The sequence below is a fragment of the Mesorhizobium sp. 2RAF45 genome (genome assembly GCF_052115225.1).
Lineage (GTDB): Bacteria > Pseudomonadota > Alphaproteobacteria > Rhizobiales > Rhizobiaceae > Mesorhizobium > Mesorhizobium jarvisii.
This window is the reverse complement of record NZ_JBFRGG010000018.1, coordinates 1-57,448: the sequence shown is the minus strand read 5'-3', so window position 1 is coordinate 57,448 and position 57,448 is coordinate 1. Positions and strand designations below refer to the sequence as shown.

General features: G+C 61.8%; 51 protein-coding genes and 2 pseudogenes (1 of these 53 cut by a window edge). 22 read left to right on the top strand and 31 right to left on the bottom strand.

Annotated features, from left to right (window positions below):
* Together AB4Z43_RS30150 and ccoS are read left to right on the top strand one after the other, a co-directional pair.
* Positions 1 to 2,017, top strand: the 3' portion of a protein-coding gene (locus AB4Z43_RS30150; protein WP_441940406.1) for a cation-translocating P-type ATPase. The gene continues 275 nt to the left of window position 1, outside the view; 2,017 of the gene's 2,292 nt are visible here — the last part of the coding sequence; its start codon lies off the left edge, out of view; it ends in the stop codon at positions 2,015 to 2,017.
* Positions 2,014 to 2,154, top strand: a pseudogene (gene ccoS, locus AB4Z43_RS30145) (cbb3-type cytochrome oxidase assembly protein CcoS); the annotation flags it as partial. The gene AB4Z43_RS30150 and the pseudogene ccoS, both read left to right, overlap by 4 nt.
* A 59-nt stretch (positions 2,155 to 2,213) precedes the next feature.
* Here the strand turns inward: ccoS and AB4Z43_RS30140 are convergent.
* The 5 genes from AB4Z43_RS30140 to AB4Z43_RS30120 all read right to left on the bottom strand — a co-directional run bounded on the left by AB4Z43_RS30140 (position 2,214) and on the right by AB4Z43_RS30120 (position 7,241).
* Positions 2,214 to 3,269 (bottom strand): ABC transporter ATP-binding protein, encoded by a 1,056-nt coding sequence (locus tag AB4Z43_RS30140; RefSeq protein ID WP_038644764.1) that lies wholly within the window; start codon positions 3,267 to 3,269, stop codon positions 2,214 to 2,216.
* Positions 3,270 to 3,294: 25 nt separating this feature from the next.
* Complete coding sequence (locus AB4Z43_RS30135; protein ID WP_027047205.1) at positions 3,295 to 4,050, bottom strand: dimethylmenaquinone methyltransferase; 756 nt, start codon at positions 4,048 to 4,050, stop codon at positions 3,295 to 3,297.
* Positions 4,051 to 4,159: 109 nt separating this feature from the next.
* Positions 4,160 to 5,038 (bottom strand): carbohydrate ABC transporter permease, encoded by an 879-nt coding sequence (locus AB4Z43_RS30130; protein WP_441940404.1) that lies wholly within the window; start codon positions 5,036 to 5,038, stop codon positions 4,160 to 4,162.
* Positions 5,035 to 5,958, bottom strand: coding sequence for a carbohydrate ABC transporter permease (locus AB4Z43_RS30125; RefSeq protein ID WP_051726728.1), 924 nt, complete (start codon positions 5,956 to 5,958; stop codon positions 5,035 to 5,037). Before AB4Z43_RS30125 ends, AB4Z43_RS30130 begins: the two co-directional genes overlap by 4 nt.
* A 2-nt stretch (positions 5,959 to 5,960) precedes the next feature.
* Complete coding sequence (locus AB4Z43_RS30120) at positions 5,961 to 7,241, bottom strand: ABC transporter substrate-binding protein (protein WP_069091367.1); 1,281 nt, start codon at positions 7,239 to 7,241, stop codon at positions 5,961 to 5,963.
* Between the two features lie 352 nt (positions 7,242 to 7,593).
* On the opposite strand from AB4Z43_RS30120, the gene AB4Z43_RS30115 reads away from it, so the two are divergent.
* Positions 7,594 to 8,289, top strand: a complete 696-nt coding sequence (locus AB4Z43_RS30115) for a FadR/GntR family transcriptional regulator (protein ID WP_210184877.1) — start codon at positions 7,594 to 7,596, stop codon at positions 8,287 to 8,289.
* A gap of 87 nt (positions 8,290 to 8,376) precedes the next feature.
* Here the strand turns inward: AB4Z43_RS30115 and AB4Z43_RS30110 are convergent, their stop codons facing one another.
* Positions 8,377 to 9,363 carry an aldo/keto reductase gene (locus tag AB4Z43_RS30110; RefSeq protein WP_441940401.1) on the bottom strand — a complete coding sequence of 329 codons (987 nt, stop codon included), beginning with the start codon at positions 9,361 to 9,363 and terminating at the stop codon, positions 8,377 to 8,379.
* A 287-nt stretch (positions 9,364 to 9,650) separates the two neighbouring features.
* On the opposite strand from AB4Z43_RS30110, the gene AB4Z43_RS30105 reads away from it, so the two are divergent.
* From AB4Z43_RS30105 to AB4Z43_RS30070, 8 genes are all read left to right on the top strand, one after another.
* Positions 9,651 to 10,808, top strand: a complete 1,158-nt coding sequence (locus AB4Z43_RS30105; RefSeq protein WP_064986301.1) for a mandelate racemase/muconate lactonizing enzyme family protein — start codon at positions 9,651 to 9,653, stop codon at positions 10,806 to 10,808.
* Between the two features lie 62 nt (positions 10,809 to 10,870).
* The gene (locus AB4Z43_RS30100) at positions 10,871 to 11,764 is read left to right on the top strand and encodes an NAD-dependent epimerase/dehydratase family protein (protein WP_064986299.1); all 894 of its coding nucleotides are present in this window, start codon (positions 10,871 to 10,873) and stop codon (positions 11,762 to 11,764) included.
* 555 nt (positions 11,765 to 12,319) lie between these two features.
* Positions 12,320 to 13,492 (top strand): galactonate dehydratase, encoded by a 1,173-nt coding sequence (gene dgoD, locus AB4Z43_RS30095; RefSeq protein ID WP_038644758.1) that lies wholly within the window; start codon positions 12,320 to 12,322, stop codon positions 13,490 to 13,492.
* A gap of 5 nt (positions 13,493 to 13,497) precedes the next feature.
* The gene (locus AB4Z43_RS30090; RefSeq protein WP_441940398.1) at positions 13,498 to 14,274 is read left to right on the top strand and encodes an SDR family oxidoreductase; all 777 of its coding nucleotides are present in this window, start codon (positions 13,498 to 13,500) and stop codon (positions 14,272 to 14,274) included.
* A 22-nt stretch (positions 14,275 to 14,296) separates the two neighbouring features.
* Positions 14,297 to 15,280, top strand: a complete 984-nt coding sequence (locus tag AB4Z43_RS30085; RefSeq protein ID WP_019860184.1) for a substrate-binding domain-containing protein — start codon at positions 14,297 to 14,299, stop codon at positions 15,278 to 15,280.
* A gap of 74 nt (positions 15,281 to 15,354) precedes the next feature.
* Positions 15,355 to 16,878, top strand: a complete 1,524-nt coding sequence (locus tag AB4Z43_RS30080; RefSeq protein WP_441940396.1) for a sugar ABC transporter ATP-binding protein — start codon at positions 15,355 to 15,357, stop codon at positions 16,876 to 16,878.
* Positions 16,875 to 17,876 carry an ABC transporter permease gene (locus AB4Z43_RS30075; protein WP_064986293.1) on the top strand — a complete coding sequence of 334 codons (1,002 nt, stop codon included), beginning with the start codon at positions 16,875 to 16,877 and terminating at the stop codon, positions 17,874 to 17,876. The genes AB4Z43_RS30080 and AB4Z43_RS30075 overlap by 4 nt, the downstream gene beginning before the upstream one ends.
* A 2-nt stretch (positions 17,877 to 17,878) precedes the next feature.
* The gene (locus AB4Z43_RS30070; protein WP_244748270.1) at positions 17,879 to 18,679 is read left to right on the top strand and encodes a FadR/GntR family transcriptional regulator; all 801 of its coding nucleotides are present in this window, start codon (positions 17,879 to 17,881) and stop codon (positions 18,677 to 18,679) included.
* Here the strand turns inward: AB4Z43_RS30070 and AB4Z43_RS30065 are convergent.
* Positions 18,654 to 19,467 (bottom strand): annotated as a pseudogene (locus AB4Z43_RS30065) (aldehyde dehydrogenase family protein); the annotation flags it as partial. The gene AB4Z43_RS30070 and the pseudogene AB4Z43_RS30065 overlap by 26 nt on opposite strands.
* Positions 19,468 to 19,609: 142 nt before the next feature.
* Positions 19,610 to 20,515: a LysR family transcriptional regulator gene (locus AB4Z43_RS30060; protein WP_019860191.1), complete on the bottom strand. Its 906-nt coding sequence runs from the start codon at positions 20,513 to 20,515 to the stop codon at positions 19,610 to 19,612.
* Positions 20,516 to 20,650: 135 nt separating this feature from the next.
* Between AB4Z43_RS30060 and pxpA the strand changes: the two genes are divergently transcribed.
* The 10 genes from pxpA to AB4Z43_RS30010 all read left to right on the top strand — a co-directional run bounded on the left by pxpA (position 20,651) and on the right by AB4Z43_RS30010 (position 29,852).
* Positions 20,651 to 21,373 (top strand): 5-oxoprolinase subunit PxpA, encoded by a 723-nt coding sequence (gene pxpA, locus AB4Z43_RS30055; protein WP_441940444.1) that lies wholly within the window; start codon positions 20,651 to 20,653, stop codon positions 21,371 to 21,373.
* A 64-nt stretch (positions 21,374 to 21,437) separates the two neighbouring features.
* Positions 21,438 to 21,671 (top strand): acetyl-CoA carboxylase, encoded by a 234-nt coding sequence (locus tag AB4Z43_RS30050; protein WP_019860193.1) that lies wholly within the window; start codon positions 21,438 to 21,440, stop codon positions 21,669 to 21,671.
* Entirely contained in the window at positions 21,671 to 23,035 is a 1,365-nt protein-coding gene (locus AB4Z43_RS30045) for an acetyl-CoA carboxylase biotin carboxylase subunit (protein ID WP_441940393.1), read from the top strand. The genes AB4Z43_RS30050 and AB4Z43_RS30045 overlap by 1 nt, the downstream gene beginning before the upstream one ends.
* Before the next feature lie 9 nt (positions 23,036 to 23,044).
* Complete coding sequence (locus tag AB4Z43_RS30040; protein WP_019860195.1) at positions 23,045 to 23,920, top strand: 5-oxoprolinase subunit B family protein; 876 nt, start codon at positions 23,045 to 23,047, stop codon at positions 23,918 to 23,920.
* Entirely contained in the window at positions 23,910 to 24,881 is a 972-nt protein-coding gene (locus AB4Z43_RS30035; RefSeq protein WP_441940391.1) for a biotin-dependent carboxyltransferase family protein, read from the top strand. Before AB4Z43_RS30040 ends, AB4Z43_RS30035 begins: the two co-directional genes overlap by 11 nt.
* A gap of 249 nt (positions 24,882 to 25,130) precedes the next feature.
* Entirely contained in the window at positions 25,131 to 25,883 is a 753-nt protein-coding gene (locus AB4Z43_RS30030; protein WP_441940389.1) for an ABC transporter ATP-binding protein, read from the top strand.
* Entirely contained in the window at positions 25,880 to 26,614 is a 735-nt protein-coding gene (locus AB4Z43_RS30025) for an ABC transporter ATP-binding protein (RefSeq protein WP_019860198.1), read from the top strand. Before AB4Z43_RS30030 ends, AB4Z43_RS30025 begins: the two co-directional genes overlap by 4 nt.
* Position 26,615: 1 nt before the next feature.
* Positions 26,616 to 27,521 carry a branched-chain amino acid ABC transporter permease gene (locus AB4Z43_RS30020; RefSeq protein WP_019860199.1) on the top strand — a complete coding sequence of 302 codons (906 nt, stop codon included), beginning with the start codon at positions 26,616 to 26,618 and terminating at the stop codon, positions 27,519 to 27,521.
* Positions 27,522 to 27,524: 3 nt separating this feature from the next.
* A complete protein-coding gene (locus AB4Z43_RS30015) occupies positions 27,525 to 28,613 on the top strand; it encodes a branched-chain amino acid ABC transporter permease (RefSeq protein ID WP_051726724.1) in 1,089 nt (362 codons plus the stop codon).
* Positions 28,614 to 28,655: 42 nt separating this feature from the next.
* Positions 28,656 to 29,852 (top strand): ABC transporter substrate-binding protein, encoded by a 1,197-nt coding sequence (locus AB4Z43_RS30010; protein ID WP_038644746.1) that lies wholly within the window; start codon positions 28,656 to 28,658, stop codon positions 29,850 to 29,852.
* A gap of 99 nt (positions 29,853 to 29,951) precedes the next feature.
* On the opposite strand, the gene AB4Z43_RS30005 is transcribed toward AB4Z43_RS30010, so the two are convergent.
* The 22 genes from AB4Z43_RS30005 to AB4Z43_RS29900 all read right to left on the bottom strand — a co-directional run bounded on the left by AB4Z43_RS30005 (position 29,952) and on the right by AB4Z43_RS29900 (position 54,779).
* Positions 29,952 to 30,365 (bottom strand): nuclear transport factor 2 family protein, encoded by a 414-nt coding sequence (locus AB4Z43_RS30005; protein WP_441940386.1) that lies wholly within the window; start codon positions 30,363 to 30,365, stop codon positions 29,952 to 29,954.
* Positions 30,362 to 31,744, bottom strand: a complete 1,383-nt coding sequence (locus AB4Z43_RS30000; RefSeq protein WP_019860204.1) for an aspartate aminotransferase family protein — start codon at positions 31,742 to 31,744, stop codon at positions 30,362 to 30,364. The genes AB4Z43_RS30005 and AB4Z43_RS30000 overlap by 4 nt, the downstream gene beginning before the upstream one ends.
* A gap of 96 nt (positions 31,745 to 31,840) precedes the next feature.
* Positions 31,841 to 32,572, bottom strand: coding sequence for a LamB/YcsF family protein (locus tag AB4Z43_RS29995; protein WP_064986278.1), 732 nt, complete (start codon positions 32,570 to 32,572; stop codon positions 31,841 to 31,843).
* Positions 32,573 to 32,584: 12 nt separating this feature from the next.
* Positions 32,585 to 34,933 (bottom strand): xanthine dehydrogenase family protein molybdopterin-binding subunit, encoded by a 2,349-nt coding sequence (locus AB4Z43_RS29990; RefSeq protein ID WP_441940383.1) that lies wholly within the window; start codon positions 34,931 to 34,933, stop codon positions 32,585 to 32,587.
* Complete coding sequence (locus AB4Z43_RS29985) at positions 34,926 to 35,423, bottom strand: (2Fe-2S)-binding protein (RefSeq protein WP_441940381.1); 498 nt, start codon at positions 35,421 to 35,423, stop codon at positions 34,926 to 34,928. Before AB4Z43_RS29985 ends, AB4Z43_RS29990 begins: the two co-directional genes overlap by 8 nt.
* Positions 35,414 to 36,268, bottom strand: a complete 855-nt coding sequence (locus tag AB4Z43_RS29980; protein WP_038644744.1) for an FAD binding domain-containing protein — start codon at positions 36,266 to 36,268, stop codon at positions 35,414 to 35,416. Before AB4Z43_RS29980 ends, AB4Z43_RS29985 begins: the two co-directional genes overlap by 10 nt.
* Before the next feature lie 163 nt (positions 36,269 to 36,431).
* Entirely contained in the window at positions 36,432 to 38,399 is a 1,968-nt protein-coding gene (locus AB4Z43_RS29975; protein WP_441940379.1) for a hydantoinase B/oxoprolinase family protein, read from the bottom strand.
* 3 nt (positions 38,400 to 38,402) lie between these two features.
* Positions 38,403 to 40,430, bottom strand: a complete 2,028-nt coding sequence (locus AB4Z43_RS29970; protein WP_441940377.1) for a hydantoinase/oxoprolinase family protein — start codon at positions 40,428 to 40,430, stop codon at positions 38,403 to 38,405.
* A 102-nt stretch (positions 40,431 to 40,532) separates the two neighbouring features.
* Positions 40,533 to 41,513, bottom strand: coding sequence for a helix-turn-helix domain-containing protein (locus tag AB4Z43_RS29965; protein ID WP_441940375.1), 981 nt, complete (start codon positions 41,511 to 41,513; stop codon positions 40,533 to 40,535).
* Between the two features lie 324 nt (positions 41,514 to 41,837).
* A complete protein-coding gene (locus tag AB4Z43_RS29960) occupies positions 41,838 to 42,806 on the bottom strand; it encodes a cyclase family protein (protein WP_038644738.1) in 969 nt (322 codons plus the stop codon).
* Between the two features lie 68 nt (positions 42,807 to 42,874).
* Complete coding sequence (locus tag AB4Z43_RS29955) at positions 42,875 to 44,248, bottom strand: amidase (protein ID WP_276315418.1); 1,374 nt, start codon at positions 44,246 to 44,248, stop codon at positions 42,875 to 42,877.
* Between the two features lie 21 nt (positions 44,249 to 44,269).
* A complete protein-coding gene (locus AB4Z43_RS29950) occupies positions 44,270 to 45,490 on the bottom strand; it encodes an ABC transporter substrate-binding protein (RefSeq protein ID WP_038652146.1) in 1,221 nt (406 codons plus the stop codon).
* Positions 45,491 to 45,495: 5 nt separating this feature from the next.
* Complete coding sequence (locus AB4Z43_RS29945) at positions 45,496 to 46,545, bottom strand: CobW family GTP-binding protein (protein ID WP_441940372.1); 1,050 nt, start codon at positions 46,543 to 46,545, stop codon at positions 45,496 to 45,498.
* Entirely contained in the window at positions 46,538 to 46,870 is a 333-nt protein-coding gene (locus AB4Z43_RS29940; protein ID WP_019860220.1) for a hypothetical protein, read from the bottom strand. The genes AB4Z43_RS29945 and AB4Z43_RS29940 overlap by 8 nt, the downstream gene beginning before the upstream one ends.
* 42 nt (positions 46,871 to 46,912) lie before the next feature.
* The gene (locus AB4Z43_RS29935; RefSeq protein WP_441940370.1) at positions 46,913 to 47,794 is read right to left on the bottom strand and encodes a polysaccharide deacetylase family protein; all 882 of its coding nucleotides are present in this window, start codon (positions 47,792 to 47,794) and stop codon (positions 46,913 to 46,915) included.
* A gap of 51 nt (positions 47,795 to 47,845) precedes the next feature.
* Positions 47,846 to 48,955, bottom strand: coding sequence for an ABC transporter ATP-binding protein (locus AB4Z43_RS29930; protein ID WP_019860222.1), 1,110 nt, complete (start codon positions 48,953 to 48,955; stop codon positions 47,846 to 47,848).
* Between the two features lie 65 nt (positions 48,956 to 49,020).
* Complete coding sequence (locus AB4Z43_RS29925) at positions 49,021 to 50,256, bottom strand: ABC transporter substrate-binding protein (RefSeq protein WP_441940367.1); 1,236 nt, start codon at positions 50,254 to 50,256, stop codon at positions 49,021 to 49,023.
* 117 nt (positions 50,257 to 50,373) lie between these two features.
* A complete protein-coding gene (locus tag AB4Z43_RS29920; RefSeq protein ID WP_441940442.1) occupies positions 50,374 to 51,147 on the bottom strand; it encodes an SDR family NAD(P)-dependent oxidoreductase in 774 nt (257 codons plus the stop codon).
* Between the two features lie 17 nt (positions 51,148 to 51,164).
* The gene (locus tag AB4Z43_RS29915; protein ID WP_441940366.1) at positions 51,165 to 51,911 is read right to left on the bottom strand and encodes an SDR family NAD(P)-dependent oxidoreductase; all 747 of its coding nucleotides are present in this window, start codon (positions 51,909 to 51,911) and stop codon (positions 51,165 to 51,167) included.
* Positions 51,908 to 52,753, bottom strand: coding sequence for an ABC transporter permease (locus tag AB4Z43_RS29910; RefSeq protein ID WP_441940364.1), 846 nt, complete (start codon positions 52,751 to 52,753; stop codon positions 51,908 to 51,910). The genes AB4Z43_RS29915 and AB4Z43_RS29910 overlap by 4 nt, the downstream gene beginning before the upstream one ends.
* Before the next feature lie 2 nt (positions 52,754 to 52,755).
* A complete protein-coding gene (locus AB4Z43_RS29905; RefSeq protein ID WP_019860227.1) occupies positions 52,756 to 53,655 on the bottom strand; it encodes an ABC transporter permease in 900 nt (299 codons plus the stop codon).
* A gap of 47 nt (positions 53,656 to 53,702) precedes the next feature.
* Positions 53,703 to 54,779, bottom strand: a complete 1,077-nt coding sequence (locus AB4Z43_RS29900; RefSeq protein WP_441940440.1) for an ABC transporter ATP-binding protein — start codon at positions 54,777 to 54,779, stop codon at positions 53,703 to 53,705.
* A gap of 631 nt (positions 54,780 to 55,410) precedes the next feature.
* Here AB4Z43_RS29900 and AB4Z43_RS29895 point away from each other — a divergent pair.
* Entirely contained in the window at positions 55,411 to 56,418 is a 1,008-nt protein-coding gene (locus AB4Z43_RS29895) for a GntR family transcriptional regulator (RefSeq protein WP_019860229.1), read from the top strand.
* Positions 56,419 to 56,533: 115 nt separating this feature from the next.
* Here the strand turns inward: AB4Z43_RS29895 and AB4Z43_RS29890 are convergent.
* A partial coding sequence (locus AB4Z43_RS29890; RefSeq protein WP_441940361.1) for a 3-keto-5-aminohexanoate cleavage protein occupies positions 56,534 to 57,448 on the bottom strand: 915 nt, incomplete at its 5' end.

The window sequence follows — 57,448 nt, the reverse complement described above, 5'->3', positions numbered from 1 at the left end:
CGCAACGCTCGGGCGGCTGGGCTACCAAGCGCATCTCTTCGATCCGGAGACCGGCAACAAGGACAAGACGCTTTCGGAGCTGATCCGGGCGGTCGCGGTCGCGGGTTTTGCCGCCGGCAACATCATGCTGCTGTCGGTCTCGGTCTGGTCCGGCGCGGAAGGCGCGACCCGCGACCTGTTCCACTGGGTCTCGGCGCTGATCGCCATCCCGGCATTGGCCTTTGCCGGCGGCATCTATTTCCGCTCGGCCTGGAATGCATTGCGCCACGGGCGCATGAACATGGACGTCCCGATTGCGGTCGGCGTGTCACTTGCCTACGCCATGAGCCTCTACGAAACCGTCAACCATGGCGACCACGCCTATTTTGACGCTTCCGTTTCGCTGCTGTTCTTCCTCCTGATCGGCCGCACGCTTGACCACGTCATGCGCGAACGCGCGCGCACCGCAGTGAATGGCCTGTCGCGGCTCGCGGCGCGCGGCGCCGTCGTGCTGCGCGGTGATGGCGTGCGCGATTACCTGCCGGTCGGCGAGATCGAACCGGGCATGGCGCTGCACATCGCCGCCGGCGAGCGAATTCCGGTCGACGGCAATATCCTCAGCGGTATTTCGGATATCGATTGTTCACTGGTATCCGGGGAAAGCACGCCCCGGACCGTGGGAGCGGGAGCCCAGGTTCAGGCAGGCACGCTCAATCTCACCGGCCCGCTGACCATGCAGGCGACGGCCGCGGCGAAGGATTCTTTCCTGGCCGAAATGGTCCGGCTCATGGAAGCCGCGGAGGGCGGCCGCTCGCAGTATCGCAGGATCGCCGACCGGGTCTCGGCGCTCTACGCTCCGGTTGTCCATCTCGCTGCCTTGCTGACGTTCCTTGGATGGATGGTCGCTTCGGGCGACTGGCATCTGGCAATGACGATCGCGATTGCCGTTCTCATCATCACTTGCCCATGCGCGCTCGGCCTGGCCGTGCCGATCGTGCAGGTCGTCGCGGCGCGACGTCTTTTCGAGGCCGGCGTCATGGTCAAGGACGGTTCGGCCATGGAACGACTGGCGGCGATCGATACGGTGCTGTTCGACAAGACCGGGACCCTCACGCTCGGACGGCCAAGGCTGATCAATGGGCCATCCATCGACCCGGCCATGCTGGCGATCGCGGCCGACATGGCCTCGCATTCGCGCCATCCATTCTCGAAGGCCATAGCCGGTTTCGCGGGCTCTTCCAGTCAACCCGGTCTCCAGTCCGTCAGCGAGCACCCCGGCTTCGGAATGGAAGCCGTCACCGAAGGCAACACCTGGCGCCTCGGCCGGCGCGGATGGGCTGGATGGAAGGCGCGGACCGGCGGCGAAGGCAAATATGGCGGCTATGGCGGGACGGTGCTTTCGAAGAACGGGATGATCGTTGCCACCTTTGCCTTCGAAGACGCCGCGCGCGCCGACGCCAAGGCCGCGGTCGGGCAACTGCAGGATGCCGGAATGTCGGTCCAGATGTTGTCCGGCGACACCGCCAACGCCTGTCGCGACGTCGCCAAGACCTTGGGGATCGAGGACTTCGTTCCGGCCCTGCTCCCGTCCGGCAAGGTCGAGTGGATCGAGGCGCTGTCGAGGGAAGGCCACAAGGTCCTAATGGTGGGCGACGGACTCAACGATACGCCGGCGCTCGGCGCGGCGCATGTCTCGATGGCCCCGGCCACCGCGGCCGATGTCGGTCGCAATGCCGCCGATTTCGTCTTCCTGCGCGAAAGCCTACTGGCGGTGCCCTTGGCGTTGGATATCTCGCGAAAGGCAGGCCGGCTCATTCGGCAGAACATCGCCATTGCCATTGTCTACAACGCGTTCGCCGTACCGATCGCCATATCGGGGCACGTGACGCCGCTCATCGCGGCGATTGCGATGTCCGCCTCGTCGCTGCTGGTGATCGGAAACGCCATGCGGCTGCAAGGTTTCGCGAAAAGCTCATCGCCTGAAAACACTTCGCGCAACCGCCGCGAACGCCCCGGCCTGTCGGTCCAACACCCATGACGACGCTCGTCTATCTCATCCCCGTGGCGCTCTTCCTCGGGGCGCTTGGACTGAGCGGCTTTCTGTGGGCCCTGAGAAGCGGCCAGTATGAGGATCTTGATGGAGCGGCGGAGCGCATTCTCATCGATGGGGATGAGCCGCCGAGCGGGCGCATCGCCTTGGCGAAGGTGGACCGTGTCGAGAGAACAAGCGCCCCCTAGTTTATCCTGGTGCCGCTCTGGGTGTCGAACAGATGCACCTTGTGCACCAAGATCTCCAGGTTCACCTCTTGATCAGGTTTGAATGGTGGCTGTTCCCGGATTTCGGCCATCAGGTCGACGCCATCAGCAGTTAGGGTGATTTCCTGGGCTTCCCCGGTTGGCTCGACCACTTGGACCCTCGCCTTTGCGTGACTGCCACCGACAGCGATGTGCTGGGGGCGAATCCCGTAAACCACGCCTTGCCTGTTCCCTATCCCTGCCTCCTTCGGCAGTGGCAGGCGCAGGCCTTGTTCGGCGATGAATGCGCCACTCTCGACGCGGCCCCTGACCAGGTTCATTTCCGGAGATCCTATGAAGCTCGCAACGAACAGATTGGCCGGGTTCTCGTAGAGTTCGGAGGGCGTTCCGATCTGTTCGATGCGGCCTTTGTTCAGCACCACGATGCGGTCGGCGAGCGTCATCGCCTCGGTCTGGTCGTGGGTCACGTAGATGCTGGTGCGGCCGAGCCGCTGGTGAAGCTTCTTGATCTCGGCCCGCATCTTCACGCGCAGCTTGGCGTCGAGATTGCTGAGCGGCTCGTCGAACAGAAAGGCGGAGGGGTCGCGCACGATGGCGCGGCCCATGGCGACGCGCTGGCGCTGGCCGCCGGACAATTGCCGCGGCATGCGGCCAAGCAAATCCTGCAGACCAAGGATTTCGGCCGCCGCCTTCACCCTCGAGACGATCTCTTGCCTGGGAACCTTGGCCAGCCGAAGCGCGAAGCTCATATTGTCGGCCACGCTCATATGCGGATAGAGCGCGTAACTCTGGAAGACCATCGCTATGTCGCGCGACTTGGCGGGCATTTCGTCGACGACGCGTCCGCCGATGCGGATCTCGCCTGTCGTCTGCTCTTCCAGCCCGGCTATCATGCGCAGCAGCGTGGACTTGCCGCAGCCCGACGGACCGACCAGCACCACAAACTCGCCGCTCGCGATTTCGATGTTCACGTCGCGCAGAACTTCCACGGCGCCGAAGCTCTTGCCGAGCTGTTCTATTTCGATTGCAGACATCTGGTTTCCTCCCGTCCGGCACCACTCATTTCTGTTGAGCATGCCGCCATGCGCGGTATTCGGCCTCGCCCTCGGGACTCAGCGGGTAGTATTTCCGCAGGTCTCCTCCTTGCGCCAGGCGCGAGCGCGAAAACTCTTCCCACTCGATATGCGCGCCGGCGAGTTCAACCAATTTTGCCGCAAGGGCGATAGGCACGACGACCACGCCGTCATCGTCGGCGACAATGATGTCGCCAGGGATGACAAGCACGTTAGAGCAGGCGATGGGAACGTTGACGGCAAAGGGGACGATGTTGGTCTGGGCGTGGAAATTCGGCGTGACGTCCCTCACCCAGATGCCGATATCCAATGCCGCCGCCTGGGCCGAATCGCGGATGCAGCCATCGACCACCACGCCGGCCCCGCCGCGCCCGGCGAAATAGGTCAGCATCATCTCACCGAAGATGCCGCTGCCGAGGTCGCCGCGTGCATCGACCACCACCATGTCGCCCGGTTGCGTGGGGTAAAGCACGTGACGGTGCAACTGCCGCTCCGGCTCCTCATACTCGGTCTCGTTGTAGAGATCCTCGCGCTTCGGCATGCACTGGAGCGTGAGAGCAGGTCCCGCCGCCGTGCGGCCAGGTCTCAGAGGATGCGGGCCTCGTATTTGCGGGTCGCGAATGCCCATCTTATGGTAAAGCTCGCTGGCCAGTGTCGCCGAGCCGATCGCCGCAAGCGCGTCGACCAATTCTCTCGGCGGTCGGGAAATGTCTGATATCGCCGGTATCTGGTCAGCTGCCATGCCGTTTCCTCCATTGCACGGTGAGGTGACAACCTCATCGATCGTCATTCAGTTGCGTATCCAACCCGTGGTCGAAGCCATCGAGTTCCTTGTGGCGCATGTCCGCCGTTCAGCCGCGAACCGCGCCGGTTGTGAGGCCCTTGACCAGCAGGCCCTGGGCAAACCAGACGAACACAAGGGTCGGGATGACCATGAGGACGCCGGCAGCCGACATGGCGCCCCAGTCGATGCCGTACTGCGAGACGAAGTTGGTGAGCCCGACCGGCAGCGTCTGCGCGGCCTTGCTCGAGGTCAGCGTCAAGGCGAGCAGCAGGTCGTTCCAGGTGAAGAGGAAGGTGATGACCGCGCTGGCGCCGATGCCAGGTGCAATCAGCGGCGCCACGATCTGGACCAAAGTGCGCACCGTGCCGGCGCCGTCCGACTGGGCTGCCTCCTCGATCTCCTTCGGCACATCCTGGATGAAGCCCAGGAGCAGCCAGATGGCGACAGGCAGTTTGGCCGCCGTATGGCTCAGGATCAGCGCCCAGATGGTGTCGAGCATGCCCAAGGCGGCAAATACGGCAAAGAGCGGTATGGCAAGCGCGATGACCGGGATCATGCGCATGATCAAAAGCAGCCCGAAAATCAGCATGGCGCCAGGCATCCTGAAGCGCGACAGCGCATAGGCGCAAGGAATGGCCAGCAGATGGACCAGGATGACCGTCGCGATCGAGACGATGACGGTGTTCCAGACATAACCCATCGTGTCGTACTCGGCGAAAACCGCCACGTATTGTGTCAGGGTCGCGGTCTCGGGGATAATGTGTACCGGGACGGAGAAGATGTCGGCCGAACTGCGGATCGAGGTCAGGAACAGCCACACAAGCGGAAAGACGGTGAAGGCGACGGTCAAGGCCAGCGCCAGGTATTGACCAGCGGTCCCTGCCGTGAACCGGCGTCGGCGGCGCTTTGGCCTGGCGCGTGCGGTGACGATGGCGGCTTCGCTCATATCGCTCTCCGTTTCGCAATCAGCCACGGCACTCCGTAGAGGAGCCCGAGTACGAACAGCGACATCCCGAGCGCGATGTAGGAGACCGCCGCCGCGTGCCCGAAATCCACCGCCTGAAACGCCAGCAGGTAGGAGTAAACGGTGAGCAGGTTGGTGGCGCCACCCGGCCCGCCCTGCGTCATCAGCCACACGACGTCGAAGGTCCGGAACGTGTCGATGATGCGCAGCATCAGCGCTATCATGATGACCGGGCGCATCAGCGGCAGCACGATGTGCCAGAAGCGCTGCCATGGCGTGGCGCCGTCCACCGTAGCGGCTTCGAGCGGCTCCTGCGGCAAGGACTGCAGGCCGGCGAGGAACAGCAGCACCATCAGCGGCGTGTTCTGCCAGACATCGGCGACAATCACCGAGACAAGAGCCCAGGTGGGGTCGTTGAGCCATGGAATGTCGGGCAGATTGAACATGCGCAACAGCGCGTCGACCAGGCCGTACTGGGTGTTGAACAGCCAGCGGAAATTCAGGCCCACCACGGCGGGCGCGATCATCGGCGGCACCAAAAGCAACGTGCGGGCGAGCCGCATGCCGCGCAATTTGCCGTTGACGAGCACGGCGATCGCCATTCCAGCCACCACCTCGATCGTGATGGAAATGATGCTGAATATGGCCTGATTTCGCAGCGCCTGGTTGAACTGGCGGCCAAAGAGTTCGTCTGTGTAGTTTCCCATCCCGATGAAAGGCGCCGAGCCGCTGAGATCCCAGCGGAAGAAACTCATGATGAACGAGTATCCAAGCGGGTAGATCAGGATGGCCAGCATGACGAGGAGCGCCGGGCTGGCCAGAAGGTATCCTCTCTGCCAGGTGTAGGGCAGCGGCGAACGTCGCCGACGCCCCGGCACCTGATGCTGCGCGACGGGCGGCATCGTCAATCGTAAGCTCCGGCCCGGCGCATGATCTCCTCGGCCTCGGTCGCCGCCTGGTTGAGCGAGTCGGCGGGAGAGGCCTGGTCGGTCAGGGCCTGTTCGATGGCCGAGAACATCAGCGTGCAGACTTTCGAGAAGCCGGCGAGCTTCGGCCATTCCTTGCCGTTGGCTATCGTCGTCTCGAGTTGCTGCAGCCACACGGCCTGAGGCCCCTTAGCCGCTGATATCACTTCCTTGGCGATCGCCTGGCTGCTGGGGAAGTTGGTGAACTGATCGAACTGCAGCCGCTGCGCTTCCGGACCGACCGTATATTTGATGAATTCGACAGCGGCGTCCTTGCGTCCGGATTGCCCGTTGAGCGCCATGGCATGGGAGATGGCGCATGAGATCGCCGCCTTGTCCCTGACATAAGGTGCTGTCGACCATTTGCCGACGACGCGCGAGGTCTCCGGATTGGACAGGGTCGCGAAGGCGCCCGGCCAATCGAAATTGGCATAGACCGTGCCCGAGGAGAATTCGGTCGAATTTTCGTTCCACTGATAGCCGACCGCGTCGGGCGGCACGATTTTGTGCTTCTGGATGAGATCGCGATAGAAGGTCAGGGCCTTGATGCCGGCTTCGGAATTGAAAGCCGGTTTGTTGGCCTGGTCCACCCAATCGCCGCCGGCTTGCCAGAGCAGATCGCTGAAGGTGCGTTGCGCGGGGTCGCCCTGCCCCGGCACGACCAGCCCATAATGGCCATTGCCGGTCAGTTTCAGCCCGACATCGACGAGTTCCTCCCAGGTCTCGGCCGGCTTCAGGCCTTTCTCCTGGTAGATGTCGCTGCGGTAGTACTGGACGCGCGAATCCATGTTGCGCGGAATGGCCGCCAGATTACCTGTCTTGGGATCGCGCAGGTACTTGACCGCAACCGGATAGAATTCCGCCAGTTCGGAATCGCTGAAATAGCTGTTCAGCGGAGCGAAATGGTTGAAGTAGGAATCGATCTGCGCCGTGTGGGTGCTGTAGACGTCGTATTGGCTTGATCGCGCCGCGCTCAGCGTGACCACCTTCGCCGTCAGCGGGGTAAATTCCAACAGGTCGTAGCGAACCTTTACGCCGGTCTTGGCGGTGAAATCCTGAACGATCTTTTCCCAGTATTTGGGATAGAGCGGGCCGCCGGTTATCAGCAGTGCGGTGATCTCGTTCGCGTCTGCCCTGGCAATCCACGGCGCGGCGAGCGAGCCGGCCGTCACTGCCGCACTTGCGGCCAGGAATTTGCGTCTCGATAGGTTTGCGGACATCACAATCTCCTCCTTGGTTTGATTGGTCGGCCCATCCAGGGGTCGGCCGATAACTTTCAACCTTTCTGGCAAGTCCGCGGCGGCTTGCTCCTCCCGCAGCGATACTGCCTGGATTATGTCCCGGACGACGCTTGCGCGCCCGCCGGGCGACTAGGCACGTTTGTCCCAACGCGAAAGCGTAACGATCCTGATCTCGGACGACGGAAAGCCAGGAATGGAACTGTCGGGGACCTCCACCGTTCGATCCTCCCTTCCCGCAGACCGAGTTATGGGCTAGTGAGCATCCATGAGATAAGTTGACTGCATATCTAGCTATCAGCCTATAAGCTTATCAGACAAGTGGATGTTAATGATGGATGCCATGGAGGTCAAGCTTCAAACTTTGCCCAAGCAGGTGGCCGGCGTGCTCGCGCGTCGAATCGCCAGCAGCGGCATCACCGGTGGCCAGGGACCGTCGGAACAGCAGATCCTTCAGGAGTTCGGGGTTTCGCGCGCGGTCGCGCGGGAGGCGCTGAAGATCCTGGCCTCTCTCGACATGATCGAGATCGCGCAAGGACGACGCGTGGTGGTGCGTCCGGCCGAAGAGTGGGACTATCTCAGTCCATTGCTCATCGACTGGCTGCCGCCCGAGCAGAGCCGCGAGATTTTGGCCGAAGCGCATGCGACGCGGATAATCATCGAACCGGCCATCGCCGCGATCGCGGCCAAGCATATGACCAAGGAAAACCTTGAGCGTCTTGGCACCTTGCTGGCGGCGATGTCGGCCAGCGAGGACAATCCGGACGCCTATCTGAAACTGGACCTGGATTTCCACATGGAGATTTGCCGGGCGGCCCAGAACAGGATCCTCGACCGTTTCATGTATTCGTCCCGGTGGTGGCAGATGGCGAGCAGGCGCATCAGCAATCAGATGCCGCATGCGCTGCCCTCGGCAACCGAAATGCACCGGGCAATCTACGAGGCGCTCGTGGCGCGCGATGAAAAGCGAGCGGAAGAAGCAATGCGCCGGCACCTCAAGAAAACCACCGCGGTCGGCTTGCCTCGATGAAGGAGCGGCGCAGCCAGCATTGGCGCTGGCCGCACCGCAGCGTGTCGGGAGGACACGGCTTGATTTGGAGCAATCCGGAAAAGTGAACTAAGCTCTCTTCGCTTGCTGTTCCTGGCGCTGGCGTGCACGGAAACCGAACATGTCGCCCCTGTCCTTGATTTCCGCCCACACCGGCGCGGTAATCCTGTCGATGGCGGCTATGTCCGCGTCGGAAATCGTCCAGCCGGCGCTCTCGACATTTTCCTCCAGCTCCTTGACGGTGCGCGCGCCGACCAGCGGCGAGCTGACGCCCGGCCTGCTGGTCAGCCACTGGATCGCAAGCTGCGGAACCGTCCTGCCATAGCGCGCCGCGATCGGCTTGAGGGCGTCGACGGCGTTCACCGCGCGCTCGTAGGTGCCCGGCTGGAAAAGAACGGTGGTACGACGCTCATCGCCCTCGACGAATTTGGTATCCGCCGACAACAGGCCGGTAAGCAGTCCCTGGGCGAGACCGCTATAAGGCATCACGCCGATATTGTGCTTGCGGCAATAGGGCAGCGTCTCAGCCTCGACCTCGCGCCACAGCATGTTGTAGGGCGGCTGGAGAACATCGATCACGCCATGCTGGCGCGCACTGTCCATGTCGGCGGTGCTGAAATTCGAAACGCCGACCGCCCTGATGCGCCCTGACGAGCGCAGCCGCTCCATCATCTCCATGGTCGGGCCGATCGGAAAATCCGAGTTCGGCCAGTGGACGAAATAGACGTCGACATAGTCCGTCTGCATGCGCTTCAACGAACCGTCGAGTGCCGCCTCAATCGCGGCGGGTTCGAGATGGTTGGGCGCGACTTTGGTCGCGATAACAGCATGGCCCCGGCGGCCGGCCAGCGCCTTGCCGACGACCTCCTCGGCATGGCCATGTCCATAGGCTTCGGCCGTATCGATCAGCGTGATGCCGAGCTCCAGGGCGCGTCTGATCACCCGGATCGATTCCTCATCGTCGGCCGCGCCCCAAAACGCGCCGGACATACCCCAAGTCCCAAGGCCGATCTCCGATACCTTGACCGGCGACGATCCGAGCTGTCGCTGTTGCATCCTGTTCCTCCTGATTGACGGCATGCGTGGGCTATCGCCCTGCTGAAACCTAATTTATACGCTTATATACTCGTCTAACAAGTAGGTTGTTGCGATTTGTGATTCCTGATCGGGAGCCACGAGTTTCTCAAATAACTCAATGGTATTAAATGGTTGATGGGCCATTCACGCAAAATCCCTCAAAGGGGGTTTACGTCTTGTCGCTTCATCTTGTATGCTTATTAGACAAGTTTGGCTTAGATAGAAATCTGCGTCTGTAAGCGCGGCGGCATCACGGGGAGGATTCGATGAAGATCGTGGACATCAAGACGGCGGTGGTCGCGTACCACGGCAAGGCGACCTTGATCCGTATCGATACGGACGCCGGCATCTCCGGCTATGGCGAAGCCAATCCCGACGCAGGTGCGGCCGCAATCGTCGGGCTGATCTCGGAGTTGAAGTCGGAACTCATCGGCCAGGATCCGCGCAATGTCGAATATTGTTGGGACAAGATTCGCCGCGATCATGTTTTTTCCGGCGCCCAGGCCGGCATCTTCCTCATCGCCCTGACCGGGCTAGAAATGGCTTTGTGGGACGTGGCGGCGAAAGCCGCCGGCCAGCCGCTCTACCGCATGTTCGGCGGCAAGTTCCGCGACCGCATAAGGCTCTATGCCGATTGCGGCGACGGCGATGATGAATCGGGATCGCCGCAGGGATGCGCGGCGCGCGCGCGCCGCATGGTGGCGGAAGGCTTCACCGCGCTGAAATTCGACATCGACAATCTGCACCACCCGGCGAAGTTCGACGCGGTGAACCACACCATCAATGGCGCGGAGCTGCGCTCCATGATCGAGCGCGTCGCGGCGGTGCGCGATGCGGTCGGCCCTGACATCGATCTGTGCATCGATCTGCACGCACGCTATGACGTGCTCAGCGCCAGCCGCATAGCGGCCGAGATGGAACGCTTCAATCTTCTGTGGCTGGAAGAGCCGATCCCGGCGGAAAATGTCGAGGCCCTGAAGCAGATCCGCATGCGGACCAAGACGCCGATCTGCGTTGGCGAAAATCTCTATCTGCGCTGGGGCTTTCGGGAACTGCTCCAGAATTACGGCGCCGACGTCATCATGCCCGACGTGCCGAAATGCGGCGGCTTGGCTGAAAGCCGCAAGATCGCGAATCTCGCCGAGATGTACTACGTGCCGTTCGCGCCGCATCTGGTGTCGACGCCGCTGGGCACGATGGCGACATGCCATGTTTGCGCCAGCGTTCCGAATTTCCTGGTGCTGGAATGGCACGCGCTCGAGGAGCGGGAAGCGTGGGACAGTTATATCCGCCTGCCGAACGGCGCCAGGTCGATCGTCGAAGACGGCCACATCGTGGTGCCCGACTTGCCGGGCATCGGCGTCGAGCTCGACATGGACGGTGTCCGCAAACACGCCGTCCCCGGCTTCGGCGTCTTCGAATAGCGGATGACCGGCTTGGCTGACGGGATCCGCCGCACGATCAAATAAATCCTTGGGAGGAAACCATGGGCAAGCGGATCGTCTTCACCGGCGGCAGCGGCAAGATCGGCCGGCATGTCATACCCTATTTGCTGAAACGCGGGCATCAGGTCCTGAACCTCGACTTGACGCCGCTCGATGTGCCGGGCGTCGACACCGTCATCACCAACCTTGCCGACGCCGGCGAAACCTACAATGCGCTGACGCTGCATTTTGGGTTCAAAGAGTATTTCGGCGGAAAGGGCCGCGGCCCGGTCGACGCAGTGGTCCACTTCGCGGCGATCCCGCGGATATTCCTGCGACCGGACAACGCCATGTTCGCCGCCAATGTGCAGTCGACCTACAATGTGATCGAGGCCGCCACCAAGCTCGGCATCCGCAAGATCGTCACCGCTTCCAGCGAAACGGTCTATGGCGTGTGCTTTGCCGAGGGCGAACGCGATTTCACGTCGTTTCCGGTGGATGAGGATTACGACGTCGATCCGACCGACAGCTATGGTCTTTCCAAAGTGTTGGGCGAGAAGATTGCACGCTCTTTCGCCTCCCGTAGCGGAGCCGACATCTATGCACTCAGGATCGGCGGTGTCGTTGAACCGCAGGACTATGCACGCTTCCCGGAATTCCTGGCCGACGCGCCAAAACGGCGGAGAGACGGCTGGACCTATATGGATGCGCGCGATCTCGGCCAGATCGTGGATCTGTGCATCGAGAAGGACGGTTTGGGATTCCAGATCTTCAACGCCGTCAACGACAACATCGTTGCGGACACGCCAACGGCGGAGTTTCTCAAGAAACATGCCCCCGACACGCCAATTACGCGCTCCATGGATGTGTTCGAGGGGCCAATCTCAAATCGAAAAGTGCGCGAGGTCCTAGGGTTCAGGCAAGTACATGATTGGCGAAGCCCGGCGAATTCATGACAGTGCCTGCGCGATTGGAACGGCGATGTCGCGCGCGCATCCACGTTCGACCCAAATCTTGTGAGGAGCTTGGGGAATCATCGCGAGATGCGCAGATTTAATTTGGCGTAGAAGCCTTCGCCTGCGAGCAATGTCCTGTCCGGCTCTGATGAGCGGCAGGATCACGGAATCGACCCAGGCATTCCGCAACGCAGCTGGCGATGCCGAGACGTTCATGATGGCATGGCGTCGGAGATATCGCCGCGCAGAGAACTGACGGGCGGGACCGGTTTTTTCTGATCAACCTCCCCGCGTTTCATCGACGTGACCTGACCCTATGAAGCCATCGCGGGCTCAGACCCGATGAGGGCTTCGCGCCCGCTGCGGTCATTCGCTGGTGAAAAGCGATGACGGACCCTGACCATTCTGGATCCATCCAACGGTAGTCAGCCGCCAGCACGGCAGCCGAATACGACGCGAAGCCGGTGCAGCCGACGCCGCGCTTGACTTGCTCATATGATCCATAATAAATCATACATAATAACTTTTAAAAAGACGGCGCATCTGGGAGCATCTATGAAAATTACGGCCATCAAGGCGCTCGTCTGCAATGCGGAAATGCGCAATTGGGTTTTCGTTCGGGTCGAAACCGATGAGCCCGGCCTGTTTGGCTGGGGCGAGGCAACGCTGGAATGGAAGACGCGTGCCGTCGTTGGCGCGCTTCAGGATCTTGAGGCACTGCTCATCGGGCAGGATCCGCGTAATGTGGAGCAGTGCTACCAGATCCTGACGCGCCACGGTTTCTGGCGTCTCGGCGTCGAGGGAATGTCGGCCGTCAGCGGCATCGAGATCGCGCTCTGGGACATTCTGGGCAAGTCGCTGGGCGTCCCGGTCTGGCGGCTTCTCGGCGGCCAGGTCCGCGATTATCTGCGCACCTATACGCATCTCGGCCTCGGCGACATGAAGGCGGTCTATGAGAGCGGGTCGGCGGACACGATCGTCGAGCGCGGACGCATCGTCACGCAGGCCGGCTACGATGCGGTCAAGGTCGTCTGCATTCCCTACACCCACTATGTCTCGCCGGCGAAGGCGGTCGACTCCGTTGCCAACATGGTTGGCGCGCTGCGCGAGGCCGTCGGTCCCGACATCGACATCATGGTCGACTTTCACGGACGCCCGGCCTCCGTCAACGCGGCGATGGACTATCTCAAGTCGATCGAACCGGCCCGCATCATGTTCGCCGAAGAGCCGGTACCGCCGGAAGATGTCGCCGGCCTGGCGCATATCACCGCGCGATCGGCGATCCCCATCGCATCCGGCGAGCGGCTGATCGGGCGCCGCGAATTCACCCATTCGATTGCGGCGCGCGCCTTCCACATCGCCCAGCCCGATATCTGCCATACTGGCGGCCTGCTCGAGACCAAGAAGATCGCGGCTCTGGCCGAAACCGCCGGCATCGGCCTTGCGCCGCACAACCCGCTCGGCCCGATCGCCGGCGTCGCAGCGCTTCACTTCGGCATATCGACGCCGAACGTTATCATCCAGGAGGAGATGTCGGGCGCGGTTGCCTGGTACGACGATGTCGTCACCTGGCCGATCGATCGCAAACCCGGCCGCTGGGACGTGCCCGATCTGCCGGGCCTTGGCGTCACCGTGAATGAAGAAGTCATTGCGCGCCATCCCTTCAAGCAGGAAGTGCTGCATGCCCGCAACGCCGTCATGCCCGACGGCACCGTGGTTGACTGGTGAGCGCCATGACAGGCAGGCTTCAGGAAAAGATCGCAATCATCACCGGCGCCGGCCAGGGCATCGGCGCCGCCACCGCCCGGGCCTTTGCGATGCAGGGAGCAAAGACCGTGATTGCCGAGCTCAATGCGACAACCGGCAAGGCGGTCGCCGACGAATTGCGTGCCAAGGGCGCCGACGCCATTTTCGTCGAAACCGATGTCACCGACACCGCGGCAGTGGCCGACATGGTGGCGAAGACGATCGCGGCCTATGGCGGTGTCGATGTTCTCGTCAACAATGCCGGCGCCAATGTCTTCCACGAACCTTTGCAGATGCCGGACGAGGAATGGGACCGCTGTCTCAGGCTCGATCTTGAGGCCGCGTGGTTCTGTGCCAAAGCGGTGTTGCCGACGATGCTGGCAAACGGTTCGGGGTCGATCGTCAACATAGCCAGCTGCCACGCCTTCAAGATCATTCCCCACACATTTCCCTATCCGGTCGCCAAGCATGCGCTTGTCGGCCTGACCCGCTCGCTCGCCATCGAATATGCGGCGCGCGGCATCCGCGTGAATGCGATCGCCCCCGGCTACATCGAGACGCCGATCGCGCAAGCCTATTGGAACACGTTTCCCGACCCGGCCGAGGAGAAGCGGCGGGCCTACGACCTTCATCCGCCCAAGCGCATTGGCAGGCCGGACGAAGTTGCAATGACGGCGGTTTTTCTCGCTTCGGACGAAGCGCCGTTCATCAATGCCGAGACGATCACCATCGATGGTGGACGCTCGGTTCTGTACCACGACTGACAACCAAGCAGGGAGGATCCACATGAAAACGACGACAAAGGCTCTGGCAACATTGGCGATACTGGCTGCCGGACTGATGGCTGGCGCAGCAAGCGCCGACGACATCAAGATCGGCTACATCAACAAGATGGGCGAGCATCCATGGTTCGTCGCCGAAGTCGGCGGCGCCAAGAAAGCGGCCGAGGCGGCCGGCGCCACCTTCGTTTCGCAAGACGTCCAGTTCGACTCCAATCTGACGATCACCACCTTCGACACGATGGTCGGTGACGGCGTCAAGGGCATCGCCATCGTCGTTCCCGACAAGGCGCTGGGGCCGGTCATCGCCGAGAAGGCCAAGGCGGCGAAAATCCCCCTGGTGGCGGTCGATGACGATATCTACTATCAGGACGGGACCCAGGTCCCCTATGTCGGCATGAATGCCCACAATATTGGTGCGCGGGTGGGCGAAGAACTGGCCAAGCTCTACAAGGCCGATGGCTGGGCCGGCAAGGAGGTGCGTATCGCCTCGATCGAGGACCGCAAGGCCGACACTTGCATGCAGCGCAACAAGGGTGCCGAGGAAGCATTCCTGAAGGCGGTGCCCGATTTCAAGCCGGCAAATATCCTTCGCGTCCCCTATGACAACACGATGGTCAACGCCATCGACGTCATGACGACCACGTTGACGGCCAATCCCGGCGTCACCAACTGGATCTTCTATTCCTGCAACGATGACGGCGTGCTGGGCGCGGCGCGAGCGCTGGAAAACGCCGGCTATGCCGCGGACCAGGGCATGGGCATCGGCATTGACGGCAGCCGCGCCTGCGAAGCCTTCGGATCAGGAAAGCCTTCGGCATTCCGTGGTACGATGTGGCTCAACTCGGCAAACCATGGCGCGCTGGCGGTGAAGATCCTGCTGGCCTCGATCAAGGACGGAACGAAGCTGCCCGTTCAGTCCTTCACCGACCCGGAATACATCACCGCCGGCAATTTTGCATCGGACTACAAGGCCAAGCTCTGCCACTGAGCCGGACCTGCGTCATGCGCCTCCAAGGCGCATGACGCTCTTCAACTGCTCGGATCGATCCTTGGGAGTGAGCTTTGACGCAATCCGACTTCTTCTCGCTCGATGGCATATCGAAACGCTTCGGCATCGTGCAGGCGCTCGACAACGTTTCGATCGCCTTCCGGCCAGGCGAGGTGCTCGCTTTGGTCGGCGAGAACGGGGCCGGCAAATCGACGATGATGCGCATTCTCGAGGGCGTCTTCGGTCCCGACAGCGGCACCGTGCGGCACGGCGCGAAGCCGATTGTTTTCGGCGAACCGCGCGACAGCCACCGGGCCGGAATACGCGTCATCCATCAGGAGCCGGAGATCGTTCCGAACCTGACGGTGGCCGAGAACATTTTCGTCGGCGAATTGCCGCGCCTGGCAGGCGTCCTGCTCGACTGGCGCAAACTGGAGGAGCAGACCGACCGGGTGCTTGCGACCTTCGGCATGCAGCACGACATGCGGCCACGCCAACTCTGCGGCACGCTCGGCCCGGCGCAACGCCAGATGATCGAGATCATGCGCGCCATCCGTGCCGGCGGCCGGCTGATCGCCTTCGATGAGCCGACCTCGTCACTGACCGATGATGAAGCGCGTCGCCTGTTTTCCGTCATCCGCCGGCTGCGCGAGGAAGGCACATCGATCATCTACATCTCGCACCGGCTGAACGAGATCATCGATCTTGCCGACCGCATTGTCGTTTTGCGCGACGGCAGGCTGGTCGACGATTCGCCGGCGGCCGGCGCCAGCGAGCAGACCATCGCCAAGCTCATGGTCGGCCGCAACATCGACGATCTGTTCACCCGCGAGACCTGGCGGTCCGGGGAACAATTGCTGGATGTGGCCGGATTGACCACAGACCGCGTCAGCGATGTCAGCCTCAGGGTTCGTCGCGGCGAAGTGCTCGGCATCGCCGGCCTTATGGGTGCGGGCCGCTCCGAATTGGCAAAGGCGATTGTCGGCTATGACCGGCGCATCGCCGGCACCATAGCCATGAACGGCGTGCCCGTTCTCCCCAACAGTCCGCATGCGGCAATCGTCGCGGGCATCGGTTTTGCTCCCGAAGACCGCAAGCACGAGGCGTTGCTCCTGTTCCGAAGCATTCTCGACAACGCAGCACTTTGCGTGCCTGACAAGACGTCGAGCTTCGGCTTCTTCAACCGCCGCAAGGCGCTGGAGATTGTCTCGCCGCTGGCAGCCAAGATGTCGATCAAGGCACCCAACCTCGACGAGCAGGTTTCGAAACTGTCGGGCGGCAATCAGCAGAAGGTCGTTCTGGCGCGCTGGCTTGCCCGGCAGCCGATGCTGCTCATCCTCGACGAACCGACGCGCGGCATCGATATCGGCGCCAAGGCGGAAATCTATCGGCTGATCGATGAACTCGCGGCAAGCGGCATTGGTATCATCCTGATTTCCTCGGAAATGCCGGAACTGATCGGTCTCGCCGACAGGGTTCTTGTCATGGCAGGCGGCCACATCACGGCAGAACTTGCCCGCCCCGACGTCGACGAAGCGACGATCCTCAAACACGCCATGCCGCAATCCGCACTAGCGCCTGGAGACCACATTCAATGAACAGCCTCGAGCTTCGCGCATCGAAAGCGCAGACCGACGCCAGGGGCGCTTCCGCGCGCGTCGTCGAGCGCCTCGGCGTTCACAACATCAGCCTTCTGGTGGCGCTTGCCATTCTCATCATCATCTTCGGCTCGCTGCGCGGCGACGTGTTCTTCTCCAGCCGAAACCTGCTCAACATCGGCCTTGGCGTCACCATTCTCGGCGTGCTGGCGATGAGCCAGACCGTGGTCATCGTCGCCGGCGGTCTCGATATCGCCGTCGGCGCCACGGTCGGTCTGACCACAGTCTCGACGGCAATGGCCATCCAGGCGACCGGGTCGCCGGCGGCCGGCATCGTTGCCGGCCTGGTGCTTGGTGGCCTTGCCGGTCTCGTCAACGGCATCATCATCACCTACGGGCGCGTCAACGCGGTCATTGCCACGCTCGGCACCATGGCGATCTTTCGCGGCATCGCCTTCATCATGTCCGACGGCCAGTCGATCGCCATCTTCAGCGACACGTTCCGGTTCATCGGCATTGGACGCATCCTCGGCCTACCGTTGCTGGTCTGGATTCTGGTGCTGACCGCGATCGCATTCCACCTCTTCCTCGCGCGTTCGATCGTCGGCCGCAACATCTATGCGCTCGGCGGCAATCCCGTTGTCGCCCGCTTCTCCGGCATCAACATCAACCGCTACCGCGTCGGCATCTACATCATGAGTGGTGTTGCCGCCGGATTGGCCGGGATCCTGCTGGCTGCCCGTACCGGTTCGGGTCAGCCCGTATCCGGATCCCAGGGCCTGGAACTCGAGGCAATCACGGCGGCCGTGCTGGGTGGCTGTGCCTTGCAGGGCGGCAAGGGCACGATTGTCGGCGCGCTGCTCGGCGTCGCCATCATTGGCGTGCTCAACAATGGAATGATACTGACGTCCGTGCCAACCTTCTATCAATTGCTTGCAAAAGGCTCACTGCTGATCCTTGCTGTGGTCATTGCCGAGTACCACTTGAACAGGACATGACGATGGACGCGGCGACCGCTGCAATCGATCAAGGCAAGCAGGACCTTCCTGCCGGGGATGGCGCCAATCTGTCCCTGAAGGATCGCATCGCGCGCGATCTCGGACAGCGCATTCTCGCCGGCACCTACGCGCAGCACGTGGTCCTGCCGACGGAAGCTGAACTGTGCGTCATATACGGCGCCAGCCGCACGGCGCTTCGCGATGCGCTGCTGACACTTTCGGCCAAGGGACTGATCGAGGCGCGCAAGCGGGCTGGCACGCGTGTGCGCGCGTCGAGCGAATGGAACAGGCTTGACGCGCAGGTTCTCGAATGGATGCGCGATATCGAGCCTGATCTCGATTTCGTCCGCGGCCTGATCGAGGCGAGGCTGGTCATCGAGCCGGCTGCCGCCCAGCTTGCGGCCAGGATGGCGACCGCGGGCGATCTCGCGGTGATCGAAGCCGCCTATGAGGCCATGCGCATTGCGCCGGAGGACGACCTCGCGGCCTGTCTCGATGCCGATGTCCGCTTTCATACCGCTATCCTGCGCGCCAGCCGCAACCCGGTTTTCGCCAATCTCGGCAATATGCTGGCAGCCGCACTCAGCTTCTCTTTCCGACTGACCACATCGGCCACGGCCAATTATCAGCAGACGCTCAGCGCCCATGGCGATGTGCTGGAAGCAATCCGCATGCGTAGGGTCGACGACGCTCACGACCAGATGAAAGCGCTGATCGGCATCGCCTCGAACGACCTTCTCGCTGTCGCTCGCAAAGGCCGCCACCAACAGCCGGTCCCTACTGCCAGTCCGCTTCGTCCTTGAAGCGAAAGACCGGAGCGATCGGACCGAAGGCTTCTTCCTGTGCGAGCCGCATCGGCGCCTGCATTCCGCTCAGCACGGTTCACGGCGTCGCCGACAAGCTCCGCCACCTTCGCCACGGCTTTCGCGTTGATGAGCGGCCCCTGCACCACCTCCGGCGCGGCGCCGTCACCGACTTTCAGACCAGCAACCTGCTCGGTCAGCTTTGCCACGAAGGCAGCGTGGATGCCGTCCTGCACATAGATGCGGTTGGTGCAGACGCAGGTCTGGCCGGAATTGCGGAATTTCGAGGCAACGGCGCCGGCGACGGCGAGATCGAGATCGGCGTCGTCGAAGACGATGAACGGCGCATTGCCGCCGAGTTCCAGCGACAGCTTCTTCAGCGTATCGGCGCACTGCCGCATCAGGAGCTTGCCGACGGCTGTCGAGCCGGTGAAGGAGAGTTTTCGGATCACCGGATGCTCGCAGAGCAGCCGCCCGATGCCGGCGGCGTCCTTCGACGGCACGATGTTGAGCACGCCGGCCGGAATGCCGGCCTGCCGGGCAAGCTCGGCGATTGCGAGCGCCGTCAGCGGCGTTTCCTCCGAGGGTTTGACGACCATGGTGCAGCCCGCGGCGAGTGCCGCCGCCGCCTTGCGGGTGATCATCGCCAGCGGGAAGTTCCAGGGCGTGATGGCGGCGCAGACGCCGATCGGCTGTTTCAACACGATGAAACGCCGGTCGCGACCGGCCGACGGGATGACGTCGCCATAGACGCGCTTGGCTTCTTCCGAGAACCAATCGACGAAGGAGTCTAGAATCCGGCACGACCACTCGCCGAGCAGTCTACATTCTGGCCGTATAAACTGCGGATGCGCAGGCGAGGTGCCTTGTGGGCTACCCGCTGCTCAACCCAGCGAGCCTGAGGTAAAGGTCTGTCTGACGGGCTGGCGGTTAGCCGCCGCCGCCCATGGTCACGGACATAAAAGCCCGGAAGGCGGCCGCCGCCGGGCCGATTGGTCTATCACGCGACCAGGCCAAGCCGACATCCATACTGGGGATCGGTTCGACAAGCCGGCGCACTTCGATGCGCTGCCCCTCCAACGACCATGGTCGGTAGACCATGTCGGACAGAACAGTGACTCCCATGCCGGCAGCCACGAGCGAACGCACGGCCTCGACTGAACTGGTGGTAAGCACTGGGCGGAGCGTAAGCCCCGCGGCATCCCAGTAACGGGCTGCCGTCGTGCGTGCCTCGTCCACCGTCAGCATGACATAATCTTCCGCCGCCACATCGGCGAGGCTGATTTCCTGCCGCGCGAGCAGATGATGATCCGCCGAGAGCCAGAGCCGGCGGTTCGACCGCATCAAGACCTCCTGCGCCAGTTCCTCGGTGTGCGCCAGGTTGGACACCAGCATCACAGCCATGTCGATCTCCCCGCTCATCAAGCCGCTTTCGAGAGCGTCTCGAGGAAGTTCCAGCACCTCGACCTCGATCTGGGGGTAGGTCTTTCGAAACCGCGTGTAGTGGCGCGACATGTAGTAGCCGACGACCGTGTAGGTCATGCCCAGCCGCAGCTTACCCTCCAGACCCTTCCTGTCGCGCAACGGGCTTCGGACAGCGGCTGCGACTGCCCCGGTGATGACACGCGCATGTTCAAGAAACCGCGCGCCCTCCATCGTCAACCTTACGCCAGCGTGGTTACGCTCCAAAAGCCGTACGCCCAGATCAGCCTCCAGCGTCTTTATCGCCGCAGTGACCGCCGATTGTGAGATGTTGAGTTCCACCGCAGCATGACTGACCTGTCCGCTCTCGGCGGTGGCGATGAAATAATCGAGCTGTTTCAAGGTGATGGTCATGGCGCACTCCGACCCAGAACCATTATCTGTTTTTTTGATATCACAATCAATAAACTACTATTTCACAAATGCCCGCGCATGCGCAAAAAATGCTGCAACGCCGCAAAGACGGCAGCTTCGAGGGGTAACAATGCGATGGCGGTGACGCTAAACTGCGACATGGGCGAAAGCTTTGGCCTTTACAAGGTTGGCGACGATGTGGGCATGATGCCGATCATCGACGTTGCCAATGTCGCCTGTGGTTTTCACGCTTCCGATCCGGATCACATGCACGCAGCCGTCCGCGGCGCCAAGGCGAATGGCGTAAAGATCGGCGCCCATCCAGGCTTGCCGGACATTCAGGGTTTCGGCCGGCGGGAGATGCGGATGACCCGCGACGAGGTCAGGAACGCCATCATTTACCAAGTGGGAGCGCTTGCCGGCTTCCTCAAGGCAGAGGGTGTGGAACTCAACCATATCAAGCCGCATGGCAGCCTCTACTTCATGGCCATGCAGCAGGAGGCAATTGCCCATGGCGTATGCGACGCGGCAGAGGTTTTCGGCGTCCCCCTCTTCGGCATGACGGGCACCCTGCACGAGAAGATCTATCAACAGCGCGGCATCCCATTCGTCGCCGAGTTCTATGCCGATCTCGACTACGATGCCTCCGGCAAGCTGATCCTGACACGCGTTCATGACGCCAAGGACCCCACGGAGATGGCCGAGCGTTGCGTGCGCGCCATCAGCGAGGGCGAGGGCACGGCACAGGACGGCAGTTTCTTTCCCGTGCGCTGCGAAACCATCTGCGTGCATTCCGATACGCCGAACGCCATCGAAATAGCCAGGGCCGTGCGCGCCGCAATTGCCCCTTGGCATTGAGCCAACCGAAACCGCCGCACAGGCGGTTTCAAATCAGTCTGTCTGCAGTTTTCCGGAGCTTTTCATGGCCCAGATTCTATCGCCTCTTCCCGGCACTTTCTATCGGAGCGCTTCGCCGGACCAGCCGCCCTATAAGGCGGATGGCGACGCGGTCTCCGCCGGAGACGTAATCGGTCTCATCGAAGTGATGAAGTCGTTCCACGAAGTGAGGGCCGAGACGGCCGGTAAGAACATCCGCTTCCTTGCCGACAATGAAGAGCCCATCATGGCTGGCGCGCCTATTGCGGATCTCGACTGATGCTGAAAAAGCTTCTGGTTGCCAACCGGGGCGAGATCGCGGTCAGGATCATCCGGGCCGCACAAGATCTGGGCATCGCCACTGTGGCGGTGTATTCGGCCGCGGATGCCGGGGCGCTCCACGTCGAGCTTGCGGACGAAGCGGTCAACATCGGCCCACCGGCAGCAAAGAAGTCCTATCTCAACATCGAAGCAATTTTGACGGCTGCCCGCGAAACCGGCTGCGACAGCGTTCATCCTGGCTATGGCTTCCTTGCCGAGAATGCCGCCTTTTCAGATGCGGTCACAGGCGCCGGACTGGTTTTCGTCGGCCCGTCGGGGGATGCGATCCGGATGATGGGCGACAAGGTCTCGGCGCGATCAGCCGCCGCCGCCGCGGGTGTCCCTGTGGTGCCAGGCTCGGCTGGACGGGTCGAGGGCGTCGAGGCTGGCCGCGAGGTGCTGGCCGAAACCGGCTTTCCGGTGATGATCAAGGCTGCGGCAGGCGGTGGCGGGCGGGGCATCCGCATTGCGAACTCGTTCGCCGAATTCGAGCAAGCCTTTCCTCAGGCCGAAGCAGAAGCCCTCGCCGCCTTTGGCGACGGTGGTCTCTACATGGAAAAGGTGATCGGCAAGGCCCGCCATGTCGAGGTGCAGATCCTGGCAGACGGAAGCGATGCCATCCACTGCTACGAGCGGGAATGCTCGCTGCAGCGGCGACGCCAGAAGGTCTGGGAGGAGGCTCCGTCGCGCGCACTTTCCGACGGGCTGCGCGAGGAGCTCTGCGCTTCCGCGGTCGCTTTGGCTAAGGCGGTCAAGTACTCTGGTGCGGGTACGGTAGAGTATCTTTATGACGATGAAGCAGACCGCTTTTACTTCATCGAGATGAACACCCGTATTCAGGTCGAGCACCCGGTCACCGAGGCGATTACCGGCATAGACCTCGTGGCTGAGATGCTTCGCATAGCCGGCGGCGAGAAGCTGCGGATTCGGCAGGGCGATGTCTCCGTCAAGGGGCATGCGATCGAAGTACGGCTCAATGCCGAAGATCCGGCGAAGGAGTTCGCTCCATTCCCCGGGCAGGTGGCCGAGCTTCGCGTTCCCGGCGGTCCGGGCGTACGCTTCGACTCGATGCTCTACCAAGGCTATCAGGTGCCGCCCTTCTATGACTCGCTGCTTGCCAAGCTGATCGTCCATGCAGAGACGCGCGAGGCGGCGATAGTGCGGTTGATCCGCGCGCTTAACGAGTTGAAGATCGGCGGGCTCAAGACCACCAAGCCGCTGTTTCTTGCGCTGGCCGCCGATCCGGCGGTGCGGGCGGGAGACGTGCATACCCGCTGGCTGGAAGGCTGGCTCATCGAAAACGCCGCAGCATCGGCGGGCTAAGGAGGACCGATGTCGATACGATTCAACTTCGGCGGTGACGAACATATCTTCGGCGAGGTTTCCGAGGAAATGTCGCTCACCTCGTTCTTTACCGGCCTTTCGATGACCAACGCGGTGCGTACGGCAGGCATCCGGGGCGTCACCGAGATCTGCCCAGCCAACGCCAGCTTCCAGATCCGCTTCGACCCCGACATCGTCAGGCCACAGGATTTGCTCAGCGAACTGAAGTCGATGGAAGAGGCGGCCTCAAAGGCTGCCCCGGTGCTGAAGACCCGGATCATCGAACTGCCGGTTTTTTTCCAGGATCCATGGACGCGTGAAACCTGCTTGCGCTTCCGCGAGCGCCATCAGGACCCGTCCTCCACCGATCTTGAATATTCGGCACGCATCAACGGCTACGCCACGGTTGAAGAGTTTATCGCGGCCTATTCCGGCCAGCCTTGGTTCGTATCCATGGTCGGCTTCGTCGCCGGACTGCCCTTCCTATACCAGATGGTTGAGCGCAAGAAACAGATTCAGGCTCCGAAATATTTGCGTCCACGCACCGACACTCCCAAGCTCACCATTGGTCATGGCGGCTGCTTTGCAGCGATCTATTCGGTGCGCGGCGCTGGCGGCTACCAGATGTATGGCATAACCCCGGCCCCGATCTACGACCCTACCAGGAAGGTGCGCTACCTCGCCGATGATATGTGCCTGTTCAAGCCAGGCGACATCGTCAAGTTCAAGGCCATTGGTCGCGATGAGTACGACGCCACGCTGGAGGAAATCGAAGCCAATCAGTGGCAGCCGACGATTCGCGAATGCACCTTCAGCCTGACCGACTTCAACAGCGATATTTACGGCACAAATGCAAAGCTGATGGAGCTTATCAATGGCCGCTAAGGTAATCTCTCCCGGCCTCTCCACTTCCGTGCAGGACCTTGGCCGACCAGGCCACTATCATGTCGGCATCCCCGAAGGCGGCGGCATGGACCGCTTTGCCACACGCATCGCGAACCTGCTTGTCGGCAACGATCCCGGTGCGGCGGTGCTCGAAGCCACCTTCATGGGGCCTGAACTGGAATTCACCCAATCGGCAGTCATCGCCGTCACGGGGGGAGAGCTGCCACCCAAACTTAATGGCGAGGAACGGCCGACCTGGGAAAGCTTTCCGGTGAAGACAGGTGACCGGCTGTCGTTTGGCTTCCTCAAGGGCGGCGCGCGCGCTTATCTAGCCATCTCCGGCGGCATCGACGTACCCGTGGTTCTCGGCTCGCGCTCGACCTATATTCTGGGCGCACTCGGCGGCCATCAAGGCCGCACGCTGAAGGCCGGCGACGAGCTTCCCATCGGTGAAGGCTCCGGCAAAGCCGGTCTTTCGCTGCCTGCCAATCTGCGCCGTATGTGGAATAGTCCGGCGGAACTCAGAATGCTTCCTGGCATGTACTGGCATCGGATTACTGAAGCCGCAGGCAATCGGTTCTTTGAGGAAACCTGGAAGGTCGCGCCCGAGGCTGACCGCATCGGCTATCGCTTCCGCGGCGGGACGCCGCTGGAGTTCGTTGAGCGTGAGCAGCCTTTCGGCGCAGGCTCCGACCCCTCGAACATCGTCGACGCCTGCTATCCCTACGGATCCGTCCAGGTGCCGAGTGGCACGGAGCCGATCGTTCTTCACCGGGACGCGGTTTCGGGTGGCGGCTATATGATGCTGGGTGTGGTGATCTCGGCCGACATGGACCTGATCGCCCAGCTTCAGCCGCACACCCCGGCGCGCTTCGTTGCGGTGACGCTGGAAGACGCGCTGGCCGCGCGAGCGGAACAGCGCGCCGCGCTGGCGCGTGCCGAAGGGTACCTGGCCGGCTGACGTCAGCCGGGAAATGCCGGCCGAGGAGCCGGACGTGAGGAGATCGGCCGGCCAAAACCGACCGCGCGTGGCGGAAGACAAAATCCGGTGCGCGAAACGACAAGACGACGCCGGGCAACGGCGTGAATTTGGCCATCCGAGCAGTCCGCTAGAGACCGCCGGAACCGACAGGGGAAGACATCAGCAACGTGACTGGCCGCAAGGCCGGATGCTTCGCGCCTTTCCGTCGGTAACAAGAAGGAAAGGGACATGAGTCATCTGAGCGCGGAGAACGTCTCGGTGTCGTTTGCGGGGCTAAAGGCCCTGTCATCGGTGGACCTCCAAATTACGCCTGGGCGCATCGTTGGCCTCATCGGCCCCAACGGCGCTGGCAAGACCACGCTGGTCAACGTGCTGACGGGCTTCCAGGCTCCGACGGAAGGCACCGTCAAGCTCGACGGGGCGGCACTCTCGGGTCTCAAGCCGCATCAGGTCCGCCGGCGCGGCATCGCCCGCACCTTCCAGGGTGGGCGGCTCTTCCGCGACCTGCCGGTGCTGGACAATCTGGAGGTAACCGGCGTTGGTCTGGGAATGAGCCGGCGCGCAGCCATCGCCGAAGCGGAAGCGCTGCTCGACTGGATCGGCATCGGCGCGCTGGGCCCCCGCATCGCCGGAACCTTGCCTTATACGGATGAGCGCCGTGTCGCCATTGGCCGCGCCCTGATGGGACGGCCCGCATACATCCTGCTCGACGAGCCTGCGGCCGGCATGAGCACGCCGGAGGCGCGGGAGCTTTCGGCGCTGATAAGACACATCGCCGGCGATCTCGGCTGCGGTGTCCTGCTCATCGAGCACAATGTCGGGCTGGTGCTCGGCCTTTGCGAGCATATCGTCGTGCTCGATTCCGGAGCGATCATCGAGGAGGGTCCGCCCGCCGCGATCCGCGATAGCGAGAAGGTGCGCCACGCCTATATGGGCACGACCGCGAACACCGACCTGCCCGTGCTGGAGGTGATGGAATGAGCCTGCTCGCCCTTTCCGATATCACCATCCGCTATAGCCGTCTCACGGCGGTGCGCGACGTCTCCTTCTCCATGGACGAAGGAGAAATCCTGTTCATCACCGGCCCGAACGGAGCTGGGAAGTCTTCGCTGCTGCGTGCGATCGCCGGTGTGACGCCGGTGGCGGGCGGCCGGATCGACCTGGCGGGCCATGAGATCACCGGCCAGGCACCGGAGAACATCGCCCGGCTCGGATTCTCCATGGTGCCGGAGGGGCGCGATGTCTTCGGCTCGCTGACGACCGAAGAGAACCTTCTCGTCGGCACTGGCATGCACGCTCGTGACCGCGGCTGGCGAAGCCGAACGGCGGGCGACCTCGAAGCCGTCTACGCAACCTTCCCGATGCTGAAAGAGAGGCGGCACGGGCAGGCGGGATTGCTGTCCGGCGGGCAGCAGCAAATGCTGGTCATCGGACGCGCGCTGATGACCAATCCGCGGCTCATAGCCATCGACGAGCCTTCGCTGGGCCTCGCCCCCAACATCAACGACCAGGTCTACGAGCGGCTCATCGCGCTGCGTGCGCAGCGCCAACTCACGCTGCTGATCGTAGAGCAGAGTTCGGCCCGGGCGATGATGGTGGGTGGGCGCATGATCCTGATGCGTGGCGGGCAGATCGTGCTCGATGGTGACGCCCGGACACTCGGGAACGGCGAGGCGATCCAGGCTGCCTACTTCGGTTACGAGGACCATTGAGATGCTCCAGATCCTGTTTGACGCACTCTCGCTTGGTTCGCTCTACGCGCTCGGGGCACTTGGCATTGCCCTCATCTTCGGCGTCATGCGGCTTGTGAACTTCGCGCATGGCGACGTCATCGCCTTCTGCGTCTTCGCGCTGCTGTGGCCATCGACGGATGCCATGGCCATCGTCTTCGCTGGCCAATTGCCGTGGTACCTGCTGGTGCCCTTCGTGCTGCTCTGCGGGGCCGGGCTGTCGGTGCTGTGCGAAATCGTCGTCTTCAGGCGGTTCCGCAACGCCAACCCGGCAACGATGATGATTGCTTCTTTCGCGCTCGGTTTCGTCATTCGCTATTTTCTGCTGATGCTTTTCTCGAGCCGGCCGAAGTCGATCAATCTCCTCCCAGAACTCTCCCAGCCCATCGAGATCTTCGGTGCCAGGCTGCCGCTTCTCCAGCTCATCACCATCATCGCGACGATGTTGATCCTGATAGGTCTGACCCTCTTTCTGCGCCGGACCCGGTTCGGACTGGAAATGCGGGCGGCGGCGGAGAATTTCTCCATGGCGCGCATGCTCGGCGTCCGCGCCAACCGGGTCATCATGGGGGCCTTCGCGCTGTCAGGCGCGCTGGCAGGTGCCATCGCCTTGATCTTCGGGGTGCAGACCGGCACCGCCGATATCCAGATGGGGGCGGCGATCATGCTGATGGCGTTCATCGCAACGGTTATCGGCGGCTTGGGCAGCCTGGCTGGCGCCGTGCTGGCGGGCTTCCTGCTCGGTGCCGCGTCGGTGATCATGCAGGTCATGCTTCCTATCGACGCCCGGCCCTTCCGCGATGCCTTTGTCTACGGAGCGGTCATCCTCGTTTTGCTCTTCCGTCCGCAAGGCCTGATTTCGGCGCGTGGCACAAAGGAAAGGGTCTGATCCATGTCCGCAGCGTCCCCGGCCATCGAGCCGCAAATGACCACCGGCGCCATTGTCGCCAAAACCCCCCGGCCCTTCGTGCTGGCGCGTCGTACCATCATCACGCCGATCCTGCTGTCGCTGTTGATGATCGCCATCGCACTCCTGACGATGATGACCGGATCGAGACCGTTCAATCAGGTGATCATTGACGTCTTCCTCCGGGTCATCCTCGTCGTCGGCCTTTATGTATTTATTGGAAATTCGGGCGTGCTGAGCTTCGGCCATATCGGCTTCACCTGCCTCGGCGCCTATGTGGCGGCATGGCTGACGATCAATCCCATCATGAAGAAGATGGCCTTTTCCGGTCTTCCCGGCTGGCTGATAAAAGCCCAGATGCCCTATTGGGAGGCGGCCATCATTGCCGCGATCTTTGCGGGTTTGGCGGCGCTGATCTTCGGGCGGATCCTGATGCGGCTGTCGGGCATCGCCGCCTCCATCGCAACCTTCGCCATGCTGGCGATGATCAACACGATCTACTCCAACTGGGAAACCGTTACCGGCGGGACATCGTCGGTCGTCGGGATCCCGATCATCCGTTCGATCTGGCCCTATCTGATCGCCGCCATCCTCTCGGTCTTCATTGCCTGGGCACATGCGATATCGCGTTCCGGTCTGGCATTGCGTGCCGCCCGCGACGAACCGACGGCCGCGGCAGCCTCCGGCATCGATATTCCCCGGGAGCGGCTTGTCGCCTTCGTGATCTCCGGTGCCATAATGGGTCTCGGCGGCGCCTTGATGGCTCACTCCATCGGGGTCGTGACCCCGGACACCTTCTATCTCGGTCTCACCTTCATCACGATCGCCATGCTTGTCGTTGGCGGCATGGGCAGCCTTTCGGGCGGCGTGATCGGTGTCGTGTTCCTCTCGGCCCTCATTCAGACCCTGCGCTGGCTGGAAGCCGGGGTTTCCATTGGCGACGTCGCGTTCGCCATACCGAAAGGCCTTCAGGAGATCGCCCTGGGCATCATCATGATCATCATTCTGGCGCTTCGTCCGGCAGGCGTCTTCGGCAATCGCGAGATCTCTTTAACCCGCAACCGCGGTGACTGACCGGCGGATTGTAAGCCGCCGCAACCCTGAAAGGAGAAGTCTATGATAAACAAACTGAAAATAACGACAATGACGATGCTCTTCACCGCAACAGCTGCCTTTCCAGCCTTGGCGGACGACAGCAAGATCGTCGTCGGTTTCGCCACGGCGGAATCGGGCTTCATGGAGGCTTACGACAAGCCCGCCACCGATGCCGCGCTGATCCGCATCGACGAAATCAATGCCGCCGGCGGTCTTCTTGGGAAGAAAATTGAAGTCGTGAAAGCCGACACCAAGTCCGACCGTGCAGAAGGCGCAAAGGCCGGTCTTTCCGTTCTCGACCAGGGCGCTGACCTCGTCGTCGTTTCCTGCGACTACGACTTCGGTTCGCCAGCGGCGCTTGCCGCCGAGGCGGCTGGCAAGGTTTCCTTCTTCCTCTGTGCTGAATCCGTAAAGGCGGGCATCCAGGGCGTAGGCCCGCACAGCTTCTCGGCGTCGGTGCTGGCGGCCGTGCAAGGAGCGACGATGGCCGAATGGGCATACAACAAGAAGGAGGCCAAGACCTTCTATCGCCTGCTCGACAGCTGGACGGAATACAACAAGGGCATCTGCGACGGCTTCGACTGGATGATGCCGAAGCTGGAGGCCAAGGGCGCCAAACTTCTGGGTCAAGACACCTTCAAGAATGACGACCCTTCAATCGCTGCCCAGATCAGCCGCATCAAGGCCCTGCCAAAAGAACCCGATGCGATCATGCTTTGCACCATGATGCCGGGCGGCGTTTCGGCGATAAAACAAATCCGTGCCGCTGGCATCAATTCGATGATCCTCAACGGCTCCGGCATGGACGGCAGCTACTGGCTGTCGGCGGTACCTGACCTTTCCAACTTCTACGTTCCGGTTCAGGGTTCCATCTATGGCGACGACCCGAACCCGGAAGTCACCAAGTTCAACGCAGCCTACAAGGCCAAGACCGGCGGCGACCCATCTTCCATGTATGTCTATCCAGGCTATGTCATGATCGACGTCTGGGCAAAGGCCGTCGAGCGCGCCAAGAGCATCGATGCCGATGCCGTTGTCGCGGAACTCGAAAAAATGAAGAACGAGCCGACCCTCTTCGGTTCGCGCACTTTCACCTCCGAACTGCACCACCAGAACCAGACCAAATACCTGGTCGCCGACACCGAGAAGGGCAAGCCAGCGATCATCGACAGTTGGACGATCTCCGAACCGATCCCGCTTGACGCGCTCTTGAAGTAGTCGTGGCGCCGGCTTGGTCCGGCCGTCCTTCCCAAGCAAAGAACCCGGCCCGCACGATGTGGGCCGGGTTCAACCTATCAGTCCATGACATGCGAACTTTTATGTCCGGGCCTTGCGATAGGAATCCTTGAGCGCAATTCGCGCGCCTGAAAAAACGAAGATGTCGCAGCCATCGACCTCGATCTTGTCTCCCGCGGCCGTTGTTCCCGTGAAGCGCCACGAAGACAGTCCGGTATCTCCGCAGACCACATGGTTGTCATTTGACCAGGCAGCGTCCGAAAAGGTTGAGAAGATAGCGGCATAGGCTGCCCGCACGGCCTCCCGCCCAGTGTGACGGCGACCGTTGGGGTCGGGTCCAGCCGAAGCATGGAAGGCGCAATCCTCCGCCATGCAGGCCATCAAGCCGTCGAGGTCATGGGCGTTCCACGCCGCCATGAACCGGCCTAGAAGCGCGGATCGCTGCAACGAAAGATCGCCTCCGGTCATGCCGGTCTGGTCCGCATCGCCGATCATTCCAGCCCTTCCTTCGCCACCGCGCCGACCAGCCGGTCCAGCGATCTCGACATGCGGGTCATGATTTCGGCGATGTCCTCTCCCGTCACGATCATCGGCGGGCAAAGCGCAAGCTGGTCGCCGATATTGCGGAAGATGAGACCTTCTTCGTGACCGATCACCGACGCTATCGCGCCCGCGCGTCCTACTTTTGCGAAAGGCCGCTTGGTCGCCTTGTCAGCAACCAGCTCGACCGCCCCGATCAGGCCGGTGCCGCGAGCCTCCCCGACAAGGGGATGATCGGCAAACGAGCGAATGCCCGCCTGGAAGAGCGCTTCCATGCGGGCCGCATTGCCCATCAAATCGCGCTCCTCGATGATGGCGAGATTTTCCAGCGCAACGGCTGTCGCGACCGGGTGGCCCGACGCCGTGAAGCCATGGCCGAAATTACCGATCGTCACGGTGTTGTCGGCAATCGCCTGATAGATCGCTTCAGAGAAAATGACGGCGGCAAGCGGCATGTAAGAGGAGGTGATCTGCTTGGAGACCGTCATGATATCAGGCGTGAAGCTGAATTTCTGGCAGCCAAAGGGCGTGCCGAGCCGCCCGAAACCACAGATCACCTCATCTGCTATCAGAATAATATCATTTGCCCGGCAGATTTTCTCCACGCCTTCCCAATACCCGACCGGCGGGGGCAGAACGCCGCCAGCTGCCATAAGCGGCTCCCCTATGAAGGCCGCGATCGTATCAGCCCCTTCTTCCGCGATCACCGCCTCCAGTTCGGCGAGCAGGCGCGCCGTGAAGGCGGCTTCGTCTTCGCCTTCCATGCCGAAACGATAGAAGTGCGGGCAGGTCAGGTGACGAACGGGAATCGCCGGCAGGTCGAAGTCGCGATGGTTGATCGGCAGGCCCGTCAGGCTGCCGGAGGCGACTGTGATGCCGTGATAACCCTTGGTCCGCGCCAGGAATTTCTTCTTCTTGGGTCGGCCGAGCGCATTGTTCATGAACCACACCATCTTGACGATGGTGTCGTTGGCTTCCGAGCCCGACGACGTGAAGAAGACACGCGTCAGGTTTTGCGGCGTCATCTCCACGAGTTTCTCCGCGAGCCGGATGGACGGCTCATGCGCCTTGGAGGAGAAGGTGTGATAGTAGGGCAGCTTCAGCATCTGCTGATAGGCCGCGTCGGCCAACCGCTTTTCCGAAAAGCCGACGGCCACCGACCATAGCCCGGCGAGCCCTTCGATATATTCCTTGCCGCGCTCGTCATACACACGGATGCCGTCGCCGCGGCTGATGATCAGCGGCCCGGTTTTTTCGTGCTGACGCAGGTTGGTGTAGGGATGCATGGTGGCGCCGATGTCGGCGGCGGCGAGAGAGTTGGAAAGCGCGTCCATGGAAGTCCTCAGCGGCTTGGGGAAGTGGTTCGGGGTTGTGAGTTCGAGATAGTTTTCGATCCCATGCGCGGAGCCTTCACGATACGGAAGAATGAATCATGGCAGGCTTTTGGAATGCGTGTCGATGATCCGCCGCATCAGCGCGGCGACGTCGCGCGCATTCGGCGGATCGGAGTGGATGCAGACGGTGTCGAAGTCGACCGGGCGGACCGTACCGTCTACCGCGACGAGTTCGCGTCGGGTAAGCGCCCCCATCATGCGGTGCTCGGCAAGTGTCAGGTCGATAGCCGACTGTACGCGCGGGATGATCAGGCTGCCGCCGGGAGCGTAGGTAAGATCGGGAAAGAACTCGCCCACGAAGGCAACGCCAAGTTCAACTGCCGCCGTCTCGTGACAGGTTCCCGCCATGCCGAAGAGCGGGACGCCGAACGGCTTGACCGCCGCGGCGATTGCCCGGGCGGTGTCCATGTCGTGCGCGGCCATGCCGTAGATAATGCCGTGCGGCTTGACGTGGCTGAGCCGCCCGCCCTCGGCGGCCAGTATCCCTTTCAGAGCACCGATCTGATAGAGAAAGGCGGCTGTCAGTTCCTCTGGCTGAAGTTTCATTTCCCGCCGACCGAACCCCTCGCGATCGGGAAGGGAAGGATGCGCGCCGACCTGCTTGCCATGCGAGAGCGCTAGCCGCACGGTCTTCAGCATCGTCCACGGATCGGAGGCGTGGAAGCCGCAGGCGATATTGGCGCAATCGATATGAGGCATGATGCCGGCATCGTCGCCGAAACGCCAGTTGCCGTAGCTTTCCCCCATGTCGCAGTTCAGGGTGACCATGGTTTGCTTGCCTCAGCCAAGGGTGTTCGACGCCCAGCCGGGGGCGATGTGCGGGAAATCCGGCGGCGGTTCGCGCTCGTGCAGCAGTCGAAGAACGCGCGGAGGCGTCAGTGGCAACTGCCGCACCGGCTTGCCGATGGCACGTGCCACTGCGCAGCCGATCGCCGCGCCAACGGCCAGGATTGGCACTTCGCCGGCGCCCTTGGTGCCGAGCGGGCCCATCGACGGTGCGCCCTCGTAGAGGTCGGCGGCGACCGCAACCACGTCCTGTGCCAGCGGCAGGCGATAGGTCTCGAAATCGTCCTGCGCGATGCGTCCGTCGGCGGTGATCGTCACCTCCTCATGCAACGCATAACCCAGCCCCTGCACCACGCCGCCTTGTATCTGGCCCAGGATGGCGCGCGGGTTGAGCGCGCGGCCGACATCCTGCACCACGCGATAGGCGAGCACCTCGACATGACCGGTGTCCGCATCAACCGCCACCTCGGCCTCGTGAACAACGAAGACGGGGATGTCGAGAGCGTCGATGAAATGCCCCATGGCGCAGCCGGACATTGCCGGGGCGTTCCTGGCGGTAAAGGCTCCGCTTCCTGTGATCGGGCCGGTGGTGGCCTGCGCATGGGCGACGATAGCGGGGATCGACATTCCGGAACCAGGACGTCCCGTGATCTCCACACGCCCCTCGCGCAGCACCAAGTCTTCCGGTCGGGTCTGGAGCATCTCGCCAGCGGTCCGTAGCAACTTCTCACGCACTTCCGCGCAGGCGGCCACGCTGGCCGCGCCGATGGATACAGTGGTTCGTCCCCCGCCAACGCCGACATCGAGACCGGCGGCATCCGTATCGGCTTCGCGCACGATCACCTGGTCGGGAGCGAGGCCAAGCTGCCCAGCCACGATCTGTGGCAAGGATTGCACCATCGTGCCCGATCCGATCTCCACACCCGACGTGACCAGCGTTGCGCTGCCGTCGGCGTTCAAATTCACCGTCGCCGCCGAGGGTCCGACGAAAACGAACCATGTGCCGACCGTGGTCGCAATTCCATAGAGCCTGCCGTCGGCCTTGGCTTGCGATGTGCCGGTGCTGGCGCGCAAAGTCTCCATGCGATCGAGCATCGGACCCAGCACGTCGGCCTCGAAAACCTGGCCGGTGGCACCGAGATCGCCATCTCCCAGGACATTCTTCTTCCGAAACGCCATCGGGTCGAAGCCCAGCGCCTCGCAGATTTCGTCGGTATGTCGCTCCAACGCGAAGGTGTTGTAGACGCCGTTGCAGGCTCGGAACGCGCCGTTGGGTGGCGTGTTGGTGTATACGGCGCGGCTGACGAGCCGCGTTGCGCCAACCCTGTAATTGCCGCCCAGCGTGTGCGCCGTCATCGTCGTCAAGAAAACCTGCTCGCCTCCATACGCACCGCAGTCCATCAGCACGACCGCCTCGCGCCCGGCGATGTATCCTTCGGCGGTGACAGCGGACCGAATGCGGATTTCCGCATTCTCACGGCAGAGGCAGGTTGCCATCTCTTCCTGCTGGGTATTTTCCAGCACCACGGTGCGCCCGGTCATCCGCGCCAGAAGTGCCGTGATCGGCTCTATGGACGCATCGAATTTCAGGCCGAATCCGCCACCGACAGGTGGTACGGTGACCCGCACACGCCCGGGCGGAAGCTGCATGACCCTTCCGGTGACGTTGCGCACTGTCCAAGGCACCTGTGTCGAGGTCTGGATGTGAGCACGGCCGTCCTCCCAGGAGCCAATGGCAACACGCGGCTCGAAGGGCACATGGCTCTGCCGGCCGACGGTGAAACTGCTTTCGACAATGCGTATATCGGGACGGGCGAAGGCAGCGTCGACGTCGCCGCGACTGGATTTTGCCTCCCATGCGATGTTGCCTGAACGTGCACCGCCTTCCGTGATCACCTCATAGCCGCGCCAGCCCTCGTGGACGAGACGGGCGGCGGGCTGGAGCGCCTCGGCCATGGTAAACACCGGTGCCAGCGGTTCGACCTCCAGCACGATGGCGGCAAGTGCCGCCCGCGCCTGCTTCTCCGTCTCGGCGGCGATGACGGCGATTGGCTCGCCGTGATAGCGGATCGTGTCGATGGCCAGGAGCGGATGGTCGGCAATGCCGATGCCGTAGAGCCCTGGCGCATCGGCGCCGGTCGCCACCGCGCGCACGCCAGGACAGCGAAGTGCCGCCGAAACGTCGAGCTTGCGGATACGCCCCGCGGGAACGGTCGACCGCAGCAGCACGGCATGCAACATGTCGGGGCGAGTCCGGTCGTTGGTGTATTTCGTCCGCCCTCGCAGCTTGTCCTGTGCATCGCGGCGCGGAAGATTCATCACCGTGGCCGCCAGCTCAGACATGGATGCCTCCCACCAACTGGCCGGCCTTTCGCGCCTGGTCGAGGCAATCGGCCACGGCGTCGACGATCCGCTCATATCCCGTGCAGCGGCATATGTTGCCGACCATCGCGGCCTTGATTTCGGGGCGGCTCGCATGCGGATTGTCACGCACGAACGCCGAAAGGCTCATGACCATTCCCGGGAAACACATGCCGCATTGCACGGCATCGGCCGCCTCGAAATTGGCCTGGAGCGGGTGCAGCACCTGGTTTCCCGAACTCAATCCCTCGATGGTCGTCACCGCGCATCCCTGGACGAGTCCAACCGGCTTCAAGCAGGACGGCACCGCTTCGTCGTCGACATGCACCGTGCACGCGCCGCAAAAGCCTTCGCGGCACACAGCCTTGGTCCCCGTCAGGAACCGTTCCCGTCTCAGGATGTCGACGAGCGGCGTCATCGGATCTCCATCAAAGCGGCAGTCCTCGCCATTCAGCTGGAATGTCACAACCATGCCAGGCCCTCGGTCTTGAGAAGTGCGGCAACAGCGCGCCTGACCAGTGTCGGAAGAACCTGGCGCCGGTACCAACCCTCCGCTTCCTTGCCGTCGCGGCCCTGAAAATCATTGTGTTCCAGTGCAAGCTCGGCGGCGCGCTTCGGATCGAGCGCGGGCGCCGGGCCAGCCGCCATCGCCTGTTCGAGCGCCGTCCAGCGCCGCGCTACCGGCTCCACCGAGCCGACGGCGATGCGACATTTGTCTTTGTCCACCGCGAAGGAGACGATAGCGACCGGATAGTCGCCGGCTTGCCGGAGCGGCAGGCGGATGTGAGCACTTGCGATCAAGTCGCGGCGCAGATGAATTCTCGTCACCATCGCTTCGGTCAGCAGCGCAGGCCTGTCTTTGAGGAAATCCGAAATACCGAGGAGTCTTGAGCCTTCGAACGTCTGCAACTCCACCGTCGCCTCACAGGCGAGAAGCGCAGGGGCGAGATCGGCGGCGGCAAAGCCGAGGGCACAGAGGTTGCCGCCCACGGTGGCGACCCTTCGGATGCCGGGATTGGCCGCACCCTCGGCCGCGGCAACCAGACCTTCGAAGCCCGCTACCGCACGCAGCGCGCGGCCAAGCACCGTGTGGGTAACAGCCGCGCCGATCACGATATGGTCGGGCTCGATTTCGACCTTGGACAAGGCCGGTATTCGGTGGAGTGCGACCACCGCCTCGGGAAGGTCGACCCCGCGCCGCGGGTCACGCATCATCCAGGTGCCGCCGGCAAGCACCGTCGCGCCTTGCCGGCGTGCGGCCAATGCCTCTTCAATCGTGCTGGCCGCGGTGAACAATCGTTCCACGCTTGCTGCCATCTGTCATACCCCTCGGAAGCAGCCAACTTTCGCGACGCTGCAACATAGTTGCTCCAGCTTCAGGCTCCTGTGAAATAGTAATTCTTTGAATATGGTATCGAAAAAACAGATAACTGCGGCATCCCGCAAGCGCCCGCAAGGTTTGCGGCGCGCTCGTTAGCGCTCAGACCCAGTGGGCGACGGTCCGTTTCTCAAAGCTTTCACGGAACTGGACGGTGGTTTTGGGAAGCAGTTCGCCAGTCTCCCAATCGAGGATCACGGCATAGTGCCGAACCGCATCGAGCGCATCGATCTCGCCCGAGCGGTATTTGCGCGCGACCTCCTCGGGATCCATGCGTGCCCTATCCTTCCGTTTCGCTCGGATGTCGGCGCGGCAGGCTTCGGTCGCCGTCTCGTCGATTTCGTATTGGCACAGGTCGCGGTCGATTTCGCGGATCACCACGCCGTAGTCGGTCCTGGCACGCTCCAGGGAAACGTAGTCGTCGATCACGTCCTCCATCACCTTGCGAGGCTCGCGCTCCAGTGGATCGCCGAAACCACCGCCGCCGGCCGTCGGACGCGCGAACTGGTCGCCTGTGTGGACGGAGTGATCTGAGAACACGGAGCCGAGCCAGATCTCGGTCTCTTCTCCGGCGCGCTTCATGGTCAAGCCGTGGGGCATCGACGGCAGCCCCCCTTCGACGCCCCAGACGACGGCGCGTTCGCGGTCGCAAATATAGGACATGACGGCATTTTCGGCGTCGAGCAACAACGAGGTCTTCTGCACGCCGACGCCACCGCGCCATTTGCCGGGACCGGCTGAATCCTGCTTGATCTGGAACTCGATCGTTCGAGTGGGATTGACCCGCTCGTTGCCTTCGTTCGGTTGCGACATCAGGCCCGTTCCGAAGCAGGCGGTGGTGACATCGGCGCCATCCTTGCCGTTGCGCCCGCCCCAGCCGCCAGGCAGCCATTCGTAGAACATGAAGATCGGCTTTTCGGGTTTGCGTGCGTCCCGCCCCCCGGCCAGCAGATATTCGAGGTTGAAGGCGCAGGCGATGGCGCGTTGGGGCATGATCTTCGACCACATCTCGAAGATCGCGTTCATGATCTTTTCGAATGGCATGAGGAACCCGGTCACCGCCACCGGCCATTCCGCGCTGACGATGCTGTTCTTCGGCGCGGTCACCTCGATCATCCGGTAAAACCCGCTGTTGAGTGGAAGGTCCGGGAAGAAGGTCTTCATACCTGCGACCACGGCCGAGAAGGTCGCGCCCGGCGCGGAATTGTACATCGAGGCGATGGTCGAATGGCTTCCCGTAAAATCGTAGTGGATCGTGTCGCCCTTGATCGTCATCTTGATGCGGATCGGGATCATTCCCTCGCCAGCGCCGAGATCGCGATCGATGTAGTCGACCGTCTCCCAGGTGCCGTCGGGCAGCTCCGCGAGACGCTTTCTCACGGCGCGTTCGACGTAGTCCTGAACCTCCTCCATACCGCGCATGACCTGGCGTCGCCCGTACTTCTTGACCAGCCGCAACAGTTCTCGCTCGGCCGCCTGCGTCGCCTGCGCCTGGGAATGGATGTCGCCAATAATCGATGCCGGATCGCGTGTGTTGGCCGCGATCATGTTGGCGACGTCGGAGCAGAAGCGGCCGCGCTGGAAAAGGCGCAACGGCGTGATCCGCAGGCCTTCGCGGAACATGTCGCGGGCGGTGACGTCGAAGGAACCCGGCACGGAGCCGCCGAGGTCCGACCAGTGGCCGTTCGACTGGGAGAAGCCGATCAGTTTGTCTTCGTCGAAGATCGGACGGACGAGCCGAACATCGCTGAAATGCGTACCGCCGGCATAAGGATCATTGATTGCGTAGACGTCACCGGGTGCCATATCGCCTTCAAAGACCCGGATCACCTCCTTGCACGTGTTGTGCAGTGTGCCGACGTGGACCGCGATATCGTAGTTGCCCTGGGCGACGGAGTTGCCATCGGCGTCGTGCAGGGCGTTTGAAAAGTCCCGGTTGTAGATGACGAAGGAATAGCAGGTGCGAAGCATCTGTTCGGCCATCTGGTCGACGGTGGTGATGAAGGAGTTCTTCAGCACCTCGAACGTTACCGGATCGAGGCCAGGGTTCGTTTCAATCAGCTTTGTCATGTCTCAGCCTTTCGTCACGATGAGAATGTTCAGGAAGCCATCGACGGTCGCGCTCATTCCCGGCGGAACCACGGTGGTGGAATCGAACTGTTCGACAATGGCAGGCCCTGTGAAAGCAGCACCGGCGCTGAGCTGATCACGTTCATACACGGCTGCATCGTGAGATACGCCGTCGAACCAGACGCCGCGGCGGCCGAGGCGCTCGGGCACATGAGGCACTACTTCGTGCCACGGTATCTCGGCTTTCGGAACGATGCCGATCGCCTTGACCGCGATGCGGAAGATCGACACCGGCGCCTCTTCGCGGCGGTAGTTGAACTCTCGTTCGTGCTCGTTGTGGAACGCCTCGATCAACGAGCAGATGCTCTCGATCCGCGCCGGTGCCGACACCGCAAGTGAGCGCCACTGGCCCTGGTACATCATCTCGACCGTGCGCTGCAGCGCCATGTCTTCCTGCGCCACGCCCTCATGGGCCAGGCGTTCGACAGCCTGTTTTTCCATGAGAACAAACGCCGTCTGCATCTCGGCGGGCGAGACAGTCGAAGCATCGGCCATGAAGCTTTCGGAGAAATCGTGCTGCACGTCGACGAGAAGGCAACCGAGCGCGGAGGTGACGCCGGGATTGGGCGGTACGATCACGGTTGGAATCGAAAGCTCCTTGGCCACGGCCGCTCCGTGCAAAGCGCCCGCACCGCCGAATGCGACGAGTGCAAAATCGCGCGGGTCATAGCCTCGGCTGATGGAAAGAAGCCGGACGGCGTTGCCCATGTTGGCGTTGGCGACGGCGATGATCGCCTCGGCCGCTTGATGGAGTTCCATGCCGAAGGGTGCCGCCACCGTCTCCTGCACCGCCTGGGCGGCCAGAGCGGGGTCGAGAGTTATCTTGCCGCCTGCAAGGCTGGTTCCGAGACGGCCGAGCACGACATTGGCATCGGTGTTGGTGGCGGTGCGGTTGCCATTCTTGTAGCAGGCCGGACCTGGAAAGGCGCCGGCGGACTGCGGTCCGTTGCGCAAGCTGCCGCCTTCGTCCTGCCATGCCAGCGACCCGCCGCCCGCACCGATGGTCAGCACTTCGATGGAAGGAAAGCGGATCGGATATCCGAATTCAATGTACCAGTCTTTTGTGATGCGCGACTCCCCGTTCCATGCGAGCGAGACGTCGGTGCTGGTGCCGCCCATGTCGAAGCCGATCGAGTTCGGGAAGCCACAGAGATTTCCGATGAAACGGCTTGCGATCGCGCCGGCAGCGATGCCAGATCCTGCGAGCCGGGCTGAAAAATCCTTGACGCTCGCGGGTGTCATGACGCCGCCACCGCTGTGCAGCAACAGAAGATCTCGCTTGTATCCGGCCGCGGCAAGTTTTTCTCCAAGACGGGACACGTAATCGACGACGACGGGAGCGCAGACGGCGTTCGCCATGGTGGTGGAAAAACGTTCGTGCTCGAAGATTTCCGGCATGACTTCCGAGGAGATCGAGACCGGCACATCCGGCATTGCCTCCTTCAGGATCTCACGCATGCGGCGCTCGTTGGCGCCGTTGACATAGGAGTTCATGAAGCAGACGGCGATGGACTTGACCTGCCGTTTCTTGAGAATGTCGGCGGCACGGCGCGCAGCCTCTTCGTCCAGCGCTTCCAGGATCGCGCCCTCGGCACTGACTCGTTCCCGGACGGTCAGGCGGTCGCGGCGCGGGATATAGGGCTTGGCGACATCTTTATAGGTGTCCCAGAGATCTTCCTTGTTGGCGCGACGGATCTCGACAACGTCACGGAAACCCTCGGTGCAGACCATTGCGGTGCGTGGCAGGCGGCGGGTGATCAACGCATTGGTGGCGACCGTCGTACCGTGAGAAAACATCGTCACCTGCGAAAGATCGATGCGGCCCTGGTCCACGCCATTCATGATGGCTTGCATGGGATCGTCAGGCGTGGAGGCGGTCTTTTCGATGCGGATCGCGCCGCTGTCTTCGTCCATGATGCAGATGTCAGTGAAGGTCCCTCCGACATCGACGGCAACTCTAATTCGGCTCATGACAGTTCCTTCGCAAGGTCTTTGCGGGCAAAGCCCCGCCTTCGCCGCCCCTCGCCGGGGCGACGTTGCAATAAATGGTGGAATGGCCCGGATTCGTCGGGTCTAGTGGCGCGCTCTCGAGGCCGAAGGGCGGCCTGCCCGGTTCGCCGCTTCGCGACGGGTATCGGTCGGTGCGCAGCCGAACCGCGTCCGGTAGTGCTTGCAGAACTGAGACTGGTCAGCGAAACCCCAGCGGTAAGCGATCTCGGCAACGCTGCTGGTGTTGGTCACCGACATCAGCTCCTCGGCGCAAAGTTCAAGCCGGGCGTCGCGGATGAAGCCGTTGATCGACTGGTTGCTGTCCTGAAAAAGAACCTGCAGGTAACGCAGGGAGATGCCGCAGGCATCAGCCACCGCCTGCGGGCCGAGGCCGAAATTCTTCAGGTTTTCACGAATATACTGCTCGGCGCGATGCAAATGTCCGGCCCGGATCGACGAGATGCTGCTGTCCAGCACGCGATCGTCGCTCACGATCGACAGGCACAGCATTTCCAGGATGTGCCTGCCCATCATCTCACGAGCGGCTTCAGTGATCTCATCGACATGGCCGATCGTGGTGCGCACCGTGTCGAGGAAGAGCGCGGCGATGCCTTGGGTCGCATCGAAACTGAGCGCACTGAGCCGTTCGGCGGATCCGATCCGCGCCCGAACACTCGATGACGGCACCTTCAGGACCCACAGCGCGTTTGGCTTGCCATGCCAGAATTCGTAAGGCGCATCTCCCCTTTCAACGAGGAAGCCCCCCGGACCGCAATTGACGGTTCTCGACCCTTGCGAGAAATTCACCTCCGACATCTCCGGGATGGTGATGAGCAGGCTGGCGTCACGCTCGTTGAGGAAGTGGCGGCGATGGCGACGATAGCTTACGGCATCGCAGCGCATTTTAGACACGCTGACGAGCCCGAGGGAGAAGGTTTCCAGCGTACCTGAAAATTCGCGACGGTTCCGATACTCGGTGTCGAGCGGAAAATAGGCTTCGGTAACAGCGGCTTGCCAGGCATCACCACCTGCGGGACCGCCGATCGTATCGACGACGTATTTCATTCCCCGACCTTTCTGGTTGGCCCGGTTATCCCGGTGTTTTTTCGAAGATTACAGCAATCTGCCAGCGCGTATTGGTCAAAAACGAATAAACTTATGTGGCCGTTTGGTGGTTGGCTTGCTTTCCCATGCCTGCGCGAGGTTCGAGTTCCCTTGAAGCAGTCACTGTTTCATGGAAACGGTGACTGCTCCAACTCTTTGTTTTGACGCAATCCCGGACGAAAATCCGTTCACACTTTTCCTGGAATTGCTCTGGCCTGTTGCTGTCGATCGAACGGCCGCGAACATTTGCTTGCAAGCGCGCGGCTTCGTGGGCGTGCGCGCAATTTATCGAAGCGGCATCGCCACCGGCCGCATCGGCGTTCCCGTGGCGCCGCGCAGCTTGATGCAGGCACCAAAAAAGGCAAACTCATAGACCTTTTCCGCCGCCAGCTCCTCCAGCTGGGCCATTTCCAAAATAGGGACGCCGGCTTCGGCCAGGAGATAGGTGTGAACGGGGAAGAAATTCTCCGGATGTGCCGAAGGTGTCTGTTCCAGCGTCAGATTGTCGGCACCGATCATGATCACGCCGTGCTTGGCGAGATACTCGGCGCCTTCGCGATTAAGCCCCGGCGTGTTGCTGGCGAACGCCTTGTCGGGCCACAGCAGCATTTGGCCCGTACGAAGCAGGACGACATCACCAGGCTTGATCGACAGGCCCTGCTTCTTCAGGCAGCCCTCGATATCGGCCCTGCCGATCGGATGGCTCGGCGGCAACGTATCGACGCCGTGCAGAGCCGCGACATCCAGCAGAATGCCACGTGCAAAAATCGGCGGATATTTCTCCGGTCCGCATTTTTGCCAGGCGCGGCTGCCGAGATGGTCCCGCGCGGTAAAGCCATTGAATATCTCACCATTGTAGCCGAAATGGTTGAAGGTATCGATGTGGGTCCCGCAATGGGTGTACATCGATATCGCATCGCCGGAATAACCGACGAGCTTGTTGGCTTCGGGGGTAACGCCCATGGCGTTGGCAACGATCTCACCCTGCGGCGTGTGCGTCATCCAGATCTGATATGGCTGATCGCCGGCACCAAACCAGCCGGGCATGCCGATGAAATGATCCACCGACAGATCGAACACCTTGGATGGATCGGTGCGGCTCATGATGGCCGAGCGGGACTCGGCATCGATGAGGTTCAGCATGCCGATCTCGTCGTCGCTGCCGTAGGGGCTCTTGGTGACCTTATGGAATTCGGCGTTGTAGGCAATAATTCTGCTCTTCATCGCCTCGTCGACGTAACACGCCATGCACATTGCCGTTCTCCTTGTTCTTCAGGTGGAAAACCCGACCAAAGGCTTGCCTATTCATCTGGACGGCAGCGCTATTCGCCGCGAATGACCGCTTCGGCACAAAGTGCCGCCGACAGCAGTTGCTCATCGCGCGCCGGCAGCGCCGACAGCAGGAAGCCGACAGGCATGCCGGCCTCGCCCATGCCGCAAGGTATGGAAACGCCGCACCAGTCCAGGAAATTGCCGAGCAGCGTATTGCGCAGCGTGCGCATATTGGTTTTGACGAATAGCTCGTCATCGGTTTTCAACGGCTCCATCGGCGGGGCCACGTGCGCGACGGTCGGGAAGGCGATCAGCGCTCCGGCATCCACGAGTCCAGCGACCTCCCCGATCAGCCGGGTGCGCGAAGTGATGATTTTCAGATAGTCGACAAGGGTAATCTTCGCGCCGAGCCGCGTGCGGGTCACCACGCGCGGATCCATGTCGGCTGCCTCAGGGCCGGCAAGCCGTTGCTGATGCAGGGCATAGGCTTCCGCCGTCACCAGCGCGCCATGCTTGGCCGTCAGGTCCAGAATCTCATCGAACGCGGGAATGGCAAACCGCACGATTTTGACGCCTGCCTTGGCAAGGCGGGCGGTTGCGGCCTCGAACGCGTCCGACACGCCGGACTGGACATCGTCGAACACCACATTCTGCGGGATCACGATGGTCAGTCCCTGGAGGGTGCCTCGGCCTATCGAGGGTGCCGACAAGCCGCGCATGGCGGCATCGATCCAGACGGCATCCTGTACCGTGCGGCAGAGCGGCCCCAGCGCATCAAGGCTCAGCGCCAGCGGAAAGACGCCACGCATCGAGTAGCGCCCGCGGGTGGCCTTGTATCCGACAATCCCGTTGAAAGCGGCCGGGATGCGCACGGAGCCGCCGGTGTCGGTTCCGATCGAGACCGGAACCAGACCGGCCGCGACAGCAACGCCAGAGCCCGACGAGGAGCCGCCCGGAATGCGCGGCACATCCGTACTTCTGGGGTTTTTCGGTGTGCCGTAATGGGGATTGATACCGAGCCCCGAAAACGCAAACTCGCTCATGTTGACGCGGCCGATGGCAACCATGCCCGCGGCTTTCAAATGCGAAACCACATCGGCATCGTCGAGGGCCGGCGCAGTATGGGCAAGAACCTTGGAGCCCGCCGTCGTCGCCAGACCGGTGATGTCGAACAGGTCCTTCCAGGCAACCGGAATGCCATCGAGAAGGCCAAGTGAACGGCCATCCCTGATCCGGCGTGAGGCAGCACCCGCCTCGCTCATTGCCCGGTCGCGCAACAGGCTGATGAAAACAGCCGGATCGGCATGAGCGGCAATTGCGTCGAACGTCGCCTCGGCCACTTCGACCGGGTCCACCGCACCGGACTGGATCATCACCGAGAGTTGGGCAACAGACAGGGAATTGAGTTTTTGTGTAATGACCATGCTTCCTTTTTTGAGGCGCGCTCAGGCCGCGACAAATTGCATCCAGCGGCGCACGAGATAATTGTGTTCGTCCATGGTGGTGTTCCAGACGGCAATGGAATTGGCACGCTGCCAGTAGGAGCCGCCGCTTCTGACCGCTCCCGCCTTGACCCGAAGCAATCCATCCGGTCCCGGAAGATCGTTCGCCGCCGGCAGCCCCTGGTACCAGTAGTCCCACTCGGCGGGCGTCATGTGTGCCCGGGATCGTTCCGGCGTCGACATGTAGTAGCCCTGGCGCGCGACCACGGCGCCCGGCCATCCTGACAGCCACCAGTTCAGATATTCGTAGGCCGCGTCCAGCATGCGTCCGTTCAGCCGCTTGGACAGGCATAGCCCGCCATGCCACGCGCGGTAGCCTTCCACCGGATTTGCCAGCTCCACGGGAACGCCGCGCAGATCCAGCTTGCTGATGCCGAGCGACCACATGCTTTCGATCACGGCGTCGCCGCAGGTCATCAGGTCTGCGGCATCTTCGGCAGACCTCCAGAACCCCTTGAAAAATCCGGATTTCTTGCGTGCCTCCAGAATATCCATCAGCTTGTCGATCTCCTCGACCGACATGTTGCCGAGATTTTTGAATGTCATCAGGCCCGCCGCCTGGGCTGCCAGCGCCGCGTCGAAAATGCCGATCGCCGGCTCGTTGACCAGCGCCGCGTGTCCGTGAAACTCCTCGTTGAGCAGCGCTGCCCACGAGTTCATTCGCGCGGAGTTTTTCCTTACGACCTCGGGACTGTAGGCGAAGCTGTCGAAATTGTGGGTCGTCGGCAGCATGGAAATCCAGCGCGACGGCTTTTCGTCCAAGGCAAGGTTCGGTTGTACGAAAAGCTTGGTGACCGGCGCATCGCCCTGGCCGATCCGCGCGTTCGGACCGATGCGCCCCGTCTTGGTCAGATCGGTGATTTCATCCCAAAGACCGATGCGGTCGATATCGATCGGCTGCACCGCGCGCCAGTACCAGACGATATCGAGATTGTGAAAACACTGGTCGTAAATATCATAGGTGTCCGGCTCCAGCGCCGCCTTGTGCTGCGCCGTCATGAAATCCTGATTGTCGAATTCGATGTCCATGCCGAGATCGCGCTCGGCGCCGAGCCGCAGTTCCTCCAGCAGGGAAATGGCGGTGCCGAGAATGCGAAGCTTCGGCCGACCCTCTGTGTGAACCGCTGGCGACGAAAGCGCCGATGGCTTGTGATGCTTGGTCATGGCCTCTACGCGGTCTCGGTGATGTCGGCTGCGGGTTGCGGCAGCCCGAGCCGATTGAAGGCTGAAAAGGAGCGTCGGATCAAATCGGCATCCAGTCCGTCAACAATGAAAACGATGCGGGAGCGGCGATCATCGGATGGCCATCCCGTCATGTGAACAGGGGGATGGACGAGATGCTGGACGCCGTGAATGGCGACGGGGTTGTCCTCTCCCTCGATGTTGAGGATGCCCTTGACCCGCAGAACCTTGTCGCCGTGCCTGTTGAGCAGCATGGTCAACCACAGTCCGAAAGCGGTCCAGTCGATACGCGCGTCGATGGTCATGACGAAGGAATGCACCGGCTTTTGATGGGCGCTGCCGGCTTCGCCAATGACGGACACCGGCTCCTCGCAATAAAAGCCGCTCCTTGCAGGCGCGCCCTCACCCGAACCCGATGCCCCGCTCAACAGACGATCGATATCGAAGTGATCGCCATGCGCATCGACAAAGGGAGCATCCGGATTGATCCGGCGCACGCGCTGCATAAGCCGGGCAACCGCCGGCTCGTCGGTCAGGTCGGTCTTGGTCAAAACGATCGCATCGGCGATTGCCGCCTGCCGCACCGATTCGCCATGGGTTTCGAGCTGTGCCAGGCCATTGACTGCATCAAGCGTGGTGATCACATTCGCCGCCTTGAAATGATGGCGCAGCACAGGATCGGATTTGAGGGTGGACAAAATCGGGAACGGATCGGCAAGCCCGGTGCTCTCCATGATCAGCCGCCGGAAGGGCGGCACGATGCCGCGCTCGCGCTTGGACTGCAGGTCGCGCATCGCCTGCGCCAGTTCGCCCCGGATGGTGCAGCACACGCAGCCTGATTGCAGCAGCACCATGGTGTCATCGATCCGCTCCAGCAGATGATGGTCAAGACCGACTTCACCGAACTCGTTGATCAGCACCGCTGTATCGGACAGGGCCGGATCCTGCAGCAGACGGTGCAGCAGCGTGGTCTTGCCGGAACCCAGAAACCCGGTCAGCAGATTGACCGGCGTGAAGTCGGGGAAGGTATCAGGCATCGCCGCCGCCCTCCAGCCTCTCGATCAGAGCATGAGACAGCGGATCGCAGACGCGGCCGGATATCTTTTCCGCCAGCGGCCACAGATGTCCAAGATCCTCGACCATCTCCGTCTTGCCCGTGCGGGTAGACAGAAGGAACGAGCTGCCCTGCCAGTCCGACAGGGTCAGGCCGAACTCGGTGAGAATACGGCTGGCGATACGGACGCGCTTCGCCCTCTCCCGGCGGCGGTCGACACGCTCGGTGTTGCGCGTGAACACGCCCGGACGTGCAACCGCATCGGTCCAATGCTCATTGCTTCCGAGAATTCCGCACAGCGAACACATGACAAAGACCTCAGGACGGACAAGGCGCTGGCACTATCGGCCTTATTTCCGACGCGGAAAGCGCTTGGCGAAATCATCGGCGATCTCGTTCATCGTAACGAATTTGACGCCGGGATGACTGCTTATATGGGCATAGAGCCGTTCCAGCATCATCAGGACCTGTGGCCTGCCGGCGACATCGGGATGGATGGTGATCGGGAAGACCGCGTAGTCCATTTCGCGATAGACCCAGTCGAACTGCGCCTTCCATATGTCCTCGATATCGCGCGGATTGACGAAGCCATGACTGTTGGGTGACTTCTTGATGAACATCATCGGCGGCAGATCGTCGAGATACCAGGATGCCGGGATTTCGATCAGGTCCGTTTCATGGCCGCGCTTCAGCGGCACCATCCAGTCGGCGGGCTTTTTGGAATAGTCGATCTTGGTCCAGCTGTCGCCGACACGCACGTAATACGGTGTGAAATCATTGTGCATCAGCGAGTGATCGTACTTGATGCCGCGCTCCAGCAGCAGTTCGTTGGTGACGGTGGAAAACTCCCACCATGGCGCCACATAGCCGGTCGGGCGTTTGCCGGACAGTTTCGTCACCAGTTCGATGCACTTGTCGAGGACCTCGATCTCCTGTTCGCGTGTCATCGCGATCGGGTTTTCGTGGGTGTAGCCGTGGATACCGATTTCATGGCCTGCGTCCGCCACGGCCTGCATCTGTTCCGGGAACGTCTCGATCGAGTGACCGGGAATGAACCATGTGGTCTTGATGCCGAACCGTTCGAACAGTTTCAAAAGGCGCATGCTGCCGACTTCGCCGGCAAACAGGCCGCGTGAAATATCGTCTGGCGAATCCTCGCCGCCATAAGACCCGAGCCAACCGGCCACTGCATCGACATCGATGCCAAAGCTGCACAGAATTTCCTTAGCCACGTCATTTTCTCCTTGAGGTTTTCCGGTCCATTTTATGGGCTCGATGGTCTTTCAGGTCGCCGGGATGACTGTTGCCTGACCCGGGTTCCAGGCAAGCAGGATGTCCGATCCCTCGGGAAAGACGCCAGGCGGATACTTGTCGATATGTGCCTCGAGCGCGATCGCCCGCCCATCCGGCAACTCGACCGAAAGATGGGAAATGTGGCCGACGACATCGAAGCGGCTGACTTTGGCGTCGATGACATTGCCGCCAGACTGCCTGGAGATCGCAGCGCGGGTGACGCTGCTCAATGTATGAACTTCCATGGCTTCGGCCGGAATGACGACATTGACCGCGGCGCCAGGGCTCATGTCGCCATTGGCGCTGCCGGCAAGCGTTCCAAGTGGCGTGTCGACTATGGTGCGCCCGTCTTCAATGCCCCTGACCGCGCCAGTGAAGATCGTGTTGCGGCCGATAAACCGGGCAACAAACGGGGTGTTGGGACGCGTATAGAGCTGATGCGGCGGGCTGATCTGTTCGACCCGGCCCTGGTTCATCACCACGACGCGATCGGAGAGCGCCAGGGCTTCCGACTGCGCATGCGTCACGAACACGAAGGTGATGCCAAGCGTCCTTTGCAGCAGCTTCAACTCGTTCTGGATGGCTTTGCGCAGATTGGCATCGAGCGCGCCCAGCGGCTCGTCCAGAAGAAGAATATCCGGCTCGACCACCAGGCCGCGGGCGAGCGCGATGCGCTGGCGCTGGCCGCCGGAAAGCCTGTCGGTTTTTTTCTCGGCAATATCGTCCAGACCAAGCTTCGAAAGCATGCGATCGACCTTGGCGTCACGCTCGGCCTTCGCCATCCCCTTGACCTCGAGGCCATAGCCGACATTGCGGCGGACCGTCATGTGCGGGAACAAGGCGTAGTTCTGAAAGATCATTGATGTCGGGCGGTCGGCAGGCCGCATGTCGTTGATGCGAACGCCCTTGACCATCATGTCGCCGGAGGAAATGCTCTCGAACCCGGCGATCATTCGCAGGGTCGTTGTCTTGCCGCAGCCCGACGGGCCGAGGAAAGCGATGAACTCGCCCTTGCTGACGGACAGGTTGAAGTCGATCACGGCTGGCGTGCCGCTGTCGTAAACCTTGCCAATCCTGTACAGTTCGAGATCGTAAATCATCGCACTCGCTTCGCAAAAAAGGGGTGGGGCGGGCAAGCAAGGCTGATCGCCCGCCCCGTCAGATATCAGGCGCTCAGGAACTCATCCCACTTCTGCACCAGGTGATCATATTCTTCCGGCCATTGGTGCCAGTAGGCGACGTTGGCCGCGCGCGTTTCGAGTGAACCGCCGTCACGCAGATCGCCTTCCTTGATGCCGCGCTCCGTGGCGCCGACCCAAGGCTTGCCTTCATACCAGAAGGCATATTTTTCCGGCGACATGACCTCTTTGATGTTGGTCGTCGGCGAATAGTAGCCCTGCTCGGAAACGATGATGCCCGGAGGACCCGACAGCCAGTAGTCGGCGTAAGCTTCGACGGCAGCCTTGTTCGGCGTGCCCTTCAGCATGGTGTTGCCGATCGACCAGCCGCGATAGCCTTCCTTGGGAATGGCGTATTTGCACGCCTTGCCCTGTGCCTTGACAGCCATGACGGCCGGCTGCCAGGCGTCGCACACGACGATTTCGCCGGAGGCGAGGAAGTTGACGAGTTCGCCGAAATCGCCCCAAAGTGCGCGGAACTGGCCGTCCTTCTTCTTGGAAATCAGGAATTTCGCAGCTTCGTCGATCTCGGCCGCCGATGCATTGCCCGGGTTCTTCACATCCGAGAGGCCAAGCGTGTTCATCGCCATCACGGCTTGGCCGAAAGCGGTCAATGGGTCGGTGTTGAGGCCGGACTTGCCCTTCCACTTGGAATCGAAAATCGCCGTCCAGCTGTTTGCTTCTTCCTCGGAAATGATGTCGGGATTGTAGCCAACGGAATCGAAGTTGAAGACCGAAGGCACCATCCACAACGCCGTCTGTGTGTCGTCGGTCCAGATCTGTCCGACGATCTGCGCCGAGGCAGGCCACTTCGGATCGGGCTTCTTGAAGATGTCACGGATGTTCGACCAGTTCTTCAGCGCCGACGTCGCGATCGGATCGGCATTGTCGGTCATGACGACGGACGGCAGACGCTCGCCAATGGTTTCCCAGACGTCATAGTCCTTGGAGCCGGACAGGATCTTGGTCTGCGCATCCGGGAAGGTTGCCGCCGTGCCCGAGGTCGAGCCGACGCCGCTTGCCTTTTTGAAGTCGGCCAGGATGCGTTCCTGAACGGTCACCGAAAGACCGATGGTGCGCAGCTGCTCGGACGCAAGTGCTGTGCTTTGCGCATAAGCGGCGCTTGAAGACAGGAAATGCGTACCGCCTCCCATCGCAAGCGCCATGGCGCCCGCGGAACGCTTCAACAGTGAACGACGATTGATTTCTGACGAAACTGACATTGCTTTGTCTCCAGTTGTTCTTGTGTTCCCCGGAGCGTCCCCTTGTGGACACCCTGATCCGTTGCTCTGGCGAATAATTCCGAAAGGCCGTTGAGGATTTTCGGAGGACGTCGTGTGCTAGTACCTGCCCACAAGGAGGCCGCCGTCCACGACCAGCGTCTGACCGGTCATGTATCTCGCGCCGTGTGATGCAAGGAACGTGATCACGTCTGCGATTTCCTCGGGTTCGCCGATGCGCCCCATTGGAATGAAGGTGCCGGCGGCTTCGGCGCCCGCCGCGCCCAGCGAATTTTCCTCCGACAGCAGCTGGGCGGTGCGGATGTAGCCAGGCGCCATGCCGTTGACGCGGATGCCGTCACGGGCGAGTTCCACGGCAAGGGCGCGCACCAGGCCGACGACGCCGGCCTTGGCGGCGGAATAGTGCACATGCTCGTCCCAGCCGTAGGACGTCCCCATGATCGAGGAGAGCGCGACGATGGCGCCGGATCTTCGTGCCTTCATTGCGGGGACCGCAGCACGCGCAACGCGGAAGATACCCTTCAGATCGATATCGAACGTCAGGTCCCACTTGTCGTCGTCAAGCGTTTCGAGCGGCGCCCTGTGGGCGATACCGGCATTGGCAACGACTACGTCGATCCGGCCCAGACGCGCCTCCACATTGGCGACCAGCGCATCGACGGCGGACGTCGAACGCACGTCCAGCGCATGGAATTCAGCCGAACCACCAGCCATCCGGATGGCCTCGACCGTGTCGTTGCCCTCGCGATCCAGCACATCGGTGACGACGACATGGTCGCCAAGTGCCGCGAAGGCCTTGGCTGTCGCATGCCCGATGCCGATGCCAGCGCCGGTGATGAGAACAACACGGGAAGAGAGCAGCGTGTCAGTCATGATCGTCATGTCCTCGCTCACAGCATCACGTCGCCGGAATTCGGACCGAGCGTCTGTCCGACAAACAGGCTGGCCTGCGGCGACGCAAGAAAGGCAACGGTTGCCGCCACCTCCTCAGGCTCGCCGAAACGGCCAAGCGGGAGCTCGGATGCCTTGCGGGTGCGCCATTCCTGCGACAGTTCCCGAACAAGCGGTGTGTTGATGGGCCCAGGCGCAACCGCATTGACGCGCACGCCGCGGCTCGACACCTCACGGGCCAGCGACTTGGTCATGCCAATGATCGCGGATTTGGCGGCCGCGTAATGCGAAAGCTCGATACCCCCGACCTGGCCAAGCTGCGACGCGACATTGATGACGGCGCCCTTGCCGGCCTTCAGCATCGCCGGCAGAACCATCTTCGTCATCAGGAAGGTTCCGCGGACATGCACCGCAAACATCCGGTCGAAATCCGCTATTTCGAGATTTTCAAACAGCGACTGATGCACGATGCCGGCATTGTTGATCAGCAGGTCCGTGTCGCCGAAGGCCGCCACGGCCGCCGCATGGATGGCCCTTGCGTCCACTTCGGATGAGACGTTGCCGGCGGCAGCTACAGCCTTTGCGCCAGAGACGGCAATCTCCGAAACCACCGCTTGGGCGCGCCCGAGATCGAGGTCGTTGACCAGTACGGCGTAGCCATCTGCGGCGAGCCGGATGGCTATTGCCCTGCCGATCCCGGAACCGGCGCCGGTTACGATTGCGCTCGCTGTCTCGCCGGGCATCATGCCTCCTCCTGGATGGCCACCCGGCGGGCACGGCGGATCGACAGCATCATCAGCGCCGCATAGGTGCCAAGCAGTGCGAAGGAGAACAGCGTCGTCAGCACACCGAACGCAAAGACGTTCGGATGGACCTCCACCGAGAACGTTCCGTAGATTGCGAGTGGCAACGTCAGGTCACGGCCCGACGCAAACAGGGTGCGCGAAAACTCGTCGTAGGACAGCGTGAAGGCGAACAGCATGGCCGAGAGGACGCCCGGAAAGATCAGCGGAAACGTCACTTTGCGGAACGTTTTCACCGGCGACACGCCAAGCGACCAGGAGGCCTCCTCGACGTTCTGGTCGAAGCGGTTGAGGATTGCCAGCATCACCAGGAACGCGAAGGGATAGGTGTAGACGACGTGTAGCACGAAGGTCGTCCCCCACCAGTGCCGGTCGATACCCAGTGCATTGGCGATCAGCGCCATGCCGAGCCCGACCAGCACACCGGGCACCATCATGCCGAGCACGATCAGGTAGAAAGCAAAACCGGAGCCGGTGAATTTCTTGCGGAATGCCTGTGCCGAGGTGACCCCGAGAACGGTCGAGACGATCATCGTCATCACCGCCAGGACGAGCGAGCGGACGAGCGCCTCCTCGATCGGCAACGGCGCGATGCGCGTCGGCGGCGTCATGCCAAACAGATGCTTGTACCAATAGATCGACCATTCGATGATCGGAAATTGCGGACCGCCTTCCGGTCCTGTCTGGAAGGACAGGATCGCGAGAACCACCATCGGACCGTAAAGGAACACGAGGAACAGTGTCGTGTAGATGCCAAGAACCAGCTTCGTGCCGCTTGCCTGCATGATCAGAGCTCCTTCCTGAGATCGACCACACGCAGCAGCGCAGCCACGACGATGCCCATCAGGATGGTCAGGATCACACCCGCGACCGCCGCGAAGGCCCATTTCAGCGACCCGACCTGCGTCACGATGATGTTGCCCAGGAGATTGACCTTGCGGCCGGACAAGGCCGCGGACGTCGCGAATTCGCCAAGCACCATCACGGACACGAAGATCGCGCCGACCACGACGCCTGGCATCGACAACGGCAGGATGATGGTGCGGAAAATCCGCCAGAAGCCGGCACCGAGGTCCTGCGCGGCTTCAATGACGCTTTGGTCGATGCGGCCCATCATGAAGGCGATCGGCCCGACCATGAACACGCAATAGATCTGCGTCATGCCGATAATGACCGACAGCTCGGAAAACAGCAGCACCTCGATCGGCTTGTTGATGAGCCCGACACCCTGAAGAATGAGGTTGATTGCGCCCTCCTTGCCGAGCATCGGACGCCAGGCAAGAACGCGGATCAGAAACGACGTCCAGAACGGAATGACACAGAGCACCAAGAGCACCGTCTGCACGGTCTTGTTGCGCACGAACAGCCCGACGAACAGGGCAGCCGGATAACCGACGATCAGGGTTGCCGCCAGGACGATGAGCCAGATGCGAATTGTCGTCCAAAGCGCGCTGAGATAGGTGTCGCTGGAGAAAAACATCACCCAGCTCTTGATCGTCAGCGTCGGCGTGATCGCAAATGTGGTCTGCGTCCAGAACGAGACGTAAACCATCATCAGAATCGGCACGACGAGAAAAAGAACCATCCAGATCACGCCAGGCGCAAGCAGCCACAACGTCCTGTCGGGCATTTTCCTTGCGGGCCGGTCGGCGGACGCCGGTTCAGCCGTGGCGGCAGTCATCGCCATCGTTCACAATCTCCATTCCGCAGGCAGACACAGGACCCAAGCGCGTTTCATGCATAGACAAGTGCATTCAGGCGTTTCCAGACGAGGGCGTAGCGGCCGTGCGGCACACAGGTCTGTGGCGCGGCCTGGCTGAGATGGGACTCGACCTCGATCACGCGCCCGTCATCGAGCGAGAAAAACGAATTGATGGCCGCGCCCGAATACTCGTCGGCGATGAACGTGCCCTCGATGCGGACTTCCTCCGCTGTAACAGGGGCCGCGAGCGGCCTGACGGAGATCCGATCGTAACGGATGGCATAGGCTGGTTGACCGCGCACATCGGCCTTCTGCCCCTGCAACGGAAACCTTCCCACCGGACTGATGAAATCGTCCTTCGAGAGCTGTCCCTCGAAAAGATTGTAGCAATTGAGAAATCGTGCCACGGCCGCGGACCGCGGCCGGTTGTAGACGGTGTCGGCGTCGTCAGCCTGCGCGATGCGTCCGCGATCCAGCACGAGTACGGTGTCACCCATTGCCAGTGCCTCGGTTTCGCTGCCGGTCACATGCAGAAACGTTACGCCGCAGCGCTCGCGGATCGCCCGCAGCTCGGCGCGCATGCGCGTGCGCAAATTGGCATCGAGCGCGCCAAGCGGCTCGTCCAGCAGGACCAGCGACGGCTCGGTTATCAATGTTCGGGCCAGCGCCACGCGCTGACGCTGGCCGCCTGAAATCTGCGCGACGCCTCGGTCTTCAAGACCGGTCAGACCGACCAGAGCGACGATATCCTTGACCCTGGCGCGAACGACGGCCGAATCCGTGATTGGATTCAATTCCCGGTTCTCCAGACCGAAAGCTATGTTACCCGCGACGGACAGGTGCGGGAACAGAGCGAAATTCTGGAACACGAAGCCGATGTTGCGGCGATGCGGCGGAACCGCTTCGACGCGTTCGCCCTTGAAAAGGATGCTGCCGCTATCGGGAGCCTCGAAGCCGGCAATCACGCGTAACAGGATTGTCTTGCCCGATCCACTCGGACCGAGAAGCGAGATGTAGGCATTGTCCGGCAGCGAGATATCGATGCCGTCGAGCGCCCGCAGCGCGCCGTACGCCTTTGTCACCTGAGAGAGCTGCAAAACTGCCGCCACGATTTCCCTGCCGGTTTCTCGCAAGTAAACTGTCGCTTACGTCACCGCGTGGTGACGCGGAAACGTTTCCGCGAACGGGCAAGCCGATAGCGGTTGCGCGCATGATCTGCGCGCATTGAAGCAATCCGTTTCTTGTGGTTGTGCTCATCCACCTCGGGATGCTTCTTCCGGCATCCGCTTCAAAATTTATGACATAAATGATTTTTGTATTCAATAGGCTTTTTAACATTTCGCTATTTTGAGCGCATCGCGTCAAATGGCTGACCGGCGCTGGCGCCTGCATCGACATTTCACAAACGGCTTTCCCCTATCGAAATGATCAATAGGCTTGTAACGGAGCAACAATTTATGCCCAGGCAATGCGAAAACGCTGCCTGTTTGGTGCAAACAGAGCCTAAATTTACGGCACGAACCTCACTCTCAAGCGCAGATTCGCTGACTGCCATGGGTTCAAAGCAAGCGCCATGCCAACTATACGCGCGCCGAAAATTTTGGCGTTGCCGCTCTGGCTTTTCAGATTTTGTATGCAAAAGTCATTATTTGTCGATGTGAAACGTTCGCAAAATAGCGTACACACAGGCATCCAATTTCCTGTTCTCATCAGGGTCAAAGACGGAGAACGCCTCTCGCCATGACACGCAGCAATGCAGGCCAGAACACGCAGCGGCGCTACGAAATTGCAGAAGATGTGCTGCGCAACAATATTAAGGACGGGTTGCTTCCTCGCGGGCTGGTTCTTCTTGAAGGACCGATCGCGGAAATCCTTCAGATCTCTCGGGCTCCCGTTCAGCGCGCACTTCTACGCCTCGAAGCCGAAGGCCTTGTCCATCGCTTCAAGGGCAGAGGTTTTCTTGTCGGCCCGCAAGGTCGCGATGTCGTGCCCAACCGCACCGACATAAAGTCGCTCGGCCTTGTCGTTCTGCAGCATGCCGATGAAGCGCTTCAGAGCCGCTCGTCCTGGGAGCGCATCTACAACACGGTCGAAGCCGACGTCGCCGGCTGCGTCGTTTTCGGCAAGTACCGGATCATCGAGATAGAAATCGCCAATCACTTCAATGTCAGCCGTACGGTGGTGCGAGACGTCCTCAGCCGCCTGCAGGAACGTGGCCTCGTGCGCAAGAACCAGAGTTCCCATTGGATGGCCGGCCCCCTCACCGCCCAGACGATCAAGGATCACTTTGCGCTCCGCCGCATGCTGGAGCCGTCGTCGCTGCTGGCGGGTGCGCCGCTCATCGACCGCGACAGACTGACAAAGCTCTTCAGCCAGCTTGTGACCCTTGAGGAACTGGATACCACCGATCACCTGAAGAACATCGAGGAGCTTCAAACGCGGCTGATCGAAACCTGCATACTGACCACGGAGAACGAGCAATTGCGCGAGCTCATTCGCAACAACCTGCTTCCCGTCGGCGCGTCCGAGCGACTGCTGCGCAAGCTCGGGCTTCCCGGTGATCCGACGGTCATCACCGAACTGCGCCTGATTGTGGAGCTTCTCATCCGCGGTGCGGTGACAGCAGCCGCCGCGATGCTGGAAACGCATCTCGACGCGGCGATGAAACGCATGATTGCCCAGATGAAAATCGTCGCGATCATTCCAGGCCCGAGTGTGACCGCCGGTTACCTGACGCGAGTCGAGTAGCCGGACGATAACTATCTTCATGTTCACGGCGCTGAACAGCGTACCGATCACCTCATATCCTTGGTGCTCGTCTGTTCGACGGTTGGCGCGAATGCGATCCAACCGCGGCGCGGTCTCAAAAGCCAACCAGATCGCCGCCCTTCAATCCCAGTATCGCGCGGGCCTCCGACGGGGTGGCGATCTCGTGGCCGAGTTCGGTCAGGATGGCGCGGATCTTGCGAACCTGTTCGGCGTTCGAGCCCGCAAGCTTGCCGCGGCCGATATAAAGCGAGTCCTCCAGCCCGACCCGCACCGAACCGCCGAGCATGGCGGCCTGGGTGGCGAATGGCATCTGGAAGCGGCCGGCAGCCAGCACCGACCAGCGATAGTCCGAACCGAACAGCTTGTCGGCCTTGTGCTTCATGAAGGTGAGATTGTCCATGTCGGGGCCGATGCCGCCGAGAATGCCGAAGATCATCTGGACGAAGAAAGGCGGCTTCACCAGGCCGCGATCGACGAAATGCGCCAGACTGTAGAGATGGCCGACATCGTAGCATTCATGCTCGAACCTGGTGCCGTGGCCGTCTCCGAGCAATTTCAGGATGCGCTCGATGTCGCGAAACGTGTTGCGAAAGATGAAGTCGTCAGTGCCGCGCAGATACGGTTCCTCCCACTCATACTTCCACGACGAATAGCGGTCGGCGAGCGGGTAGATGCCGAAATTCATCGAGCCCATGTTGAGCGAGCACATTTCCGGCTTGGCCAAGAGAGGAGCGGCCAGCCGCTGCTCGACGCTCATGTTGAGGCCGCCGCCGGTGGTGACGTTGATGACCGCGTCGGTCGCCTGCTTGATGCGCGGCAGGAACTGCATGAACACCGCCGGGTCCGGCGTTGGACGGCCATCCTTCGGATCGCGTGCGTGCAGATGCAGGATCGAGGCACCTGCCTCGGCCGCTTCGATCGACTGGCGGGCAATGTCGTCCGGCGTGAAAGGCAGCGCATCCGACATGGTCGGCGTGTGGATGCCGCCGGTGACGGCACAGGTGATGAT

Coding starts and splice junctions, on each gene's coding strand:
- AB4Z43_RS30140 (WP_038644764.1), bottom strand. CDS start 3,269: ATGTCTGCAATCGAAATAGAACAGCTCGGCAAGAGCTTCGGCGCCGTG.
- AB4Z43_RS30135 (WP_027047205.1), bottom strand. CDS start 4,050: ATGGCAGCTGACCAGATACCGGCGATATCAGACATTTCCCGACCGCCG.
- AB4Z43_RS30130 (WP_441940404.1), bottom strand. CDS start 5,038: ATGAGCGAAGCCGCCATCGTCACCGCACGCGCCAGGCCAAAGCGCCGC.
- AB4Z43_RS30125 (WP_051726728.1), bottom strand. CDS start 5,958: ATGCCGCCCGTCGCGCAGCATCAGGTGCCGGGGCGTCGGCGACGTTCG.
- AB4Z43_RS30120 (WP_069091367.1), bottom strand. CDS start 7,241: ATGTCCGCAAACCTATCGAGACGCAAATTCCTGGCCGCAAGTGCGGCA.
- AB4Z43_RS30115 (WP_210184877.1), top strand. CDS start 7,594: ATGGATGCCATGGAGGTCAAGCTTCAAACTTTGCCCAAGCAGGTGGCC.
- AB4Z43_RS30110 (WP_441940401.1), bottom strand. CDS start 9,363: ATGCAACAGCGACAGCTCGGATCGTCGCCGGTCAAGGTATCGGAGATC.
- AB4Z43_RS30105 (WP_064986301.1), top strand. CDS start 9,651: ATGAAGATCGTGGACATCAAGACGGCGGTGGTCGCGTACCACGGCAAG.
- AB4Z43_RS30100 (WP_064986299.1), top strand. CDS start 10,871: ATGGGCAAGCGGATCGTCTTCACCGGCGGCAGCGGCAAGATCGGCCGG.
- dgoD (WP_038644758.1), top strand. CDS start 12,320: ATGAAAATTACGGCCATCAAGGCGCTCGTCTGCAATGCGGAAATGCGC.
- AB4Z43_RS30090 (WP_441940398.1), top strand. CDS start 13,498: ATGACAGGCAGGCTTCAGGAAAAGATCGCAATCATCACCGGCGCCGGC.
- AB4Z43_RS30085 (WP_019860184.1), top strand. CDS start 14,297: ATGAAAACGACGACAAAGGCTCTGGCAACATTGGCGATACTGGCTGCC.
- AB4Z43_RS30075 (WP_064986293.1), top strand. CDS start 16,875: ATGAACAGCCTCGAGCTTCGCGCATCGAAAGCGCAGACCGACGCCAGG.
- AB4Z43_RS30070 (WP_244748270.1), top strand. CDS start 17,879: ATGGACGCGGCGACCGCTGCAATCGATCAAGGCAAGCAGGACCTTCCT.
- AB4Z43_RS30060 (WP_019860191.1), bottom strand. CDS start 20,515: ATGACCATCACCTTGAAACAGCTCGATTATTTCATCGCCACCGCCGAG.
- pxpA (WP_441940444.1), top strand. CDS start 20,651: ATGGCGGTGACGCTAAACTGCGACATGGGCGAAAGCTTTGGCCTTTAC.
- AB4Z43_RS30050 (WP_019860193.1), top strand. CDS start 21,438: ATGGCCCAGATTCTATCGCCTCTTCCCGGCACTTTCTATCGGAGCGCT.
- AB4Z43_RS30045 (WP_441940393.1), top strand. CDS start 21,671: ATGCTGAAAAAGCTTCTGGTTGCCAACCGGGGCGAGATCGCGGTCAGG.
- AB4Z43_RS30040 (WP_019860195.1), top strand. CDS start 23,045: ATGTCGATACGATTCAACTTCGGCGGTGACGAACATATCTTCGGCGAG.
- AB4Z43_RS30035 (WP_441940391.1), top strand. CDS start 23,910: ATGGCCGCTAAGGTAATCTCTCCCGGCCTCTCCACTTCCGTGCAGGAC.
- AB4Z43_RS30030 (WP_441940389.1), top strand. CDS start 25,131: ATGAGTCATCTGAGCGCGGAGAACGTCTCGGTGTCGTTTGCGGGGCTA.
- AB4Z43_RS30025 (WP_019860198.1), top strand. CDS start 25,880: ATGAGCCTGCTCGCCCTTTCCGATATCACCATCCGCTATAGCCGTCTC.
- AB4Z43_RS30020 (WP_019860199.1), top strand. CDS start 26,616: ATGCTCCAGATCCTGTTTGACGCACTCTCGCTTGGTTCGCTCTACGCG.
- AB4Z43_RS30015 (WP_051726724.1), top strand. CDS start 27,525: ATGTCCGCAGCGTCCCCGGCCATCGAGCCGCAAATGACCACCGGCGCC.
- AB4Z43_RS30010 (WP_038644746.1), top strand. CDS start 28,656: ATGATAAACAAACTGAAAATAACGACAATGACGATGCTCTTCACCGCA.
- AB4Z43_RS30005 (WP_441940386.1), bottom strand. CDS start 30,365: ATGATCGGCGATGCGGACCAGACCGGCATGACCGGAGGCGATCTTTCG.
- AB4Z43_RS30000 (WP_019860204.1), bottom strand. CDS start 31,744: ATGGACGCGCTTTCCAACTCTCTCGCCGCCGCCGACATCGGCGCCACC.
- AB4Z43_RS29995 (WP_064986278.1), bottom strand. CDS start 32,572: ATGGTCACCCTGAACTGCGACATGGGGGAAAGCTACGGCAACTGGCGT.
- AB4Z43_RS29990 (WP_441940383.1), bottom strand. CDS start 34,933: ATGTCTGAGCTGGCGGCCACGGTGATGAATCTTCCGCGCCGCGATGCA.
- AB4Z43_RS29985 (WP_441940381.1), bottom strand. CDS start 35,423: ATGGTTGTGACATTCCAGCTGAATGGCGAGGACTGCCGCTTTGATGGA.
- AB4Z43_RS29980 (WP_038644744.1), bottom strand. CDS start 36,268: ATGGCAGCAAGCGTGGAACGATTGTTCACCGCGGCCAGCACGATTGAA.
- AB4Z43_RS29975 (WP_441940379.1), bottom strand. CDS start 38,399: ATGACAAAGCTGATTGAAACGAACCCTGGCCTCGATCCGGTAACGTTC.
- AB4Z43_RS29970 (WP_441940377.1), bottom strand. CDS start 40,430: ATGAGCCGAATTAGAGTTGCCGTCGATGTCGGAGGGACCTTCACTGAC.
- AB4Z43_RS29965 (WP_441940375.1), bottom strand. CDS start 41,513: ATGAAATACGTCGTCGATACGATCGGCGGTCCCGCAGGTGGTGATGCC.
- AB4Z43_RS29960 (WP_038644738.1), bottom strand. CDS start 42,806: ATGTGCATGGCGTGTTACGTCGACGAGGCGATGAAGAGCAGAATTATT.
- AB4Z43_RS29955 (WP_276315418.1), bottom strand. CDS start 44,248: ATGGTCATTACACAAAAACTCAATTCCCTGTCTGTTGCCCAACTCTCG.
- AB4Z43_RS29950 (WP_038652146.1), bottom strand. CDS start 45,490: ATGACCAAGCATCACAAGCCATCGGCGCTTTCGTCGCCAGCGGTTCAC.
- AB4Z43_RS29945 (WP_441940372.1), bottom strand. CDS start 46,545: ATGCCTGATACCTTCCCCGACTTCACGCCGGTCAATCTGCTGACCGGG.
- AB4Z43_RS29940 (WP_019860220.1), bottom strand. CDS start 46,870: ATGTGTTCGCTGTGCGGAATTCTCGGAAGCAATGAGCATTGGACCGAT.
- AB4Z43_RS29930 (WP_019860222.1), bottom strand. CDS start 48,955: ATGATTTACGATCTCGAACTGTACAGGATTGGCAAGGTTTACGACAGC.
- AB4Z43_RS29925 (WP_441940367.1), bottom strand. CDS start 50,256: ATGTCAGTTTCGTCAGAAATCAATCGTCGTTCACTGTTGAAGCGTTCC.
- AB4Z43_RS29920 (WP_441940442.1), bottom strand. CDS start 51,147: ATGACTGACACGCTGCTCTCTTCCCGTGTTGTTCTCATCACCGGCGCT.
- AB4Z43_RS29915 (WP_441940366.1), bottom strand. CDS start 51,911: ATGATGCCCGGCGAGACAGCGAGCGCAATCGTAACCGGCGCCGGTTCC.
- AB4Z43_RS29910 (WP_441940364.1), bottom strand. CDS start 52,753: ATGCAGGCAAGCGGCACGAAGCTGGTTCTTGGCATCTACACGACACTG.
- AB4Z43_RS29905 (WP_019860227.1), bottom strand. CDS start 53,655: ATGGCGATGACTGCCGCCACGGCTGAACCGGCGTCCGCCGACCGGCCC.
- AB4Z43_RS29895 (WP_019860229.1), top strand. CDS start 55,411: ATGACACGCAGCAATGCAGGCCAGAACACGCAGCGGCGCTACGAAATT.